Origin of the sequence: Plantactinospora sp. WMMB782, from assembly GCF_049179135.1 — a bacterium.
Classification (GTDB): Bacteria; Actinomycetota; Actinomycetes; order Mycobacteriales; family Micromonosporaceae; genus Plantactinospora.
Genome location: NZ_JBMHMC010000007.1, coordinates 7266973 through 7324643, shown reverse-complemented (window position 1 = coordinate 7324643; position 57671 = coordinate 7266973). Strand labels below are relative to the sequence as shown.

Below are 57671 nucleotides of genomic sequence, written 5' to 3'. Positions count from 1 at the left end.
GAACGTGAACTCCAACGGCACGATCAGTGGTGTGCAGTCCGGGCGGTGCCTGGACGTGTGGAGCACGGCCAACGGCGCTCAGGTGCAGTTGTACGACTGCCACGGGAACGCCAACCAGCGGTTCAGCCTCAGGTCCCTCGGCGGACCGACCGCCGTGCCGACGACCGCCGCCCCGACGACCGGCGCGCCGACCACGCCGCCGGGTACCACCTGCAACCTGCCGACGTCGTACCGCTGGACCTCGACGGGCGCGCTGGCGCAGCCGAGGTCGGGCTGGGTGTCGCTGAAGGACTTCACCGTCGCGCCGTACAACGGCCAGCACCTGGTCTACGCCACCACCCACGACACCGGGACGAGCTGGGGTTCGATGAACTTCGGCCTCTTCTCGAACTTCAACCAGATGGGCTCGGCCAGCCAGAACGCGATGAACTCCGCCACCGTGGCGCCGACGCTGTTCTACTTCGCCCCGCGCAACATCTGGGTGCTGGCGTACCAGTGGGGCGGCACCGCCTTCTCCTACCGGACGTCGAGCGACCCGACCAACCCGAACGGCTGGTCGTCGGCGCAGACGCTCTCCACCGCCAGCATCTCCAACTCCAACACCGGCCCGATCGACCAGACCCTCATCGCCGACGACCAGAACATCTACCTGTTCTTCACCGGTGACAACGGTCGCGTCTACCGGTCGAGCATGCCGATCGGGAACTTCCCGGGCAGCTTCGGCTCGAACTACACCACGATCATGACCGACTCGACGAACAACCTCTTCGAGGGTGTGCAGGTCTACAAGCTGCAGGGCCAGCAGCGCTACCTCATGCTCGTCGAGGCGATCGGCTCGAACGGCCGTTACTTCCGGTCGTTCACCGCCACCAGCCTGGGCGGTACGTGGACGGCACAGGCCGCGACCGAGAGCAACCCGTTCGCGGGCAAGGCCAACAGCGGCGCGACCTGGACCAACGACATCAGCCACGGTGAGCTGATCCGGACCAGCGCCGACCAGACCTTCACGGTCGACCCGTGCAACCTGCAACTGCTCTACCAGGGCCGCTCGCCCAGCTCCGGCGGTGACTACGGTCTGCTGCCGTACCGGCCGGGTCTGCTGACCCTGCAGCGTTGATGGGCGTGACACAGCTCCGGCTCAGGTGAAGCGGGGACGGGCGGGCTCGGCGCACAGCCGAGCCCGCCCGGCCCCCGCAGCACCGGATCACCCTGCGGTCCGGGCGAGAGCATCCGCCTCGGGCCGTCCCCAGATCTCCGACCACGACGACAGTGCAAGGAGCCAGGCAATGCCGAAACACAGGTACCTTCTCCCGTCCATCGCGGCCGCGGCAGCCCTTGTCGTGGTTGCGGCTGGCGGCGCGCTCAGCGGCGGCTTCGGCGGAGCGGCGTCAGCCGCCACGAACGGCATCCTCGCGGCGACCGCCGGCTGCGGCAAAGCCCCCACCCTGACCAACGGCACCCGCACGATCTCCAGCGGCGGACAGAACCGCAGCTACATCCTGCGAATCCCAGACGGATACGACCGCAACCGCCAGTACCGGCTCATCTTCGGCTTCCACTGGCTCAACGGCTCGGCCCAGAACGTCTCCTCCGCCGGCTACTACGGCCTCCAACCGCTGTCGAACAACAGCACGATCTTCGTCGCCCCCCAAGGCCTCGACGCCGGCTGGGCCAACACCAACAACCGTGACCTCACCCTCTTCGACGACATCCGCACACAGGTCGAGAACGACCTCTGCGTAGACACCACCCAACGCTTCGCCCTCGGCTTCAGCTACGGCGGAGCCATGAGCTACGCCGTAGCCTGCGCCCGACCCACCATCATCCGCGCCGTGGCCGTCCTGTCCGGCGCCCAACTCAGCGGATGCAACGGCGGCACCACACCCGTGCCCTACTTCGGCATCCACGGCATCTACGACAGCGTCCTGAACATCTCCATGGGCCGACAACTACGCGACACCTTCGTCCGCAACAACGGCTGCACCGCCCAGAGCCCTCGCGAACCAACCCGCGGCAGCCTCACGCACATCACCACCGTCTACTCCGGCTGCCGCGCCGGCTACCCCGTGCAATGGGCCGCCTTCGACGGAGACCACACCCCCAGCCCCGTCGACGGATCCTCCAGCCCCAACGACTCCCGCACCTGGACCTCCGGAGAAATCTGGAGATTCTTCACCTCACTCGGCTCCACCACCCCCACCACCCCACCCGGCAACCCCACCACCCCGCCCGGCAACCCGACCACCCCGCCGGTGAACCCGACGACGCCGCCGGCTGGTTCGGCGTCGCGGATTGTCGGGGCGCAGTCGAATCGGTGTGTCGATGTGCCGAACGGGTCGCGTACCAACGGGACTCGGGTGCAGTTGTACGACTGCACCGGGCAGGTGCAACAGCAGTGGACGTACACGTCGAACAAGCAGCTGCAGGTGTACGGCAACATGTGTCTGGACGCGGCTGGTTCGGGTAACGGTACTGCCGTGCAGATCTACAGCTGTCATGGCCAGTCGAACCAGCAGTGGAACGTGAACTCCAACGGCACGATCAGTGGTGTGCAGTCCGGGCGGTGCCTGGACGTGTGGAGCACGGCCAACGGCGCTCAGGTGCAGTTGTACGACTGCCACGGGAACACCAACCAGCGGTTCAACCTCGTCCCCAACGCCTGACGACCGTGACCCGGCTCGACGAACGACGAGCCGGTCCAACCCACCGTTAGCACGCCGGCCCGGCCGCCTGGCCGGGCCGGCTATGGTGCGCCCGTGGACAACAGAGCCGGCGCTGTTGCGTTGCCGGTGGTCGTGAGCCTGTGGCCGCCGAGCCGACGCGCACCGGGTACACGGACGGCCCGGATACCGGTGCCGACACGGCCACACCAGTGCCAGCCCGCCCTACCCGGCCGGCCCAAGCCGCTGTACCTACGCGAAGACCTGCTCCTCGCTCACATCGCACCGGCAACTCGGCCGCCGCACGACCGAAGCGCGTGACGACGCGCGAGCTACCGCCCCGTACCTGCGGGCGAACCAGATCACCATCACCTGCGACGCCGACACCATCACACTCTCGGTCGGCAGCCGTCGCCGGCACGAATTCCACGCCAGAAGCAGCGACCCCCACCCGAACCGCTCGAAAAATGAACGGTTTGGTGAGGGTTAACGTGTCCGAGGGGCGATCGATACCGCAACCCCACCAACGGCACGCACGGACACTGACGTGATGATTGATTATGGCCGGTAGCTGCCCGGACTCACCAAACCGTTTTCCGCTGCTCCAGCCACCGGTGTCCTCTGCGCTCGCGGGCGCATATCGGCCGTCTGCGCTCGACCACGATTGTGACGAACCTACCCCTACTCGCGGTGAACCTTTGCCGAGCCGGATACCTCCGCATGCCATAGCAACCGCACCAGACGGGCGATCACCACGCGCTAATCCGGGTCGGCTTGTGGATAACAAGGCTCTTCAGTGCGCCGCCGACCGAGGCCAGATCAGCGTGATCGTCTTGGCGAGTTCTTGGCTGCGTTCGCGGATGTCCTGCTCGGTCCATTCGGTCACGTGGTCGTCGACTATTTTCTTGTTAAGGACGAGCAGACTGAAACGGGCTAGCAAAGAGCGCTTGCCTTTGCCTGCATCCTTTCCCTTTGTTGGTACGGCTGCCATCTCGCTGTCCGTCCACGGACGGTTTGATAGGGTGCCGTTGAGCTTCTGCGTGACGAGGGTGAGGTTGCCGAGGGTGTGCACGAGGTGGCTTCTCCGCGCCGCGTGCTGCGGGTCGTCGGTGTCCGGACTACTCCAGTAGGTGCTCCACTGGCGGGGCATGATGTGTTCGATCTCGAGTCGAGCGGGCAAGGGAACGTTCTCGTGGCGCTCCGTACGCCACTGCCGCTCGATGGCTGATAGAACGACCCGCAGCCTCTGCTGGCGAATTTGGCCGTAGGCGCGCACCTGCGGCACTTGTGCGATTACTTGGTCGTCGGTGGGCCATATCCGGGCATCAGCCGTCTGTTGCGCTAGGAAGGCGACCACGGCGTCGCCGGCGGTTTCGCGCTTCTGCTTGTCAAGATGCTTCAGGAGCGCAACAACGAGCTTGTTGACGTCCTTCATCGTCATTCGCAGTAGCGTCCTGCGGACGGTCCAGCTCTCCATTGCGGCGAGTGCCCGGTCGGCCTGCGCAGGCGGTATAGCGTGATTGTCGCTTATGAGCCACAGCAGGAGCGGGATGGTGGCTCCGATCTCCAGAGCCTCGACTACCCGAGAATAGAACCGACCCCGGGCAGTCTCCGGGTCCATTTGGGCAAAATCGCGGAACTTGTCCGCGTCTCGTCGCAGCGCGCCCAGGAACGCCTCGGCGTTAACCAGCGTGGTGAGGTGTCGGCTGGCGTATCCGCGGAAGCGGGAAAACACATCTTCGGCGCCGATCTCGTCCTGCAGCCGCATGGTCAACCAGTACTGCAGAAACAGGTCGATTCGCGATCGGTACAGGCGGCCCTGTGCCACCTGGTCGCGCCACCAGTCCTCGTCGAGGTCTTGCCAGTACGTGTCGCCCCATGCATCGATGTCCGCATGGAGGTCCTCGCCACGCTGGAAGATGTAGTTCTTGATGTGGTCCGCAGCCAGAAGCGGAGTGCCGCGACCATTCAACGTCTCGAAAATCAGTTGGTCGTCGTCGTTGTCGCTGAGATCGATGGCGACGATCCGCAGATGCTCCTGTAGCACCTGCGCAAGAGCCGTCAACCGTTCTCGTGCCTTGTCTACATCGCCGCTGACCTCGGCCCACTCTTTGATCGCCTTGAGAAAGAACGCGTGCGCCTGGACGATCCGGCTCTCGAATAACTCGGGTGTCACGGTCAGGGCGTCGTCCATGACTCGCTCAAACGCCAACCGGTCGACCCGAGAGGGCCACAACTTGAACCTCTTCGGGGTATTTTTGAACCGATTTGAGGGGTTGAGCACCAGTTCTTCAAGTGACTCGGCGTCCTCGGCGTCGCCGTGCTCCAGCAGTACGACTTGCGCTGCATCCAGCAAGATCTGCAACGTGGTCAGTCGTTGCTGACCATCGATGACTGAAGACCGTGACGGGTCCCCGGCAGCGCTTGCCAATTGTTTGAGCACGACCGCGCCGAGGAAGTGGCCAGGAAGCCGATCGCCTCGGACCTCGTCATCGTTCACAGCCAGAAGCTCGGCTGTCACCCGTTCGAGGTCGTCCCACAGAGGTTGCCACTGGTCCTCCTCGTTCCACACGTAGGGACGCTGAAACGGCGGTATCTCAAGACACACCTTGCCGTCGAACAGATCACGCGGCGTAAGCGCTTTTGCTTCCATATGACAACCACCCTGAGTCTCTCGGTCCAGCCGGGTCAGCGTACTCGGGCGCACTCGGGCATAAAATCGCCGCAACCACTTCGGACAGTCACACAGTCTCGTCGGCCGCTGACACGCCCACGAGCGCCTGCCTGTCACGCACACGCCGGCACCGATGCAATCGCCGGGCTTAGAACAGGCGCGGCGTTGTCTCATCGCCGGTGACACCAAGCTTGTTGGGTCGGTTCGGAGGTAGCACCGCAGCGTCCGTGAGTCCGGCTGTGGAGACCAGCGGACCGGCGCAAATGTGGTCCAGGAGAGCTGCCTGCTGCGGCTCGATTGCGACGCACCGTTCCAGGACGGCCAGGATCTCGAGCAACTCGTCGGTGAACGCGCTGCTCCAGCTCAGCGGCGTCTCCTCGTCAAGGATCGACGACCTGCGTCGGTGGCGCTGGTGGGCGCATCGGTAGTTGAACCAGTGGCGCACGGTGCGCATGCCGCCAACGTCGTACTCCCAGATGTCTGGGTGGACCGGAGCGATCTTCCCCTCACCCACCAGCAGTGCCCGGTGATCCGCGTCGTAGCCGATCGTTTGTGGCAGCTCACCTGGTCGGTCTGGTATCTCCGCAACCACCCGTGGGCCTGTGGCCTCGACGAAGTCTGCGAATCTCGGCCGTGTCGTCGAAGTATCGGCCGTGCTGTCGCCGAAGGTGTGTAGCCACAGGACCTCTTTGCCAATGTTCACCGCTTCCGTCCAGAGTTTTGGGTCGGCTGTGAGGGGCACTCGTACGCCGGGGTGCTGGAGCTGGCGGGCGAACCGTTGGGTGTAGCCGCGATGCGCGACGGTAGCGGCAACGTAGGCCATCACGTCGGCCGGAGCGACCGACTGCCCGAGCACGGCTCCCAGGAAAGCGCAAAGGCCGGATGTGACGTTGGGTCTTTGGGTTGAAGTGTCACAGTAGAGCGGAAAGACCCGGCCGCTTCGTCCGTTGTAGTGGTGAATATCGGGGATGAGGTGCGTAAACGCGACCCCTGGTCCACTGTCGACCGCTTGGCTGTTCTGTTCGGTCATGTAGATCTGCTGGGGTGAGCGAACCGCCCACAGCGGCGGCCTTGGTCTGGCGAGCAGTCGGCTGTCCGGGAGCAGCCACTGACGGTCAAAGGCCCGGTACGCGACCCGGATCGGTGCTGCCGCTGCTCCTGTCTCGGTCGCGAGGGTCCCCTCTGCCGGAGGAGAGCCGGGTAAGGGCCGGACAAGGCTGTCGATCGTGCGATCGGGGGACTCCGGCAACATCTCCCGGCGTGCACCCTCCTCGCTCCGTGTGAACGTGGCCCAGCGCCGCTGAAGCGTCTCCTGATCGGGGGCGTACACCCAGGTCCGCCCTGCGGTGACGCCGCGAGACGATTCGGGGAACAAGTCTTTGAGGCTCGGATAACTATCCCACTCGGTGCCGGAGCCGGCGAGAAACGGTGCACGCCACTCCGGGCGGCAAGTCGCCCATTCCGGGTCGGCAAGCCGCAGCGATCTCAGCCGGGCCAGCTTGTCTTGCTTGGTGCCGGTCAGCGAGATGCGGTGGATGATCGCCGCCCTGTCTGGATTGCCCTGCCCGTAGCGTGCGAACACTGCGATGCACAACTGCCGCCCCACCTCAGGGCCGAACACCCGGGTGTCCTGCTGGGGCCGGTTTCCCTCCGGGGACAGGTCGATGATCCAGCCTTCGTCGCAGGTTCGCCGCAGATACTCGCGCATACCCTCGAAGGACTTGCCCTTGAGGAAGCTCGATGGGGTGACGAAGGCGACGATTCCTTGGGGCTGGGTGGGGTGGGCCTCGAACGCCTTCCAGAGCGCCCAGCGCCAGAAGCACCACGGCAGGCCGTAGAGGTCCGACTCGTACCTGCCGCCGCCGGGGACGCGGAACTCGTCGAGCGAGGGACGGCCGGATGACGCGCCGGGCAGCAGGGGCACCTTCCGGCGTTCCTCGATCCAGGGAACTCGGCCCCTGCTGTTCTCGACGTGTGGCGGGTTACCGATGACCACCATCACCGGCACGTCCCGCTTGATGCGGTTGGCCTCCTGCCGGGCCCGCTCGAGCACGCGGTACGCGGCTCGCAGCCGACCCTGCTGCTTGGCCGGGTCCTCCAACGCATCGGTGAGAAAACGCACCTCAGAGGCCGGCAGTTCAGTCTTGAACTCGGCCTTCATCGCCTGGTGAAGGCGGAGTTCGGCAACGGCGTAGGGCGCAGCCTGGATCTCGAAACCGACGAGACGGTCCTGGAAGAACGAGCGGAGCCGGGGAGCCGTCGCTCCCTTGCCCTGTCTCTCGTCAATGGTGTCCGACACGGATCGCAACACCTCGACGAGGAACGTGCCGGTGCCCATCGCCGGATCGACCACGACCACGTCGTCAGCTGCGAGGCCCCAGGAGCGGTCGAAGCGGACGGCGAGGATCTCATCGACGAAGTCGACCACGGCAGCGGCAACCGGCTTCGGGGTGTAGTAAGAGCCGCTGCGTCGCCGCAGGGCTGGATCATATGCCGCGAGGAACCGCTCATAGAGATCTGCGTGGACGTCTGTGCGCCCGTCATCGAGCACGTTCCAGTCGATGCAGCCGATCACTCGGCGCAGAGTTTGAATCATGCGCAGTTCATCGGCAGCTTCGTTGTCCGTCAGCACGGCCAGCGCGCGGCCCATCAGTGAGTGCTTCTTGCCGAGCAGGCGGGCGATCTCGTGAAGCGGCGTCTGCTCGAAGGCAATCCCGTCCACCCGCGCGAGCAGCAGGGCGAAGGTCACTGTCTGCGCATACGCGTCGGAGAAGCCGAGGTCGTCGAGGTCAGGGAAGAGCAGGTCGCGCCAGTCGGCCGCGAGCAAGGAGAGTTCCTCGTGGGCTACGTCCCGGGTGGGATCGCCCAGGATGGCCGTCACCTCGTCTCGGAGTAACCGGCAGAGGCCGGCGACCATGTTGATCAGTTGCGGAAGGGTGCGGGGCTGTTCCGGCTCCCACAGCAGAAACTGCTGGATGAGCGCCTCGAGCCCGGATCCGTCAGTCCGCAGAGGCCGCCGAATGTCGAACGGATCTCCTTCCAACCGAACCTCGGGACCGGCGAGTTCGCCGTAGCTGTATCGCGCCCACGTCACGCCATCCGAGTAGAGGACGTTCGGCAGCGCCTTCAGCTTCTCCCACTGCTCTCGTTCCCGCCTATCCGGCCGGCGCCAGGTCGTCGGCACGCCACGGCCAGGAGCTTTCAGCTCGACATACCCGACCCGAACTCCGCCTACGTCCACTGCGAAGTCCGGTCGGGCGCGGATTTTTTGAAGTCTCACCTCGCCGTACGGGACTGCATCCACACCTACGTGCCGGCCGAGCCGACGCAACAACTGCTCGAGGGGACCGCGCAGCTGATCCTCCTGATCGCCTCCCCGGCCGAGCTTCTCGGCGATTAGCTCACCGAAAACCGCGACGGCATCTGAGACCGGGTCAGAGACGAGACGCAGCTTTGGAGCCCGAGGGTGTGCTTGGCGGCGACGTGCGGGACTGGCCATGGAGCCTCCCGTGGCCGAGACTCTGGTACTACAGAATCCCCGCACACGGCTGCCGACACAACCTGCGACTGGTCGATAGCCACGCGTGTGTGTCCCTCGTAGACTTAGCAGCCGGGTAACAAAGGGGCGAACCGCTTTAAACCCGACTACTACTGGCAGCTCTACGGCCGGATGTCGACGGTCCAGTAACCAGGGCTGCGTGACGTCACAGCACTGGCAGCTCGACTGCGCCAGCGAACTCGTGGCCGGTCGCAGGGTGATCGTTACCGAATACCTTGATGTCGGCTGCTCCCGCTGCCGCGGGGCGGCGCCCTCTGCAGTCCGCCGCCCTGTTGGCCGCGATCGGCGATCCGGGTTCGGCACCGCAGGTCGTCCAAACGATTCCGCGTTCCCCGTGCGAGACGTACTGGAAGCAGCGAGGGCCTGACCGACCTTAACGCCGACCGGTTCGCCCCGGGCCGAGGTGGTCGTCGTCGCTACCGCGCCCCCCGTTGCCGACCAAACCGGGAGGGGCGCCGTTACTGCGAGGTCAGGAGTTGGAGCGGAGGCCGGTATATCCGGATCCGCCTAGTTGTCTTAGAGGGTGGTTCGGTAGGTTTCGTCCATTGTGGGTTAGGGTCGGCGTGTGAATGTGAGTCGTGGTCGTAACCGGTGACGTGGTGGCCGCGTTGGGCTGATCATGGGTGAGCGTGCGGCGTATCCGAGTGACCTGACCGATGATCAGTGGGCGGTGGTCGGACCGTTCCTGCAGGCGTGGAAGGACCGGCATCCGTCGGTGTCGGGGCATCAGGGCCGTTACGAGTTGCGGGAGATCGTGAACGCGATCTTCTACCAGAACCGGACCGGGTGCCAGTGGGCGTATCTGCCGCACGACCTGCCGCCGAAATCCGCAACCTACTACTACTTCGCGTTGTGGCGGGATGACGGCACCGACCAGATGATCCATGATCTGCTGCGCTGCCAGGCCAGGGAGAAGGCCGGCCGGGCGGAGGATCCGACCGCGGTGGTGCTGGACACCCAGTCGATCCGGGCGGCCAACCACGTCCCGGCCGCGACGACCGGCAAGGACGCGGCGAAGAAGGTCCCGGGCCGCAAGCGGGGCCTGGCGGTGGATGCCCTGGGGTTGATCATCGCGGTGGTGGTCACCGCCGCGTCGGTCACCGACAACGCGATCGGCGTGCGCCTGCTGGACAACGTGGTGGCGCACACCCCGACGGTGACCAAGGCGTGGGTCGACGCCGGGTTCAAAGACGACGTGCAGATCCACGGCGCCATCCGGGGTATCGACGTCGAGCAGGTCCTTCGGTCCGACACGACGGCGGGGTTCGTGGCGGTGAAGCGCCGGTGGGTGGTCGAGCAGACCCACGGCACCCTGATGCTGCACCGCCGTCTGGTCCGCGAGTACGAAAGCCGACCAGCCTCCGCGGTGTCCCGTACCTGGTGGGCGTCCACGGCGAACCTCATCCGCCGGTTGACCGGCACCACCACCACGTCCTGGCGCGACCAACGGTGACCCCGCCGACGCTGCTGACCCTGCTCACCGAACGCGAAACCGCCGCCGGCCTCGTCGTCGAGCGGCTCCGCGCCCAGATCGCCTCCCTGACCGAGCAGCTCACCGCAGCCGAGACCGAGGTGACCGAACTCGCCATCACCCGCAAGACGCTCCTGAGCCTCGGCGGCCCACTCGACGCGGCGGCACCTACCGACCCGACCGTCGCCAGCCCCGCCTACCAGCAGATCCTCGCCGTGTTCCACGCCGCCACCGCGCCGATGCGCGCCAAGGACATCTGCCACGCCCTCGGCACCGGCACCGCCGCGAAGGACACCGAAGGACTACGCGCCAAACTCAAGCGGCTCGTCGCCCGCCAAATCCTCACCGAACCCGAGGCCGGCCTGTTCGTCCTCGCCCCGCCGACGACCTCCGCGTAACCCCCACCACCAGGACCTCTAACGAACGGTCAAACCCACATCGGACATAGGCTCCCGAACCACCCTCTTATGACCTGCGCGAGGTGGTGCGAGGTGGTCCAGGCGCGCCAATTGGCGGCGTTGCCGGGCCCGCCGACGCCGTCCGCCCGCGCGGCAATTTGGCGATCTCCCCAGGAAAAGTCTCGTCCTTGTGGAGGCCAGTGGTCGGAGGCCACCAGTGCCTTGCATAGGTCGTACATCGCGTGCCTGTCGATCGTGTCTTGGGGCCAACGGTAGATCCACCACAGCTCGTCGTCGGTGTAGCGCAGGCTGGGCATAGGTCGCCAGGCCGCTCCGGCCGTTCCTGGATGGGTGATGCCGTAGTCCGCGTACTGGACGCCGAGGTCCTGCACGCGCTGCCACAGCTGCAAGTCCCAGCGCCGTAGGGGTGTGGGCGTGTGGACCGGGAGGAGCGAGATGCTCTGCGGCATGGCGCCGGCGGCGACCGTGATCGAACGCCAAGGGTAGCGCTGAGCCCAGGACACGCATTTGCGGACGACCGGTTCGACTCTGGTCAGGTCGCGCTCGGATCGCACCTCGAACACGTCAAGGACCAGGTGGCAATGCTCGATGGTCAGGCCGATCTGGTTACGAAGGCGATCCAATGCCTCCTCGGCTTCCTCGTCGTCCGGGTCGCGGGTGTCGCTGCCCAGCCGGAGAACGGCGTGGCCACTATGGAGGTCTGCCGCGTGTCGGACGTCGGCCAGCCGTGCTGCGGTGTCGTACAGGTGGAGGACTGGCAGCATCGGGATTCCCCAGGCCGCGAGGTCGTCGGCGATGTCGCGCATTGGCCGACGCACGCCCTCGGTTGGATCGGCGAGATGCCGAACATCAACCGCGATCGTCAGATCGGCAGGCACCGACTCGCATACCTGCTTGCCGAATCGGTAGGCATTCTTGGTCGGGCCGTTCGCGGTCGGGACCACCTCAAGGATCGGCAATACGTGCCGCACCGAAGCGGCGGACAGGCGCGCGAGCGCCCTGAACTCGCCTTCCCGGCCTTTGAGGATGGGCATGTACGTGACCATGAGTCCGTTCCTGCCGGTTTTGCTCCCGAGTCAGGCGCCTCCGTCTATGGTCAACGTTATGTGACCGGTTGACAACTCCTCGTCCTTGCTCTGGTGGGCAGTCGAGACGTCCCGGCCCCAAGGGGGCGTGGTCAACCTCAATGTTGCTGAGGTCTCCCTTCGTGGAGCGGTTGATGTGTTCCCGGTTTGGTTGTCCGGCCACGTCATCGCTACCTTCCTGGTTCGTTGGACAGGGTGGGGTATCGCAGCGAGGTGATCTCCATGGGCGGTACGTTGAGCGTCAACCAGCCCGATCTCCTGGCCGGGTGGCTGCACTCCACGCAAGCCCAGCCCAGAGTCCGAGGGCACCGGCCATCACCTGCTGTGGGCCTCCTGCGATTCGCGTTCTACGGACGGATTTCCACTGCGGAGTACCAGGACGCCGTCTCGTCAAGGGCCTGGCAACTCGACTCGGCGAACCGGACCGTGGCCGACCTCGGTGAGATCGTCAGCGAGTACTTCGACATTGGCTGCTCCCGGTGTCTGCCGTGGCATGCCCGCCCGCAAGCCGCCGCACTGCTGGCCGCCGCCACCGAGCAGTGCCGGGGGTTCGACGCGGTGATCGTCGGCGAGTACGAGCGCGCCTTCCACGGCGACCAACTCGTCGGCGTCGCCGCCGTACTGGCCGCTCACGGGGTCCAATTGTGGCTTCCCGAGACCTGCGGCCCCGTCGACCTGAGCGACCCTACTCACCGGGCCCTGGTCATCCTGCTTGGACATCAATCGAGACGGGAAGTCCTCCGAGCCCGGTTCCGCACCACGATGGCCATGCGCGCCCAAGCCCGCGACCAGGGACGGCACCTCGGCGGGCGACCGCCCTACGGCTACCGCCTGGTCGACGCCGGACCCCACCCCAACACCGCGCACGCCCGCTGGGGACGCCGACTACACCGACTCGACCCCGACCCGGTCACCGCACCACAAGTGCATTGGATCTTCGCCCAACGGATTGCCGGAACCAGTGCCGCCGGCATCGCCCGCACCCTCAATCACCTGGGAGTTCCGTCACCATCGGAGTACGACCGCAGCCGCAACCCGCACCGGACAGCAAAAGGCTGGACATTACGGACGGTCGCGGAAATCCTCGCCAACCCTCGCTACACCGGCCGGCAGGTGTGGAACCGGCAGTACACCGACCATCAGGAGACCGAGTCGGGGGACCGGCGCACCGGTCGAGGCTCGGTACGGCGGTGGGCTCCCCGAGACCAGTGGGTGCTGTCCGCTCGGTTGGTGCACCCGCCGCTGGTCAGCGAGACGGACTTCGTCAAGGCCCAAACGGTGAACGCGGTCGGCACGCCGGAGGACGGCCAGCCGCGCCGGTACCTGCTGACCGGGCTGGTCATCTGCCGAGCCTGCGGCCGACGGGCCGACGCGCACTGGGTACACGGACGGCCCGGATACCGGTGCCGACATGGCCACACCAGCGCCAGCCCGCCCCTACCCGGCCGGCCGAAACCGCTGTACCTACGCGAAGACACGCTCCTCGCCCGCATCGCACGGCAACTCGACGATCGCACGACGGAAGCACGCGACGACGCGCGAGCTACCGCCGCATACCTGCGGGTGAACCAGGTCACCGTCACCTGCGACGCCGACACCATCGCCCTCGACCAGCAGCCGTCGCCGGCACGAATTCCACGCCAGAAGAAACGACCCCCACCCAAACCGCTCTGAAACATGAACGGTTTGGTGGGGGTTAACGTGTCCGAAATCCGACGAAGATAGGTCCAGTTACGATAGAGATAGCGGGCAGAGGTTGACCCACGATGTGGTCTGGCTCCGGACTTCAGGTGGCCACGCGCCGGCAACCAGCCTGTGGCGAAGACAGCTGCTGATCGAAGATCACCCCCTCGGATGCCGGGGAGGTGGGCCGACCCGACCCGAGACACCCCCTCGGCCCTGGCCCGCTCCACCAACTGCTGCGTAAACTTCAGCTCTGCTCACGTCGACTGCCGATGCTGAGCAGCAATCGACTTCCTCCGCTCTGCGTAACGAGGTCCTCTTCGGGAAGGATCAACGTTCTGCCCAACGGAATACTCCCCAGGTCGACACCGAATCCGCTGCGTTCCACCGACCGAAGGGCTGCAGCGAGGCCCGAGGATTACGGATATATGCTGCGGCTGGCGTAGCTCTCCCAGCATTCACCTGATGGTGCCGGCGGCGATACGTGGCTAGGGTTGGCGACGCGCGAAGCGCAGAGGGCTGACGGTGATGTGCCGTCCCCGGGTTGTATCGCTGGATCGTTAGGGGAGCGATGGTGACAAGCGGCGCCGACCAATCGACGAGTGGGCCACGCATACCGGACGAACTGATCCGCACGTTACGGTTGCGGGAGTGTGTGCCGTTCCTGGGTGCCGGAGTGTCCAGACCGTCGGGCATGCCGCTTTGGTCGGAGATAGTCGATGACGTGCGGCGCCGGATCTCCGACGTTATCGGCGAGGACATCGCGGAGGGTGACCTGGACCATCTACAAGCGCCAGCGATGTACACCGCCTACCTCGCGACCAACCGCCCGCTCCACGACCTTTTGGACGAGGCGTTCGCGACCGGCTTCAAGCCGAACTACTATCACGAGGCTCTGGCCCAGCTTCCGATCAACTCGTTCGTCACCACGAACTGGGATAACTTACTGGAGGAGGCGCTGGCGGCGGTCCCCCTTGCGGTGCCGGTGCGGACGCTGTTTCGGGACGAGCACATCGGCAGTTGGAACGAAACCCGTGCCCGGAACGTCATCAAGCTGCACGGCTCGATCCAGGACAAGTCATCCATCGTCTTCACTGAAGACCAGTACCTGGCCAGGTATGCCAAAGACTCGCTGCTTTTTCAACTGGTCCGTGTGCTTCTCGCCAGCCGGTCGGTGCTGATGCTCGGGTTCAGCCTCAGCGACGTCTTCGTCAAGCTGTTGTTCCACCAGGTGCGCGACCTGACCGCGAGGTCCGGCCGGCCGCACTGGTATGCGATAGCGGAGGACCGAGCCAGCCGGGTTGCACTGGACTACCTCCGCCATGCGGGCTTCACGCCGATCATCATTCCATCGTCGCTCAACGACCCGTCACCGCTGGCCCCATTCCTCGACGCCTGCGTCGAGCAGACGGCCACCATCGCCAGGGACAGATCGACTAGGTCGGCCCTTATCCGGCGGGCTACGACGGCTCTATTCGGGTATCGGGGGCCCAACAAGATCATCCGAATCCGTGCGATGCTGGGCCCGTTTGGGAATCCGGCGCCTGACCCGGATGACCCGATCTTCGGCTCCACCCAGCGCGACCTAGAGGAGTATGAACTGCACGAGTTGTGCGTGCGGCTGGCGACGGAGGCGGGCTTCACGATCCGGCTGATCGGCAGCCCCGCATCGGTGGACTACGTGACTGCGAAGGGCTATGTCCGGAGACAGACTCTGCGGCGCGTGCGGTCGTTCCTCGACACTGCGGAACGGCTCGGCGACCGGTTCGAGTTCGCCGAGCTCGCCTGCCCCAGCGAGCGGAATCAATGGATCGCGGCGGACCAGTCGGTGATCGACAGCTGGAAGGGGTCGTCCGGCGACAACCAGCTTTATCCGGATGCGACGCTCAGCATCGACCAGGGTTCGGTTAGTATGGCAGTCCGTTGGTTCGATGACGATTTCGCCGAGGCCTGCAACCGCGGCGGTGGGATCCGGCAGTCCAGGCAGACAGTTATCGCGGAGCTGCGAAGGCTGATCGCTGAAGCTCAATAGCATCGAGCGACCTCAGCCGACGCACGACATGCGGCGCGAAGCGTCGGCTCCTAGGATGCGCCAGCCAGACGAACCGCGGTTGCCGGATAGGAAGCGACCGCTCTGCCTGCAAGCGTTCGCTGATCCGACGTTGAAACCGGTTCAGTACGTCCTCGACCGCGCGGTCGGTCCAAAGTATGTCGGTACACGGGCTAAGCCGCGAGGCAAACCGTCCGATGTACAGGCTATCGCCGACAACAGCCAAGGGCTGGTGTTCCTCTCGATACAGCCCTAGTCGCCACGGCGAGATCTGCCGGCTGTTGACCAACGGACTTCCTGTGAACGACACGGCGATGTTCATCGTGTGTCCGCCCGTCCGGAAGCCGTCGGGCACGCCGCAGCGGATGGACACGAAGGGAGCCGAACCGATTCTAGTGGCGGAGCGCAGCCCGATTGGCGTGACGAAGTGCAAGCTCAGCGCATAAGCGGGGGCGATGCCCGGCGTGTGCTCTATCGCCGCGTCGGCTACCGTGCGCCAGCAGCGCACCTTGGTGTGGAATTCGTAGTCAGGTACCTCGGCGTACTTAGCCGCCATTGTCGCCGCGTCGATGGCCTGCTCCAGGTCGGTGGGCGACAGAAAGTACAGAGACGAGATGTCAAGCAGGATGCGCGTTACGTCGCTCATGCTTCGCGTCACCAGCAGCAAATCGACGTCGGACGCGGAGCCATCGGTCTTCGTGCGTACTCGGTAGAACGGCCCGTAGCTCATGGAGCCGCATATGAAGGCCGCAGGGCATGGGCTGTCTGAGATGCACGCGGCGAGCGCCCGCAGGTCCCGGGCCCGCCGGAGCGTCTGGACAATGGAGTCGATGAACGCAGGGCTCCAGGCCTCCGGTCCGTGGTGGGAGGGCTGAATTCCAGCGATAAGCTGCTCTTCGCTTCCCACATACGCCTTGGCATTCCCCTCCAGCAGTTGGGCTGCATTGGCCCAGATGGCATGCGGGTTAGGCGACCTTCCCAGAGCCGAGGAAGCCGCTCGGACGATCGAAGCCAACTCAGCCAGCGACGTGATCGACCGCTCCGCGCCGACGATTTCGGCGGCATGACTATGCTCCGCGTGCCCAAACAAGCCGTGCCGCCTCAGTGTAGACGTCGGAACCAACGCCCGTCGACCACCATGTGTGGTATCCCGCGCGAGCGGCAGAACTGTGTCAGGTCGGACATTGAATTGATAAACCCTTGTCCAGGGAAGTTGAGCGACGTGTTGCAGACCACGCCGACGCCGGTGGCACCCCTAACGGCCAGCAGCAGCTCCCGGAACTCCGCGCACCTTGTATCGACGGACTGCACGCGGGCAGTGCCGTCGGTGTGCGTTACTGCTGGGAGCCGGTCCGGATGCCGCACGCTTCGAACATAAAGCATGAACGGGTCATCGAATTCTGCGTCGAACCACGTGTGTAGATCCTCCGCTAGGCACGCCGGAGCGACTGGCCGGTAAGCATCCCGGCGCTTGATTGCATTGAGGGCATCGCGGCTGGCGGGGTCGGTGGCACGGGCCAGCAGCGACCGCCTGCCAAGCGCCCGCGGGCCGATCTCGGCCCGGCCCCAGGCCCAGGCCACGATGTCGCCCGACGCAAGACGCCTGCCAACGGATTGCGGTTCGTATGGGAGCTCCTGCCACTCCGCCGTGTCGGGCTCCTCATTCATGTCGAAGGGCGGCCCCGCATCTACGGCCCATTCCAACCGGCACGGCCCACCCAGCGCGGCGTACGCGTCCATGGCCGTTCCGATGGCGGAGCCCGAGTCGTTCGCACACGGTGGCACGAACACGTCAGTGAATAGTCCCGACTCACGCCAAAGGCTATTCCATTCGCAGTTCAAGCCGCACCCGCCGGCCACCACGAGTGGCCGGTCGCGGTTTGCGAAAACCTGCTTCGCGGCGCCGAGGAACCCGTCGAACAGCCGATTTGAAAGGTATCGTGCGGCCCTGGCCAGCTCCATGGACGGAATTCCGCTGTTGTACAGGGGGGTGGTGCGGTTGCGCCACTTGAAATCCGGGTACATGCTCTCGGCTGAGATAAGTGACTCAACGAGCCGCTGCGACTCGTCGCTGGGTGGCTGCAAATCCGCTAGGCCAGCGACGGCCATCAGCTTTCCGGCGGCGGACCGATCCGGCCACGGCGCAGTCGCCGGGAAGTCGGTGTCGGCGATGCAGAAAAGCGCCGCATAACGCGCGCCGGGCTCGGTTAGCACGGGGAACCGCCGAATGGGGCGCCGCGCGCCATGCCACTCGTAAAACGCGCCGATAATTCCCTCCCACACCAGCAACGCCAGCGGCGATTCGGGCTCGAACGAAGACATCGCCACGCCGGAATAGATGTGCGACCGCTCATGCGTGCCCGAGTAATGCCGCACAGGCTGCCCCAGGTACCGCGTCTCGCGCCATCGTCCCTCGTCGAGCCCGTGGTATCCGGCGCCCGTCGGTAGCAGCAGTCCGTCCAGTTCCCGGTGCCAGCCGCTCACCGCTATGACGTCCGGCACGCGGTCCGTCTGCTCCATAGCGGCCAGGGTGTCCTCAATCGTGAGCGGGCCGTTCCGCTTGTTGGAGTCTTTCTCGGCTTCGCGGGAGAAGACCAGCCTGCCGTCCTCGACCAACGCGACGGCTCCGTCGTGGCCGGGCTTGAGGGCAAGGATCGAACGCGGCGCCGGCTCGGCTGCGGCCACCTTCATTCCTTAGCGCTCCTTCCGTGGTCTGGCTGCTGGGGAGCGAGGGTCAGGCGGAGGAGGGCGGGCTCGCCGGCTTGAATGATCGGCCGAGCGATGCCCTTCGTCTCCGTGGCGATGAGGCCAGGACTGGTCGCGACGTTGGCCGGCCAGCAGATCTCCTCGACACGACTCAGGTGAAGGCGGTTGGCTGAAGCGGCATGCAGATACGTGCTCACGAGGTGGCGATGTACCGGAACGCAGCCGATGCTTCCCGTGGCCCGCCTGTAGATTCCGTTCGCTCCGGTCAGCACCGCGTGGGGATGAACGTCGACAACCTCAATTCGGCCGTTCTTCTCGACAACGCGGGCAAACTCGGCAAAGGCCGCGCCAACATCGGCGAGGTGCGACAGGACGAACCCGCAGCGGATCAGGTGGAAGCTGTGGTCGGCCAGCGGCATCGCGGTCATATCGCCCTGCACGATCTGCACCCGGGGGTTCTTGGCCCGGAAGATGTCCAACATGCCGAGGTTGAGGTCGAGGGCGACCATGGTGCCGCCCCATGCCCACGTCTGTTGCCCCTGCCCGGTCCCGACGCCAGCGTCGAGTACCACGCGTTCATCCGACCGCGGAAGCCACGTGCTGCCCACGGCGAAGACCTCTCCATAGGCCAACTCCACGAACGGATTGCTCGCCCTGTCGTAGGTGCTGGCCCATTCGCTGTATCCGGCGCAGATGTCGAGCAGGTCTACGGGGCGCCAGGTGATCGTTTCAAGGTCAATGTCGGCGAGGTCCTGCTGCAGGGCGATAAGCCGGGACTTCGCCATCTCGTGGTCCGTGGTCCACTCCTGGAGGATCTTGTATCCGGCGTAGCCGACGCGGAGCGCTAGCTCATTACCGTCCACGTGACCTCCCGCTAAGTGATCGAAGGCGGCGGCTGCCAGCTCACCGACGTATCTCCGAAGTGCGCCGGGACCTATTCTGGTAACTAATTCACGCCGTTCATGGACATAAACGATGAAGCGGGAGCGACAGCCAGTTGTAGACGTGGCATAGGCGGAGGTGGGGGAGAGTCGACTTCCCGCACGCAGCCTTCGGTCCTGATCGCGGCCCGCCAGTAAATAACGAACCAACGAAAATCTGCTTGATTGATCATGACGACGCACTCCCGCGCGATCATGTAGCCGCCGGACAAGGCAGATCGATGGGTGGACGGTAGCCGCCCGTAGGAGCCGTAGAGCCGTTGAGTCGGATTCACGTCAGGTCATACGGTCGCACAAGGACTACTGACGAGTCAACGTCATTCACCGTGAGTAGTCTGTCCAGGTCGGCGTGTTGCGGACATGGACCGACCGCGGCGGAACGGCCCTAAGAAGGTGATTCTGTCCGGATGGAGTCGCAGCCGCAGCTCGGTGGCCGATTAGCGGCCACATTGGAACAGATATGCTGTCCCGCGCGACCTCTACCAGCGGGAAGTGCCTTATCCGTCCCGCGTCGACACCGATTGCAACCCACAGCCCACTGGCCGGGGGTGGACGGTCATGCCCCAAGCGTCGTGCGGCTGCGGACGTGCCGTAGAACCTCGTACGGATGATCAACGGATCCGTGGCGGCCTCGGGCTTCGGCGAGCATCGCGCCAGCGTGGCGCACGGGCACGAGATGCCGCCCATCAGTTATCCGCCCCGCATCATACATATCAAGGACCACAGCATCTGCCCTTCCCCTCGTAGCGTGGGGCCAGAGCTTGAGGGATAGAGGTTCATGGCTGAGACGAGACGCCAGTTCGATCCGGAGTTCCGGGCGGGCGCGGTGCGCATCGTGCGCGAGCGGGCAAGTTGATCGCTCAGGTCGCCCGCGATCTGGGGATCAACAGCGGGACCCTGGCCAACTGGGTGAAGAGGGACCGCGAGACTCGCGGTGAGGCCGCTGCCGGGCAGCTGGCCGAGGATGAGCGGGTGGAACTGGCCCGGTTGTGGTGGGAGAACGCCGAGTTGGCGATGGAGCGTGATGTCCTCAAGCGATCCGTGGTCCTGTGGGTCAGGGAAGCGACGGGCCGGTGAGCGTGGCCGCCTTCATCGCTTCCCAGAGGATCGAGCATTCCGTGCCGCACGTGGTGGCCTGCCGTGCCCTGGCAGTGTCCGAGTCATGGTTCTACAAGTGGCGTGACCGGGCGCCGACGCGCAGCGATGACCGGCGTGTCTGGCTGGCGACCGCAGGGCCGGACGGTCGGTCAGGTCGCGAAGGACTTCGACCTGACCGAGACCGTGGTGCGGGACTCGGGGAAGCAGCCGACTTTGATGGCGGTACCAGCGAGCCGACGGGCTCACCAGCGATGAGCGCGTCGACATCCTGAAACGGAGCTACGCGGAGCTCTGACGGCGTAGTAGCGGCTGGTGCCGCGCCGGAGGTACCTCGCGTCGCCCTAAATGCATGGGAATCCCCTCTGAGCGGGCGAGGTCAGGCCGACAATCGTGCGAGTGGCCGAGTCCTGCGGAGGGATGCATCGTTGTCTATCTATGTCGACGGCTGCGGCTGTTGGCGAGGCCTCGACATGGGGAGGGTTCTGATGCGGTACGCGCCGGAGCTAGATGGCCCTGACCTGCTCGGCTGGTGGCTCCGGCAGCCGGACCGGCGAGGCCGCCTGCGGACACGGCGTCTGCCGGCACCAGATCCCGTGGGTATCCGGTTCGCCTTCTACGGGCGGATGTCGACCCGAGAGTTCCAGGATCGGCTGTCGTCGGCGCGGTGGCAGCGCGACTTCGCCGAGGAGGTGATCGACGGGCGGGGCGTGATCGTGGCCGACTTCTTCGACGTCGTTTTTCCCGGCAGGTGCCCTGGCCACGTCGCCCGCAAGCCGCGCGGTTGCTGGCAGCCTTGACCGACCCCGGCCGGGGGTTCGACGCGGTGGTCGTGGGCGAGTTCGAGCGGGCCTTCTACGGCAACCAGTTCTGCGACCTCGCGCCGCTGTTCAAACTGTACGGCGTGCAGCTGTGGCTGCCCGAGCTCAACGGCCCGGTCGACGCCAGCAACGAGCTTCACCTGTCACTACTGGCCCTGCTCGGCGTGCACTCCAGGCGGGAGGTCCAGCGCTCCCGGTTTCGGGCGAAGGCCGCCATGCGCGCCCAGGTGGTCGAGCAAGGCCGTCATCTCGGCGGCCGGCCGCCGTACGGGTACCGTCTCGTCGCGGCAGGACCGCATCCGAACCCGGCCCACGCCAAGTGGGGACGCGTGGCCCACCGTCTGGAACCCGACCCATGTACCGCGCCGTATGTGCAGTGGATGTTCGCCCAGCGCCTCGCTGGGCGCAGCGTCGCCGGGATCGCCCGCGACCTCAACGACCGGCACGCCCCGTGCCCGTCCAGCGTTGATCCTGGCCGCAACCCGCATCGCAGCGGCGCGGGTTGGACCCTGCGTACGGTGGCGTCGATTTTGGCCAACCCTCGCTACACTGGTCGGCAGGTTTGGAACCGGCAGCACACCGACTGGGGCCCGCTCGACGCCACCGATGATCTTCTCGGTCAAGCGGAGATACGGCGCTGGAACCTGATGCAGCAGTGGGTCATCTCCCGGGACGTAGCGCATCCGCCGCTGGTCAGCGAGCACGACTTCGTCGCCGCTCAACAGGCCAACGCCCGACCTGCACCGGCTGACGGCGCAAGCGGACGCTACCTGCTCTCCGGAGTGATTCGCTGCCAGGAGTGCGGCCGGATCCTCGACGCGCACTGGGTCAACAAGCACGCCGCCTACCGCTGCCGCCACGGCCATCGCACTGCAACGGCAAGTGAGAGGTCGCAGCCGCGCAACGTCTACATCCACGAAGCCAGAGCGATCAAGCAAGTTGCCCAGTGGCTCGGCATCCCGGCCAGCGATCCCCACGCCGTCACCGTCGCGCTACTCGAACACAATGTCCACGTCACCTGCGCCATCGGCGGAACGCTGACCATCACCGAGGTCAGCACCTTGGCGGCAACGCACCGAGCGCCCGGGATCCCGTATCAGCGTCGAGCGGCAGAAACCCCCATCGGCGCGCTTCACCGACCGTGAAGATCACCCGTGAGGGTTAACGTGTCCGAGGGGGGAGTTGAACCCCCGCAATCCACATCGGTGCGCACTTTGAGTGCGCATGCGCTGATACTACAGTTTGTTATGGGCCGTGGTCGACCTCGGGTTGGCGATTGTTTCCGGCGACACCGGCGCCGGGAGTTCGACGTAGACAGCGATGCCTCGTGCCACAGCCACATGGTGAATTGTTTCACAGGCGGCGAGTCGTTCCTTTGTGGTCGGTGCTCGCCGTTGCTGCCGTCGAATCCTTCGGCCGTGTGGTTGGTGATGTTATGGGGTGGGTGTGGTGGCGAGTGGGTGTGGTTGGCCGGTCATGGCGGCGAGGGCGGTGGCGATGGTATGGATGCCGGCTTTGATGTAGGTGGTGTTTGCTGTCGGTGTGGCCGGCGTAGGTGCGGGCGGTGCCCTAGCCGTAGTGGCGTTCGACCCAGGTGAGGGTGGTGTGGCGGAGCCAGTGGGTGGAGATGCCGTGTTGGGCGGCCCAAGGAAGTTGGTCGCGGATGCGCCTCCAGAGTTGGTCGTAGCGGCGGCTGGTGATGGGTTGGTGATTGCGGTAGCGCAGTAGCCGGTCGGTGGGTAGGACGGCGCCGCGGGTGTGGGCGTGTTCGTGAAGGTGTTCGGCGAGGTCGGGCGTGATGGGTTGCCAGCGGACGGTGGCCGCCTTCTCGGTCAGACGGACGAGAGCGTTGGTGGTGTCGAGGTCGATCAGGCGCAAGGCGAGTGCGCCGCCACGCCGGCAGGCGGTTTCGGTGTGCAGACGTAGAAGGAGGGCGTCGAGGGTGACGTCGTGGCCGGTGCGCCGGGCAACGGTGTTGACCTATTCCAGCTCGTGTTCGGTGAGGGCGCGGCGGGTGCTGGGTAGGCGGCGTGGTTTGGCGATGCGGTGGGCGGGGCTGGCGGTGGCGGGGATGAGGTTGTCGGCGATGGCGCGGGTGTAGAAGGCGCGGGCGGCGGCGATGAGGTGTTCGCCGGCGTGTCGGCCGTTGCGGCTGTTGGAGCGTGTCCGGGCGGTCTGGATCATTTGTTGTTTGAGGGCTTCGATGTCGCTGGCGGTGATGGTGTCGAGGGGTCGGTCGGGCCAGGTGGTGGCCATCCGGTCCCAGTAGGTGCCGTAGGTGTGTCGGGCCCCTGGACCGGCTGCGGCGGTGACACGGGGCAGGTATTCGGCGATGGTGGGCGGTCTTGGGGCGGGGTCGGTGGTTTGGAGGTCGGCGAGGGTCACGCCGAGTTGGGCCAAGACGTGCCGCGCTGCGGCGAGGGTGGCCGGGTCAGCGGGCATAGTGCTGGTCTCCTGTCAGCGGGGTGTGCAGGTCGGTAAGCAGTTGGGTGAGGATGGTGATGGGATGCACTACGAGCAGGTTCTGGCGGTGTGAGCGGCGAGTAGCACCTGCTGGCCGGGTTCGATCCGGCAACATGGCGCGGGCTGCGGCGGGTAGTGGCAGCTCTCTGCGGCTGCCCACCATGTGGGGTCCGTCGTCAGCGCGGCGGATGACGATCATCCCGCCCTGTGTGTCGATCGAGATGCTGTCGTCCGGGCGCCATTGCAGTGCCTGGAGCAGGCGGTTTTGAGCGATCCGTCCGGCGATGTCCGGGCGTGCCATGCCTATCAACCACTCGGACGTCTCTGCCCGGCACGGCAGTAGTGGATTGCGTCGGCGGGGGAGCTGGGGTAGTGCTGTCGGGTGGAGCCGTGGCCGTTCGGGTTGTGCGGTGGGTACGAGCGGACCGATGAGCCGCTCACCGTGGGCCAGGAAAGTTGCTGTCACGCAGGTACAACGTCCAGCTTGTGACAGGCATCGCGTACGCCGACGGTGGCAAACGCCTGCGTGTCATCTCAGCCCGCCGCCACGCGGCAGCACGCCGGCGGCTGAACGGTCGCTCCGACGTGTCGCTTCCGACGGTTTGGTGGCCTCGGGCCGCACCAGCGGATGGGCAAAGTGGCGCCCGCCGTACGTGCCGGGTCAGCTCGGCTCTCGGCTGGTCCGGCTGTCCAGCATCTACCGCCGGAGCGGCGCGCCCTTGCCTAGGCCAACGGGTCCCGCTGCGGTAGTCCAAAGATCGATTGCGTGGGAAGAGGGCCTGCTTCGCTGTCTACCGCCATTGTGCTTCGACTTGGGACCGAGCTTGCGGACCTGGTCGGTCTCCGGTCCGCGATGATCAATGACGAAGGTACTACTCACTCATGTTGTGATCACAGCGAAGCCCTTGTGTTCTTGGCCGGGCTCGGCGCAGTCTGTTGCGTTGCCTTCCCGGTGAAGCAGGGGGTCCAAGGGGCGTGGATCGTAGTCAGGATGCGCTGCAGAAGACGACGAGGCTGATCGAGTTTCTAGCGGAGGTTACGGCTGCGGTCGAGCGAGATCCCGTTATCGACATCCTGGAGGACCCGGACGCGCCTGATCCGATCATCTGGCTCGACGCGCTGCCGGAGGGGGTTCAGCTAGCGGCTGGTTCGCAGGATGAGGTGATCCTTCGGTTGCGTCCGCCCCGGCCAAGCTTGGAGCCGCCTCCGCCGGAGGTACTGCACGGCTGGGTCGACACCGAGGCGGCACGGGGGGTTGACGGTCCTGCGCCACGTCTGCTGCGTTCCGCTACAACAAGTGACGATGCGGACCCCGGTCCTGAGCCGCCTACGAAAGTAGTGCGCGTGTTCGGCCACTGGGCCGAGGAGTGGAGGTCCTGGCGCGACGAAGCGCTGCGGCTACGTGCCATTCGTGCGTTGTATGAAGCGCTTGAGCGTGCGGCCAAGATCATGGAACAGCAGGACGATGAGTACGAGTTCGTTCTCTGCGTCGGCCTACTGCGCTGGATCGCTCCCGATGGCAGCCGAATTCGTCGCCATCTGGTAGCGGAGGGCATGGTCGCCCGGTTGGACCAGGCGACGGCAGAGGTTTCGGTGTCGATTGCCGCAGGACGACGCCGGGTTGAGGATCGAGAAATCCTCGGTGAGTTCGAGCTGTTCCGGCGGGATCGTGGCCGGCATAAGCGGCATGAGATCGTCGACGGTGACACGCCGATGCTGGACCTCCTGCCCCCGATCTCCGATCTGCTCGGGGAGTGCCTGGATGCCCCGGTGCAGGTAGACACCTCCGCTAGGGGGCCCGGCGACCAGTTACCGGCGGGGCCGCTGGTCAGCTTGTCACCGGCGTTGCTGGTACGCCGACGCAGCCGGGTGCTGCTCGCGGAGGCTTACCAATACATTCGTGAAGCGCTGCGGCAGCCGGACGCGCAGGTACCCGTCGCGCTCGCGCAGTTGGTGGTCGACACCGAACCGGGGCAGCGCAACCGCTGGCTACGTGACCAGGGGGCCGTTCACGGCGACGTGCTCGGCAGCGATCCGTTGTTCCCGTTGCCGACGAACGACGAGCAGATCCGCGTCATCGAGCTACTCCGGTCCGAAACCGGGGTCGTGGTACAAGGGCCTCCCGGCACTGGCAAGACGCACACGATTGCCAACCTGGTGTCGGCGTTGCTGGCTCGCGGTCAGCGTGTGCTCGTCACGAGCCAGAAGGATCAGGCGCTCGGCGAGCTTCGCGACAAGGTACCGGTGGCGTTGCGTGATCTGTGTGTCTTGATGACCGATGGTAGGAACGCCGCCGCCGAACTAGGCCAGGGTCTCGCGGCTCTGTCGCACATGACGGCGTCGACGGAGACCACCCAATTAGGCGATCGGGTGGAGATTCTTCGGCAGGAACGTCACGAACTGCGATCTCGATCCGCGCTACTCAACCACCGCATCCAGGAGCTGCGCGAGGCCGAGTTCATCGCACATGCCCCAGTTGTCCCGGGATTCAGCGAGGATTTCTACCACGGGTCGCTCGGACAGATCGCGCGCCAGGTAAAGGCGGGCGTAGGCAATTTCGGTTGGATACCGCCGGTCGGAGCGAGCCTGCCCGACATGCCGCCGCTGTCGGCCGCAGAGGCTGTCGAACTGCTGCACCTGCTGCGTATGACGAGCCCGACCCGTAGCGCCCGCCTGCAGCAGCAGATACCCGAGCCGTCGGACCTGCCCGCGCCCTCCTACCTCGCCGAGGCGTTCAGCGCCGAGTACGACGCCGCCGCCGCAGTACGAGCGAACACCAACGCGCTGGCACCTCGACTGGCGGACGCGGGCGAAGGCATGCTGACCGATCTGGAGAAGCTCGGGCGACGGTTCACCACTATCGTCGAGCGCCTCGGTCTCGACGACGGCGTAGGACCGACGCCTGAGTGGGTGGCACGGGCCGCCGAAGATCACTTTGCCGGCCGGCGCCGGACGCTGTGGCGGCACCTGACCGAGGTAGCAGGTCGGGCAGATCGGTTGCAGGAGAAGTTTCGGGCGCACGCGCTCGGCTTCGAAGTGCGGATCACGTCCACGGGCGAGATCGACCTCGGGCGAGCCCGGCACATGCTCACCGTGGGGCGGGAACTGCGCGCGCACCTCGCTGACGGCGTCACATGCCGCAACCTCATCGCCGTCCAGGCGGCGCGGCAGCGGGCCGCACCCCTGATGAAGAACGTGCGGGTGGACGGCCAGCCGCCCATTACACTGCCGCTCCTGGACGCTGCACTCGAACACCTCGCGGTCTACATCGAAACCGCCCAGCTCGTCCGACTGTGGGCCGACGTCCAAGTCCCCGTTCCGACGGGCAGAGTCATCGCGACACTGTCCGAGCTACAGGACTTCCACCACTTACTCATCGAGGTCCGCTTGCTTGCCGAGGTCCACACCGCCATTGGCGAGCACCTAGCGTCTGCCGGCGCATCACCCAGGATGCTGACAGTCGCTGATGTCGCGGAGGTCATCGCCTCCACTACGGCCGCCCGCCAGCACCTACGGCTGCGGCACGCTCAGGCCGTCGTGAGTGAACTGCGCGAGACGATCCGACAACATCGGACGCGCGATGACACCTGCCCGGAGATTGGGTTGCTGATTGACGCCATCGACAAGCGGTCCGTCGAGGCATATCGGCAGGGCCTAGAGGCCATCGACGAGGCCAGAGGCGAACGGTATGCCGAATGGCGGCGCGTTACGCTCACAGAACGTCTAGGTGCCGTGCACCCACAACTTCTCGCTGTCCTACAAGAGAGCCTTCACAACCCAGACTGGGAGACCCGCCTCCAGAGACTTCCCGCAGCGTGGGCTTGGTCCAAGGCCGATCAGTTCGTGCGGACGCAGCGCACTGCCGAGACGGAACGCCAGATCTGGAAAGAGTACGACGAGGTCGAGGACAACCTTACGCGGGTGACCACGGAACTTGTGGCAGCCGAGGCTATCCGCGCGTGCGTCAATCGCATGACGGACACTCATATGAGGGCTCTGCGCACCTACGCTGAATTCCGCAACCAGATCGGGGCAGGCAGCGGACGCAAGGTCCGAGAACTGCGTCAGGCAGCCCGCGCGGCGATGAACAAGGCCAAGGGCGCCGTCCCTGCATGGGTCGTCCCGCTGCCGAGCCTGCTGGAGAACCTTCCCGTCGAGCGTAACGCCTTCGACGTGATCATCGTCGATGAGGCGAGCCAGGTAGGGCTGGAACACCTCTTCCTGCTGTGGCTGGCTCCAAGAATCATCGTCGTCGGAGACGACCAACAATGCACCCCAGCGCCCAACCGAATGGGCAGAAGCTTCGACATGCACTTCAAGTCCCTCCGCGAGCACCTCGGCGACCTCGACACCGAGATTAGGTACCACTTCACGCCAAAGTCGCACCTATACGGCTTGCTGTCCGCGCGATCCGGCAAAGACGCAGTAGTCCGCCTGCGAGAACACTTCCGATGCATGCCAGAGATCATCAACTGGTCGAGGGCTCAGTTCTACCGGGGTGCGAACGAAATCATCCCGCTACGCGAACGCAACGCTCGCGACCTGGAGCCGCTCTGTGTTGTCCCGGTGGACGGCGCGTACCCGGAACGGACCGGGCAGGCAATCCGTAACCCCGTCGAGGCAAAACGCATCGTCGGAGAGCTACTGGGCTGCCTTGCCAACCCGCAGTACAAGGGCAAGACCTTCGGCATCATCGTGCTACACGGATACGGCCAGATCCAACTCCTAGACCACGAGATCAACGCAGCCATCCCTGCGCAAACCCGTACCGCCCGACAGATCAGAGTCGGCTCGGCACCCAACTTCCAAGGAGCTGAGCGCGACGTCATCTTCCTCTCAACGGTCGTTACGACCGCCCCACGACGACTTGGTGAGCACCTGTCGCAGAATTACAACGTCGCTGCAAGCCGCGCCCGTGATCAACTCTGGCTGTTTACCTCCGTCGCCCCCAGGGACTACAAGCCCGACGACCTCCGCGCCTCGCTGATCGGCTACATGCTGAACCCACCATCCGTCTACGGGCCCTCACCCGACCTGAAGACTGTCAGTGCCGATCAGCCTTGTCCGCCGTTCGAGTCCCTGTTCGAGCAACGCGTATACCGAGTCCTCAAACGCCGCGGCTACCACGTCGTACCCCAGCTCAAGGTCGGCACCCGCGCGCTGGACCTCGTGATAGTCGGCAACGGGGGCAGGCTTGCCGTGGAGTGCGACGGCCACCGCTGGCACACGAGGCCGAGCGACGTGATCTCCGACGCCCGCCGCGATCGGGAACTACGCCGCATGGGCTGGGAAGTCATCCGAATACGCGAGAGCGAATTCGAGCTCGACCCAGACAAGGAACTGGCACCCCTGTTCGCCCGGCTCGCCGAACGTGATATCAGCCCGCACAACGTTCAACCACCCGCAGACGACACGTGGAAGCCCGTTGAACTGCTCCCTCAGGATGAGGAAGGCGAATCACTATGACTAGTGGCACGGCGAACGGCAGCAGCGACATCCGCGTCGAGCTCGACGAGAACGTCCTCAATCGCCTAGCGGACCTCATCTGCGGCGACGAAACCACTCCCTACTACCGAACCGGCCGCCAAATCACAGCCCTCTTCGAGGCTGCCGGCTGGCGCCGCGCCGGAGAAGTCGATGGCCCCCGCCGCGCCTGGGTCCTCGACACGCTCCAGAAACGCCGCCGTGACTCCGAGGCGCTGCATCGGCTGCTACTTCGACTCGCCGACCCCCGCGAGTACCTCGACGACGACGAAGCCCGTAGCCAACTGGTGCAAGACCTCAACGAACTACTCGCCGTCGAGGGCTACCAGATCCTCTACACCCACGGCCGTCCGGAACTGATCACACAGACCCCAACGATGAAGCGCCCCGCCATGCAAGCGCCGATCCAACTCACCGCCAGCCTCACCAACATCCTCAGCGACCCAGACTTCGGCCAACAGCTCAAGAGCAGACTCGACGAAGCCCACGTCTGCTGGCAGTCCGGCGCCTGCACCGCGGCCATCATCATGCTCGGCAGCTTGCTGGAGGGCGTTCTCTACGATGTCGCCCTCGCCCAGCACACCAACGGACCTCGCCCTACCGACCATCTACAGTCACTCATCGAACTCGCCGCCGACAAGCAATGGATCGCCCAGGACGTGGTTGACTACGCTCACGTGCTGCGAAACCACCGGAACCTCGTACACCCTAAGAAGCAGCTCAACCAGCGGTACGCGCCAGATGATGACACCGTCCGCATCGCCTGGAACGTCGTCGTCGCCGCCCTCAACGACCTCGAACAAGTCAAGAGATGACAACGAGGGTCTGTGGATCGAACGGTCGTCTCTGACTCGGCGGTCCAGGGTAGTCGGCCGTCGTGAGTACGGCGGCGGCGCAGCGTCAAACGACGTCGCTCGGGTCCATGCGGTGGACCGATCTCGTCGACGGCGAGCACGTCGGTGGGCGCAACCGGGGCTCACGGTGGTCATCGCTGAACAGCGAACCACACGACCCTGACAAGTTGTGCGCCCACGATGCGATCCAACGTCCGCGGGACATTGGGCCTGACCCGGTTTGACGGACATCCGAGATCAGGGGGCTGTGAGCCCTCGGGAGGATGTTCATCATGGAAGGCATGGGGAAGAAGCCTCGCCGGCCGCGTCGGGCGTTCACGCCGGAGTTCAAGGCGGAGATCGTCGAGGTGTGCCGGCGGGGTGACCGTACGGTCGGTCAGGTCGCGAAGGACTTCGACCTGACCGAGACGGCGGTCCGGGACTGGGTCAAACAGGCCGACCTCAACGCCGGCACACGTACCGACGGGCTGGCCAGCGCGGAGCGCGAAGAGCTGGCGCGGTTGCGGCAGGAGAACCGTCGGCTGCGCGAGGACGTGGACATTCTCAAGCGGGCCACGGCTTTCTTCGCGAAGGAGACCCGGTGAACGTTTACCCGTTCATCGAGGCGGAGAAGGCGCGGCAGGGCAACGTGAAGCGTGCCTGTGAGCTGTTGAAGGTCTCCCGGTCCGCCTACTACCAGCACCGCGCCGCCGGCCTGTCGCCCCGCCAGCGGGTCGACACCGAGCTGGCCGAGCGGATCGCTGACGTGCATGACGCTTCGGCCGGCACCTACGGCTCCCCACGGGTGCACGCCGAACTCCGCGCGCAGGGCCGGCGACACTCCCGCAAACGGATCGCCCGGCTGATGCGCACGGCGGGTCTGTGCGGTCGGGCACCGAAACGGTGGCGCACCACCACCGTGCCCGACCCGGCGGCAATCCCGCGCCCGGACCTGGTCGGCCGGGACTTCACCACCAGCCCTGCCGACGTCGACACCCGATGGTGCGGCGACATCACGTACATCAACACCTGGGAGGGCTGGCTGTACCTTGCCACCGTCATCGACCTGGCTACCCGCCGGGTCGTCGGCTGGGCCACCGCCGACCATCTCCGCACCGACCTACCCGCCCAAGCCCTGTCCAACGCCATCGCGTCACGACGCCCGACCGGGCCGGTGATCTTCCACAGCGACCGCGGCTGTCAATATACGAGCGGCCAGTACGCCCACCTCGCGAAGCGGCACAACGTCCATCTCTCAGTCGGACGCAAGGGGCAGTGCTGGGACAACGCCGTCGCCGAATCGTTCTTCGCCACCATCAAGACCGAGCTACTCGACCGGCGGACATGGCCAACCCGAGCCGCAGCCCGCACGGCGATCTTCGACTGGATCGAGGGCTGGTACAACACCCGACGCCGGCACTCCACCCTCGGCTACCTCAGCCCCGCTGCCTACGAGGCCACCGCCTATACCGGCAGACCGCTCGGCAAGGTAGCGTGATCAACTTATCGACCCTGTCCGTCGAATCGGGTCAAGCCCAACATCGTAGATTCAACGTGTGTCACGAGACCTTCGAAGCGGCCCTCGACCCGCTGACGTCGCCGCCCCCATCCGTTGCTCGTTCCTACGCGTGGACTCACGGGGATATCCGATCATCGCGGTGATTCCGCAGGGACCGGGTGAGGAGGACTACGGGGCTCTGTCCGAGCAACGCAAGCTTGTTCTTGCCACATACGACCTGTGCGCAGTGTGCGCTCTGCCGTTTCGCGACGAGTTGCGCTGGCAGGTCACGTTCGATGATCAATTGCAGCAGATGGGCGAAACATTCGCGTTCAACGAAGCGCCGGTGCACGAGGTGTGCGCGCTCTACGCGGCGCAGGTGTGCCCGTTCGTCTCCTCACCGCACGCCCGGCTCGGCGACGCCCAGCGCAAGGGTCAACGACGTGCCGAAACGCTTACGCTTGCCGGCTTCACCCACACCGCGACGGTGTTCGGTCACGACAGCGAGCTGCAGGTCGGCGAGAGCATCTTGATGTTCGAGATGGCCGACCTGCGCCGTATTCATCGTCTGACCGGTGCCGACGATGCCCGATCCGCCTACGAAGCCGTCCTGCGTGACGAGGCCCGGATCGAGCTGGACGACGCCGAGCGGCGTGTCGTTGACCTCCTGTGTGCACCGACGCCGAAGGGCGAGGATTCGGGCCCGGTCATGGCCGGTGCCGCGTGGTTCATCGGAGCGGTGTTCTGCCCGCAGATCCGCCGAGTCCAGGCCATGAAGAAGTTCGCGGACGCCGAAGGCGACCTCTACTTCCAGCTCGCGGCGAACTTCCTCGACAATCCCGAGATGATGGCCGAGTGGGAGGACTCGAACGATGCCTCCACCGCGGCGGCGATGTCGTGGTTCCGCACCCGGCAGAGCGTGCCTGCGGTACTGCAGCAGTGGCGCGCTGACGGTGCCCGCCGAGTCCGCGACGTCAGAGGTCGACGCCCACGCGCCGTCGGCGCGGCTGTGGTCGTACCGCGCGATGAGGCCGCGATCCGTCGACGACGAGACGCCGAAGCGGCGCTGCGGAAGGCACGCCGCCGCAAGCGGTGACGTCCTGCCCGAGCCAGCCGCCGCTCCTGGCCGTGCCGCTCGGCCCGGGCCGTGCTACGGGCCGTGGTCGACCCAAGTTGGCGACTGTTCCGGCAACACGGGGACCGGAGCTCGACGTATTCGGCGATGCCTCTTGCCACAGCCGCAAGGTGGACGCTGTGACCTGCCGGACGACGTGCGAGCCCGCGCATGAAAAGGGATTTGCCGTGCGGCTCTGACTGTCAGCCGGCGACCCAGGCGAGCGATGGCTGCTGGCCACTACGGAGGTACCCGTGGGCGGCCTTCCGGGCGTGTTCCGCAGAAATCCGGATGCGTTCGGGCGGCATCCCGGTCCAGTCACCGTAGAAGTCGAACGCGATCGCCTCGGACGCTGGGGGCAGGTCGAGGTCGGTGGCGTAGCGGTTGCCGCTGCCGTGGAGCTGGCTGCGGTCGAGCCAGTCGACGAAGGACCGTTCGGGGTGCCCTATCCCGATCATGATGGCGCCATGCTGGCCGGGTTGATGGATCTGCACCGCGTAGGGCAGGTTCTCGGCTGCGGCCTGAGCGTTGATGTGGTCGAGGACGAGATCCACCTCCTGGACTGTTGACACCGGGACTTCTTTGCCGCGGTCTGGCTCCTCCGCAGATGGGCCGTCCCAGGGGATTAACCGGCGGCGCAACGTCCTGGAACGCTGCTTCAACTGGCTGCAGTTGACTCTTGCCGTCGTAGGCGCGGCGGGCCAGCTCCCGCAGAGACCAGCCGTGAGCGGTACGAAGCTGGCGAAGGCGGCTCGGGAATCGCGGGTCGACGATGGGCGGGTGCGGCATGTCGTGACTCCCAAGGTTACGGCTTGGGGTGGTGGCGACCTGGGCCGTAACCCCGGTTCGCCACTTTGGACGGTACAGCCAGCAGTGGAACGGCGTCACGCATCGTCCGCTGGTGAGGGGTGACGTCGCACGGCATGTCCGGCGCCGGGCCACCCGCCTGTCGTTACCAGAGCATGACACCCCCTGCTCATGCGGTCTCCGAGTTCCCTCGCTCCCTCGTCGAGCCGGCTCCGGACCCGTACATCGCCGTGAACGACTGGGCTACCCTGCTTGCCCCCGACACGGTCCGGCCGGTCATCCTCCGGCAGGCCACCCCGCCGGAGGCCGAGCAGGTCCGCCGTGACCCGTACGCGGTGCTCGACGACACCGACCTGACCGCCGAGCAGAAGATCAGCGTGCTCCGCGGCTACCGCATCCACACCTACGAGCAGGGCGGCCAGGACCGGACCTCTGCCGCCCGCCGGGTCGGCGTCACCACCCAGGAGCAGGCCGACGACGCGGTCATCGACTGGGCGATGTGGGCCACGTCTGGGCGGCTGCTGCCGAACCGGTCCGACGTCGATTGGGCTGCGGTGCTGGCAGCCATGCTGGACGACGACGCCGGTTGCCCCACCTGGTGCCCAGGCGACTGCGAGCAGCCCCGGATCTTCGGCGCGACGTTTGTCGAGCGGTTCCACGACCTCCATCTCGTGGACCTGACTGGCGGCCCGGCCGAGTTCCCTGCCGAGCAGCGGGCCATTAGCGTCGACCTCCAGTCGCTCAGCACCGGCCTCGACGCCGGCCCGACCTCGGTCAACCTGGGCGTCGAGTTGGTCGATGGCTCGGACGGAGACTGGGTGGCGTTGACGCCGGCCCAGGCCGCGTACCTCGGTATCGCGTTGGTCGCGGCGGCCCGGACCGCTGGCGCCAAGGCGCCGGAGTGACCGCCGGAGCCTTCCGAAGCTGCCCGGCTGCTGGCGATTGCTCGATACGGTGCCGGCGTGACCCGTGAGCGTGATCGTTTGCTGCCGTGGATCCTGGCCGGCTGCGTGGCGTGCGTAAGAAGGGGGCATCATGCTCTGGCAACGACGGGTGGGGTGCTCGGCGCCGGACGCGCGGTGCAACGCTACTTGACTCTTACGCCGTCACTCCGGACCCGCCGACGATCCTCGCGCGGCCGGTACGCCGAACTGTTCGCCCCCACTCCGCCGGCTACGACACCACCCCGCCCGTCAGGCAGATGCCTCGACAGAGCACAACCACCGCGGAGAGCACCTGCTGACGCCGCCGAATCCCACAACATCGTCCCAGCCACGGCCACGATCGCTTGGCCGATCCTCGTTACGAGCGCAAGCTGACCCCGCATCATCTGACGTACGAACTCCGGCGACGTGGGACGTCCGGCGGGCCGCTGGTAGTAATCAGCCCGACAGCAGGCTTCCGATCAGCCCATACCCTTCCTAACCTGTCTAAATGCGGAGAGTATCTAGAGCGTTACTTGTTGTTGTGGTGTCGGTCATGGCGGCCACCGCTCTCACGGCACCGAGCCCCGCCCACGCCAACCCGGTGACCATCTGTAGCGGCACGCCGATCCCGTCCGGCTACGTCGTCATCGCGATCGGCACACACTGGAGCTGCGGTAGTGGCTCGTTCAACACCAGGACCATCACCATTCCCGGCCCGACCGAGACTGTCTGTAGCAGTTCACCGATCCCGTCCGGCTACGTGGTCGTGGCGAACTCGACCCACACCATCTGCGGGAACTCGTCATTGAACCGCAAGATGATCAAGATCCCGGGTGTGGCTGAGGAGATCTGTGGCAACTCGCTCATGCCGTCGGGGTACGTGGTGGTGGCGAATTCTACTCACGCCATCTGCGGCAACTTGTCCTTCAACCGCCGATCCATCAAGATCCCGGGTCAGTCGGAGCAGGTGTGCAGTAACTCGCCGATCCCCGTCGGGTACATCGTCACCGCCACCAGCACTAGCTCAGCCTGTGGCCTCACGTCCCTCAACACCAAAACCATTCTTCGGCTTTGAGTCCCCACGGATAGCCCGGGACTAGACAGTGCGTTGCCCTGAAGGAGGTGATAGCCACCACCTCCTTCAGGGCAGTCGCCGGCGAGTAGTCGGTGACCATCTTGCCGGCCGGGACCCGGCGGATCGCGACGGTGAGCTCGCGTAGGTCGCCTCCTTGAGCAGGTAGCCGGCGGACGGGTCACTGCTACCTGCGTCACACCGCTGTCGAACAGATCGACTGCCGCGTCGGCCAACACGTCAACCCCGCCGGCGGCCGCGACCAACTGCTGGGTCAGACCCGCCCCGCATACGTTCGTACCGGCCCGGCGCCACCGTTGGTGACCTGCTGTGGGTCGTCATGTCGGCAGCGATGTCGAACCGTCCTGCACCCGGTCCCCCGTGCCCCAGGCTGGCCTCTTGGCGTCCCTCGACGAACCAATCGGATATGAAGTGACCGGCTTGCGACATAATCTTGATCGATTGGACCCCGAATTCGTCTGCTTCGGGTGAGAGCGCTCTCGGGTCTATCGTTCGGCGCACGCGGCGGCGGGTGATCGCCGGGGAGAGTGCAGGCGCCCGATGAGCAAGGTCAAGCCGACGATCGAGGACGTCGCCCGGGTGGCAGGCGTGTCCCGGGCGACCGCGTCCCGCGTGATCAATAACGTTCCGGGTGCGTCGGGTCCGCTGCGAGCACGTGTCCGTGCGGCGGTGACCGAGCTGGGTTACCAGCCGAACGAGACAGCCAGGGCGCTGGCCTCCGGTCGGCTACGGGCCGTGGACGTCATCGCGGTGACCTACGGTCCGGGTATCGGCTGGCTCGGTACGCATCCGTACTTCAGCCGCGTCCTGGCGGGCATGATGCCGGTCCTGGAAGGTGCCCGCGTGCAGTTGCGCCTGCACGCGGTCGGGCTTGAGGCAGCTGGCGACGCGATCGACGAGATCGCTGCCAACACCACCGTCGGGGCGGTCCTCGCCGACATCACCCCGGATCTTGCTACCCGTTTCCACCGCCGGTGCCGGCGGGTGGTGTCGATGGTGCCGACCGCGCCATCGGTCCCGGCGATGCGGGCCGACAACGTCGGCGGTGCGTACGCCGCGGTTCGAGAACTTCACCGGCTCGGCCGACGTCGTATCGCCGCCATCCACGGACCCGCCCGAAATCCCTGCGCCATCGACCGGCGCGCCGGCTACCGGCGCGCGGTTGATGACCTCGGACTGCCGCATGCCAGCGCGGACGGCGACTTCCACCGCGACGGCGGCCACCACGCCGCACAGTGCCTTCTGCGGCAGGATCCGGACATCGACGCGATGTTCGTCGCCTGCGACCTGATGGCCGCCGGAGCCGTGCAAGCCATCACCGCCACCGGGCGACGTGTCCCGGACGACGTGAGCATCGTCGGCTTCGACGACAGCATCGCCGCCGTCTGCACCAACCCGCCGCTGACCACGATGCGCCTACCGGTCGAGGAGATGGCCACCGCCGCCACCCGCCTCCTCCTCGACGGCGTCCCCGCCGCCGGTCACCGTCAGCAGTTCCCGATCGAACTCGTCACCCGCGCCAGCACCCCCGCACCAAGTTACGGAACGCGGGACAGATGAGCCTGCCCGAGCAGGTCGAAGCCGCCGCCCCGGCGCCCGACCCACCCGTGGCGCGTTCCTCGGCACTGCGTCTGACGCTCACCTCGCCGCTGCACCGCGGTGCGACCATCGCGGTCTTCCTCGGCGCCGTCGGGTTCTCGGCCGCCGCACCACAGATCGCGTCGTTCCTGGTCAACGACCTCGGTGCCTCCCTGCGCACCGCGGGACTGTTCTACCTCACGAGCCTGACGGCACCGGTGGCCGGCTATCTCGTCGGCCGCAGGTCGGATCACACCGGGCGCCGGCTGGGCCTGTTCCGGTGGTGCGCCGTCCTGGGCTTCGTCGGCTGGATCGGCATCGCCTACTCGACACAGCTGTGGATGCCGTACGTCATCAGCGCCGTCATCGGCGCGTTCGGCGGCGCCGCCACCTCCCAACTGTTCGCCGCGATACACGACCACCTCAAGGCACACCCCAACCCGAACAACGACGGCGTCGTCGCCGCGGTACGGATGGCCCTGACCGGCGGCTGGGTCATCGGTCCCGTCGCCGGAGCCTTCCTCGCCGCGCACACCTCGCTGCGCACCATGCTCGTCGCCACCGCCTGCTGCACCCTCGCCCAGATCATCCCCCTGGGAACAATGCGCACCGCGCCCATCGACGGCGGCACGTCGCAGTCGCCGGAACCACGGCCGACCGCCCCCACCACCAGAGCGCTGCTGCCACTGCTCACGTTCACCGGGCTGTACGTCCTGGTGTACCTCGGAGAGCCCATCAAGTACGCCTACCTGCCGATCTACATGACCAGACAGCTGGAGTTCCCGGCCGGGCTCAGCGGAGCGATCATCGGCATCCAACCGCTGGTCGAGATCATCCTGATGCCGCTGGCCGTCCTCGTCGCCCGCAGAATCGGAATGATGCGCCTCATGGTGGTCGGCGCCGGCGCCGGAGTAGCAGCAAACATCTGCTTCGCTACCACCGGCACCGCCGCCGGTCTGTTCACCGGTCAGGTCCTGATGGGCGCGGTCTGGGGTGTGTTCGCCGCCCTCGGGATCATCGTCGCCCAGCAGCTACTACCGACCGCCGTCGCGACCGCCTCAGCCATCTTCATCAGTTCCACCGCCCTCGCCTCCGCGCTCGGCGGTGCCGCCGGAGGACTCGGCGCCACATCCATCGGCCTTCCCCTCGTCTTCCTCATCCCCGCCGCAGCCGGCCTCCTCGCCACCACCGGCCTCGCCCTGATGGTCCGGACAGAGTGCAGGCAAAACTAGGACTACGCCAACGCGCTGTGCGCGAGCGTCGCGAGTCGGACCCGAAGTTGCTGATCTGGCTCCTGGGTGAGCAGCCCAGTCGGGCACGTGCCGAGTACATCACCGCCACTCGGACCGGTTTCCAGGGGCGCGACGAAGCCTGCGGCCCGTGGCGTGGGAGCGGATCGGCGGGGGACCGCCAGCTTGGAGAAGCCTTGAACTATCGCCCCGATGCCCTGCGCTTCGCCGCTCTCTCGGATCGGCTACCGGTCGGCCATGTGCTACGCCTGAGCCGCAGGCCGGCTGCTCACCGGCGGTCTGACTCCAGGTGGCGGCTCTTGAGTAGTCGGCAGGCCGTTGCTAGCAGTGCATAGGTCACCTTGGCGGCATTTACGAACTCGTTGTCGTTGATCGACAAGACCACGCCCTTACCGCCCGGGATCTCCGTCTCCGCACCACGATCGGCGCCTCGCAGCAGGGCCCAGGCAAGTCCGTGCTCGAAGCCCGACAGCAGCCGCCAGGTACCTTCCAGGAACACGGCGAAATCATCCTTGCCTCGCACGAAGTTCAGTTTGAGCAGTTCTTCGGCGACATTGATCCTCTGGTGCACGCGGTCGAACGACTCCCCGAGCGCGGCAGCCTCGGACCGGTACACGGCCAGCTGGCCCTGCTCCTCCTTGCGCTCGGCGTCCTCAACATGCCGCCGTGTCTGCGGCAGCCGCTTGAACACCGCCCGATGCTTACGCCGCTGGTAGAAGTCCTGAACCTCACTGCGTAGCCCGCGCAGGCGACGCTCGCGCCCGGAGGATGGGTCGATGATCCAGGTCGCGAAGAACGACGCTTCGAAGATCGGCCGCAGCAGACTCCACGGCGCCCACACTGTCGCGCCCCGATGTTCCAGCAACGCGAGTAGCGCCTCGTGGTTGTCCCTGGCCACGCCGAGGTACCGCTCGACCGCCATGTAGGTCCGGGGGCCGGCGACCTGCGACTCGTCGAAGGCACGATCGGACAGCAGGCGCGCCTCGGCCAGTGCCGGGAGGCTCTCCAGCGTCTGGAACTCGCTGGCGAGCATTCCCCAGTATTCGGGCAGGTTGCCGAGGTCCATCAGCACGCCGGTCGGCTGCGGTCTACGCACGGCGGGCAGCGTACGCCGTATTGGCCGTACGGCTCGAACAGTTATCCGCTCAGCTGGGCGCTCCTGACCGTTGATGACGGATCGGCGGTCACGTGGAGGCAGCCATCCGCGTGTCTGTGGATCGAACGTCTCTGGCTCACATTCGGTGGTAGCAGTGAGTAGCGGTACGAAACCGCCCTCGACCAGGGATCATTACTGCCTCTCGGGCCACCCGAACCTGGGCCGAAATGTGGAGGGCAAGATTGTGTAGTACGGCGGTGCCGGCCCGTGTCGCTACGTACGGATCGCTTGCTGAATTACCCGATCGACGCCTGTTCCCGAGGGGAGATTGCGGCAGGGCGACTGCCGGGAGCTGTCAGCGGGTGGTGCGCGGCTCCGGCAGCACGAGTGGTGTTCCGGTGGTCGGATCGACGATGACGCGGGCCCGTACACCGAACACCGTCTCGACCAGTCGCGCGTCGACGACCTCGGCGGGCGGACCCTGGGCGAGTACGGCGCCGTCGCGCATCGCGACGATTTCGTGGGCGTAACGGCAGGCCATGTTGAGGTCGTGCAGCACGGCGACGACCGTGCGGCCGGCGGTGTTGAGGTCGGTGAGCAGGTCGAGGACCTCGAGTTGGTGGGCGAGGTCGAGGAAGGTGGTCGGTTCGTCGAGCAGCAGCAGGTCGGTGTCCTGGGCGAGGGCCAGGGCGATCCAGACGCGTTGTCGCTGGCCGCCGGAGAGTTCGTCGACGGGTCGGTCGGCCAGGTCGGTGACGCCGGTGGCGGCCAGGGCGGTGCTGACCGCCTGTTCGTCGGCGGCCGACCACTGCCGCAGCCACGTCTGGTGCGGATGTCGTCCCCGGGCGACCAGGTCACCGGCGGTGATGCCGTCCGGGGCGACGGGCTGCTGCGGCAGTACGCCGATGCGGGCGGCGACCTCGCGGGTCGGCAGCCGGTGGATGTCGCGGCCGTCGAGCAGCACCGTGCCGGTGTCCGGGCGGAGCAGTCGGGCCAGGCCGCGCAGCAGCGTGGACTTGCCGCAGGCGTTGGGTCCTACGACGGCGGTGATCCGGCCGGGCGCGATCCGCAGGTCGAGGCCGGTGACCACGGTGCGGCCGTGGTAGCCGAGGCCGAGCCGGGTGGCGCGTAGTTCGGTCATTCTGTCCTCCCGACGCGGTTGGCTCTGGCCAGCAGCCAGACGAGCAGCGGGGCGCCGAGGACCGTGGTGAGCACCCCGACGGGCAGTTCGGTCGGGGCGAGGACCCGGCGGGCGGCCAGGTCCGCGCAGCCCAGCAGCGCGGCACCGACCGCGGCCGAGGTGACCAGGGCGAGGCCGCGCTCGCGGACGAGGCGGCGGGCCAGTTGCGGCGCGGCCAGGGCGACGAACGCGATCGGGCCGGCCGCCGCCGTCGCCACGGCCGCTAGGACGACCGCCGTGGCGAGCAGCCCGACCCGGGCCGGTTCGGCTCGGGTACCCAGGGCGAGGGCCAGGTCGTCGCCGAGTTCGAGGGCGCGCAGCGACGCGGCCAGCCGCAACGCCACCGGCAGCAGCACCGCCACCGCGAGCACCACCGGCAGTACGTGCCCCCAGGACCGGCCGGCAAGGCTGCCGGAGAGCCAGACCGCGGCCTGCTCGGCGGTGTAGACGTTGGCGGTGTTGAGCAGGTACGCGGTGACCGACGTGAGCATCGCGGTGATTCCGATGCCGACCAGCACGAGCCGGTACCCGGTGACGCCACGGCGCCGGGACAGCAGATAGATCGCCACGGCGGTGGCCAGGGCGCCGGTCAGCGCGCCGAGTGCGACGGTGGCCGGGCGGGCGGCGACGATCACGACCAGGAAGACCGCCACGGTGCCCGCGCCGGCGTTGATACCGATGATGTCCGGGCTGGCCAGCGGGTTGCGTACCACGCGCTGCACGATCGCCCCGGCCAGGCCGAACGCGGCACCGACGGCGATCGCGCCGAGCGCGCGGGGCAGCCGTAGGTGAAGGATCACGTAGGAACTGCGGCGGGTCGTGCCCGGGCCGCCGGAAAGCACGGCGAGGATGTCGGAGACCGGCAGCGGGTAATCACCCAGGGTCAGCGAGGCCACCATCGCGGTCAGGGCGACGACCAGCGCGACCACGGTGACCGCGACGGCCCGCGCATCGACCCGCGCCGAGCGGCCGGCGATCCGCAGGACTTTCACAGCTCGGCCAGCCTGCGGCGGCGTACCAGGGCGACGAAGAACGGCGCGCCGGCGATCGCGGTGACGATCCCGGCCTGCAACTCCTGTGGCTTGGCCACCACCCGGCCGAGCACGTCGGCGGCGAGCAGCACCACCGGCGCCAGCACCGCCGCGTACGGCAGCAGCCACCGGTGCGCCGGCCCGACCAGCGCCCGCGCCATGTGTGGCACCGTCAGCCCGACGAACGCGATCGGACCGGCCAGGGCCACCGCCGTGCCGGCGAGCAGCACCACCGCCAGGGCCGCGGTCGCCCGGCCGGCGGCCAGCCGCTGCCCGAGCGAACGGGCCATGTCGTCGCCGAGCGCGATGGCGTCCAGCGCCCGCACCGACATCGCCGCCAGCACCGCCCCGGCGGCGAGGAACGGCAGCGCGGCTCCGATCACCGAGATGTCCGCCGCGGTCAGCGCGCCCACCGACCAGTACCGGTAGGAGTTGAACGTGTTGACGTCCAGCAGCGTCAGCGCCGTGGTCAGCCCGCCGAGCAGGGCGGTCGCGGCCGCACCGGCCAGCGCCAGCTTCACCGGGGTGGCCCCGCCGCGACCCAGCGAGCTCAACGCGTACACCCCGGCGCCGGCCAGCGCCGCCCCGGCGAAGGAGAACCACACCCAGCCGCCGAAGGTGTGCACGCCGAACACGGAGATCCCCAGCACCACACTGAGCGCGGCGCCCGCGTTGACCCCGAGCACCTCCGGCCCGGCCAGCGCGTTGCGGGTCAGACCCTGCAACAGGCCGCCCGCGACGCCGAGGGCCGCACCGGCGAAGATCCCGACGAGGGTACGGGGGATCCGCAGGTATTGCACGATCCGCTGCGCGTCCGAGCCGTCCGGACGCAGCAGGGTGTCGAGGACCGTGCCCGGGCCGATCGTCTCGTTGCCGACCAGCAGGGACCCGCACACGGCCGCCGTCAGCACGACGACCGCCCCGGCCAGCCCGGCAGCCCGAGCGTTCAGAACCGTTCCGGGTGCAGCAGCTTCGCCAGGGTCGCCACCGCGTCGGCGTTGCGCACCCCTGGCGTGATCTCGGCGAACGTCACCGCGTAGATCCGGCCGTTCCGGATCGCCGGTACGTTCGCCAGCGCCGGGTCGGACCTGAGCCCGTCGATCACGCTCTGCGCGCCGTCCGGGCCGATGTCGGCGCCGCAGCAGGCCGGCACCACGATCACCTCCGGCTTGCGCTTGATCAGCTCCTCGGTGCCGATCCGGGCCAGCCGGCCGGGTACGTCGGCGAAGACCTGGGTGCCGCCGGCCTTCTCGATGATCGTGGTGGCCACGTCCTCGGTGCCGAAGACACGCAACTCGCCACCGCCGGGCCGGTTCAGCATCGCCACCGTAGGCCGCCGCACCCCGGTGAGCCTGCTCTCGACGTCGGCGACGGTCTTCCTCATCGAGGCGACCAGCGCCTCGGCGCGAGACGTCGCTCCGAGAACCCGCCCCAGGTCGGTCAGGTCGCCGTAGACGCCGTCGAGCGAGACGTCGTTGTCGGCCAGCGACTTCTGGCCCTGCCCGTCCGTGGTCGGGCAGTACTGGGTGAACAGGTACGAGCCGATGCCGATCTTCTCCAGCTCGGCCCGGGTGCCCAGGCCCTCGGTGGTGAAGGCGCCGGTGAAGCCGGAGACGACGAAGTCCGGGTCGAGCCGCAGCACCTCCTCGCGGCTCGGGTACTCCTCCGGGTAGTACGTCGGCTTCTGCTCCTTCGGCTGGAACTGCGCGGCGTACTCGGGCAGCAGCGGATTGTCGAGGTAGGCGGCTCCGACCAGCCTGTCGCCGGCGCCGAGCGCGTACACCGCTTCCACGCCGTTGTGGAACGCCGCGAAGATCCTGGCGGGCGGGGTACCGGTCGGTACCCCGACACCGCAGTTGGTGACGGTGGCCGCGCCGCTGCCGGAGCCCGCCTCGGGTTCGGCGTCGCCGCCGGCACAGCCGGACAGGGCGACGAGCATGACGGACAGTGGCGCGGCAACGCGCCAGGACATGAGGGACCGCACAGCGCGCACGCGCATCGCAGACCGCCTTCCAGCACCTCGTGGACGGGTCGTCGGTGCCGTGGCCGGTTTCCTGGCTGACGGGCGGTGCGCCGCCGGCCGGCCTTCCCAGGCGAATCGCGCCCAGTGACCTCGTTGCCCGACGAGGGCCGACGGCTGTCCCGTTCACAGTGGCGAGGGCCGCGCCGGTTTCACACCGGCTTCCCGAACACCACGGCGGGGCCCATGCTAATCGCCCCGGTGGGGAGTCCCGTCCGGGCGGCATCCGGCGAGGCGCGGGTCACGTCGGGAACCACCGTGGTGTGCGGGCCGGCCGACGCGGGACAGCGCGGCGCGCAGCCCCGGGATGTCCCCGCCCCGGACAGAGGCGGAGGGCCCCACGCAGAGGCGAAGGGCGGCTTGGCGCGGGCGGCGCGGTCGGCGGAAGCGGAGGGTGGCCGCGCCGCCGCCGTTCACGGCTGAACGGACGTGTCGAGCTGGCCTCGGCCGAGCAGCACCAACCACGTTCCGCCGGCGACCGCCATCAGCAGGCCGGCTCCGACGGCGACGAGTCCGGGCGGAAGCCGGTCCACCAGGATGCCGCCGACCAGGGACGACAGGGCCAGGGCTGCGGTGGCGGTGGCGGTCCACAGGGACATGAGCCGGCCGCGCATCGCGTTGTCGGCGTGGCGCAGCAGGACGGCGATGGCCACCGGACCGTACAGGACGTCGGCGGCGGCGGCGACGGCCCAGCAGGCGAGGGCGAAGCCGACCACGGGTGCCAGCCCGAACGCGCTGGTGGCCAGGCCCTCGCAGAGGCAGGAGAGGCCGAGTACCGTCAGTTGCCCCCGGGCGGGCAGCCGTTGGATGCGGGCGGCGGCCGCCAGCAGGACGGCGGCTCCGGTGACCCCCTGCACGGCGTAGAACCAGCCGACGCCCCCGTTGCCGAGCTGGTAGGTGCGGGTGGCGAGGAAGGTCATGGTGACGATCGTCGCGCCGAGGCCGAGGCAGAACACGGCCTCGACGGCCAGCAGGGCGCGGATCTGCCGGTGCCGCAGCGCGTGTCGGATGCCGGCGACGAGGGCGGTCAGGATGCCGTCCTTCCGGGCGCTGCCGGTGTCGCCGTGACGCTGGCCGCCTCGGGCGCGCAGGGTGCACAGGGTGGAGACGGCGAATGACGCCGCGTTGATGACGAAGGCCCAGCGCCAGCCGAACAGGGTCACCGCGGCCGCTCCGGCCAGGCCACCCACCGCCTGGAACAGCAGTCCGTTGACCTGCACCAGGGCGCCGAACAGCACGTACTCGTCGGGCTCGACGAGGCTCGGCATCCAGGCGTTGCGGGCGGCCTGGAAGGTGAAGCTCGTCGCGGCCGAGACGAATGTCAGCGGATAGACCAGCCAGATCCACCGGGGACTGTCGGCGAGCAGGAACGCGGCGGCGAAGCCGGCGAGGGCGAGGTCGGTGACGACCATGAGGGTGCGCCGGTCCATCCGGTCGGCGAGGACGCCGGCGAAGCCTCCGATCAGGACGCCGGGCAGGTACCGCAGCGCGAGGGTGGCGCCGGCCGCGACGCCGGCGCCGGTGTGCTGGTAGACCATCGCGAACACGGCGACAGCGCTGAACCAGCCCCCGCACACGCTGATCAGGTTGCCCAGCCACAGCCAGCGGAACTCGGTGCGGGCGGAGAGGACGCGGAGCAGGCCGGGTGCGGCGACGGCGGTCACGCGCCGAGCTTAGTGAAATCGAACTCCATAACCAAGGGTGTTGACAACCATTTTCAAGTACTGGCATGGTGGAGCCGGTCCACGGTCGGTGATCGGGGGCTAACCGACGGAGGGAGTGGCTGTGCTGGTGCGACGGCGGCTGCTCGGCCTGCTGGCCGAGGCGCCCGGACCGGTCGCCGTCACCGTCGCATGTGCCCTGGCCGCCACCGGTGCGGCCATCGCGATGGCCGTCGCTCTCGCCGAGGCGCTGCGCCGGGCGGCGGACGGCCAGGCCGTCGGGCACCTCGCCGCCCCGTTGGCGGTCGCGGTGCTCGCGGTCGCCGCCCGCAGCATGCTGCTGTGGGTACGCGACCTCGCCGCGACCAGGACGGCCGCAGCGGTGAAACTGCGACTGCGTGACAGGGTGACCCGCCGGCTGCTGGAGCTCGGTCCCGGTGGGACGGCGGGCCGCCCGGTCGGCACCATCCACACCGCCGTCGCCGACGGTGTGGAGGCACTCGACGCGTACGTCGGCTTCTACCTGCCGCAGGTAGTGGTGAGCGTCACCGGACCGGCGCTGGTCGTGGCGGTGCTGGCCGTCGTCGACCCGGTCAGTGCGGTGATCGTCGGTGTCGCGGTCGCGCTGTTGCCGCTGGCGCGGCCGGTGTTCCGCCGCCTGCTCGGTCGGCGCGGCAAGGCGCACTGGGCGGCGTACGAGGCGTTCGCCGTCAAGATGCTCGACGCCCTCTACGGCATGACCACGCTCAAGACCCTGGGTGCGAGTGGCCGGCACGGCGAGCGGCTGCGGGCGGAGGCGGCCCGGGTCTACCGGGCGACGATGCGGGACCTGGCCGCCTCGGCGACGGTGTACGTCGCCACCGCGCTGATCACCACGGCCGGAACGGCGTTGGCGGTCGCCGTCGCCGGGCTGCGGCACGCCGACGGGGCGGTGGACGCGGCGGCCGTACTGCTGGTGCTGCTGCTGGCCGCCGAGGCGTTCCGGCCGCAACTGGAGTTGCAGAACTACTGGCACGAGGGGTTCTCCGGAATGGCCGCCGCGGACGGCATCTTCGCGCTGCTCGACGCGCCAGCGCCGGTCGGCGAACCAGCCGAGGCGCGGGCGGTGCGCGGGGACGGCGGACCGGTGCAGGTGCGGTTCCGGCAGGTCAGCTTCACGTATCCCGGCTCCGACCAGCCGGCGGTGGTGGAGGTGGACCTGACCCTGCCGGCCGGCCGCACCACCGCGCTTGTCGGGCGTTCCGGTGCCGGGAAGTCGACCCTGGCCGCCCTGCTGCAACGGTTCCACGACCCGAGCAGCGGTGCCGTCGAGGTCGACGGCGTCGACCTGCGGCACCTCTCGCTGCGGCAGGCGCGGGCGCTGACGGCGGTGGTGAGCCAGGAGGCGTACCTGTTCCACGGCAGTGTGGCCGACAACCTGCGGATGGCTCGGCCCGGGGCGAGCGATGCCGACCTGACGGCGGCCTGCCGCAGGGCGCGGATCCACGACGAGATCGCGGCCCTGCCGCAGGGCTACGCCACGGTCGTCGGCGAGCGCGGCACCCGGCTCTCCGGCGGGCAGCGGCAACGGCTGGCCATCGCCCGCGCCCTGCTGGCCGACGCCCCGGTCCTCGTCCTGGACGAGGCGACCTCCAGTGTGGACGGCGCGACCGAGGAGCGGCTGCGGACGGCGCTGGCCGAGGCGACGGCGGGGCGTACCACGCTGGTCATCGCGCACCGGCTCTCCACGGTGGCCGGCGCCGACCAGGTGGCGGTGCTCGACGGCGGCCGGGTCGTCGAGTACGGCGCCCCGGACGACCTGCTCGCGACCGGCGGGGCATGGTCGCGACTGGTCGGGGCGCACGCGGGGGCGGCGCGGTGAGCTGGCAACCGGGGCTGCTCGGCGACACCGGGCCGGGCCGGCGCGGTACGGCCGGACTGCTGCGGGTGTTGGCCGCGTACCGGTTCCCCTACGCGCTCTCCGTCCTGTTCGGAGTACTCAACCAGGGCGCCGGGATCGCCGCGCTGACCCTGGGCGGCTACCTGGTGGGGTTGGCGCTGACCGGGGCGGCCACCTCGCGGCTCTGGCCGCTGGCGCTGCTGACCCTGGCCCTGATGGCGGTGCAGGCACTCGCCAACTGGCTGGAGGCGTGGATCTCCCACGAGCTGTCGTTCCGGCTGCTGGCGGAGGTCCGGTACTGGCTCTACCGCGCCTTCGAGCGGATCGCGCCGGGCGGACTGGTCAAGCGCCGCACGGGCGATCTCGCCGCGGTCGCCCTGCGTGACGCGGAGAGCCTGGAGATCTTCTACGCGCACACCTCGATCTACATCGCGGTCGCCCTGATCCTGCCACCGGTCGCGCTGGCCGGGCTGGCCGTCGTCGCCTGGCCGCTGGCGCTGGCGCTGACGCCGTGGCTGCTGCTGGTCGCCACCGTGCCGTTCGCGCTGCGCCGCCGCAACGCCGCGCACGGCCGGCGGGTACGGGACCTGCACGCGCTGGTCGGCACCCGGACGGTGGATCTGGTGCAGGGCATCCGGGAGGTGCTCACCTTCGGCCGCGGCGAGGACGCTCGGGTCGGGATCGCCGAGGCCAGCGCCGAGTTGGCCGAGGCGCAGCGGCGGCAGACCGTACGCGGCGGGCTGGAGCAGGCGGTGTGCGCGGCCCTGACCGGCGCGGGCACGGTCTCGGTGCTGGCCGCCGCCGTGTGGCGGGGCGTCGAGGTGCCGACGCTGGTGGCCGCCACCGTGTTCGCCACCGCTTCGTTCACGCCACTGCTGACCCTGCTGAAGGTCACCCGGATCTGGGGGCTGACCTCGTCCTCGGCGGATTGGGTCTTCGACCTGCTGGAAGAGCCGGCGGTGGTGGCCGACACCGGAACGCGCGACGCCCCGGCCACCGCCGGCACCGTCACCTTCGACGGGGTGTGGTTCCGCTACGGCGAGCACGAGTCCTGGGTGCTGCGCGGTGCCGACCTGACCATCCCGGCGGGGAGCACGGTGGCACTTGTCGGTGCGACCGGCGCCGGCAAGTCCACGATGGCGAACCTGCTGCTGCGCGCGTTCGACCCGCAGCGCGGCGTGCTGCGGGTCGACGGCGTCGACATCCGGGAGTACCGCCTGGCGGGCCTGCTGCGGCTGGTCGCGTACGTGCCGCAGGACGTCTTCCTGCTGCACGACACCCTCCGGGAGAACCTGGTGCTGGCCGCGCCGGAGGCGAGCGGCGCAGCCCTGGACGAGGTCTGCGCCGCCGCGCAACTGCGACCGGTGCTGCGCCGGCTGCCCGACGGGCTCGACACGGTCGTCGGTCAGCGCGGCGCCCGGCTCTCCGGTGGCGAGCGGCAACGGGTCGCGCTGGCCCGTGCCCTGCTGCGCGACGCCCCGATCCTGGTCCTCGACGAATCGTCCAGCCAGCTCGACGTGCTCAGTGAACGCGAGATCGGCGCGGCGCTGGACCGGCTGCGGGCCGGCCGGACGACCCTGGTCATCGCCCACCGCCTGGCCACCATCCGCACCGCCGACCTGGTCGCGCTCCTCGAGCACGGACAGGTTGTCGATGTGGCACCGCACGAGGTGCTGCTGGAGCGCTGCCCGAGCTATGCCGCGCTCATCGCGAGCCAACGGGACGCCGACGCACTACTGGCGGCGGTTCCGTCGGAACAACCGTCCACGAGTTCGGAAGGGAGGTGACCCGCGTGAAGGTCGAGAAGCTGAAGGTGCAGACGGTCCGCGCTTCGGTGCACACGTCGAACCACGCCACCGTGCGCAACGCCAGCGTTGCCTGGCGCAAGCGGTGACGCCGAGCCGGCTCCGCTGAGCCGACGAACCGGGGGTGCGTGGGCGGATGTGACGCCCACGCACCCCTCCCACAAGCCTAGATCGCTGACGAGGAGCTATGGACTGGTCCCTGGCCGACCGCCCGCTGCGTCTTTCGCGGGGCGCCGGTGTCGTTCCCACGGCCGACGGTTTCCTGCTCGTCACGCCGGGTGAGGAGTTTATTGCCATCGATGTCGAGCCCGGTCGCCGGGACCTGATCGCGTCGCTGCTCTCCGGCGACCTTCCCCCGGACGCGGCGGTCGCGCGGGATCCCGATGCCGCCGGACTGCTCGACGTGCTGGCCGACGAGGCGCTGCTCGCCGAGGAACCGAAGGCATCTGCCGGGCCGGTGGCCCTGCTGGGTGACGGTGTGCTGGTCGACCAGCTCTGCCAGCTACTGGACGCGAAGCGGACCGACGGCATCGGTGGCGCGGCGGTGGTCGTGGCGTGCGCCGACTGGCTGCCCGACAGTCGCTGGTGCCGGCTGGACGCCGAGTGCGCGGCGGCCGGGATCGCCTGGCACCGGGGCTATGCCGAGGGTGGACGCTGGTACGCCGGGCCCCTCTCCGTACCGGGTGCTGGACCGAGCTACGCCGACCTGCGGTTGCGACGGCTGGCAGCCAGCCCGTTCCCGGACGAGTTGCTGGCCTACTGGGCGTGGCTCGACTCCGGCGGACGACCGGCCGGGCCGCCCGACCCGGCGGGAGCGGCAGTGGTCGCCGGCCTCATCGCCGCGGACGTGCGCGCATACCTGGCCGGCCGCCCCGTGCCCGGGGAGCGGACACAGTACGGAATGGACCCCGCCGCCGGAGTACTGCGCCGGCACCCGGTGCTGCCGGTACCGCCGGACCTGATGGAGCAGGCGCCGTGAACATCAGGCTCGGGATCGACGTCTGCGGTCTGGCCACCGACGTGTGGCTGCCCGAGGAGCCGGCGACCACGGTCCTGGTGCGTACCCCGTACGGCACGCCGGGGCTGTGGCCGGAAGCGGCGGCGTACGCGTCGGCCGGCTTCGCCGTGGCGCTGCAGGACGTCCGTGGCCGTTTCCGTTCCGACGGCGGGTTCGTCGCCGGAGCGGACGAGACCGCCGACGGGCACGCCACCGTCGACTGGGTCGCCGGGCGGCCCTGGTCGAACGGGCGGGTGGTGCTCTGCGGCACCGGATACGAGGCGTACGCCGCGTGGTGCGCCAGCGGCCATCCGGCGGTGGCCGGCGTGGTCAGCCGGCAGCCGTGGCCACCCGGCGACGCGTCCCCACCGGTCGACGGCGAACTGTGGTGGCGCACCGAGCACGGCACCGGCCGGATCGGCCATCCCGGCCTGACCCCGCTGGCGACCGCCGTCACCGAGCTGCCGCTGGACGACGAGGAGTTGGCAGCCCGGTGGCCGGTCGACATCCGGCCGTGGCCGCCGCGAGCCACCGATACCGCGACGCCGGTGGGGCGTGTCGAGCAGGCGGTGGCGGCGTGCCGGGCGCCGTCGCTGCACCTCGGCAGCTGGTACTGCCGGTCGGTGCCGGCGACCCTGCGGCATGCGGCGCTCGCCGCCGAGGCCACCTGCCACGTCGGCGGCTGGGTCTCCCCGCTGACCCACGAACTCGCCGAGGAGTGCGCGATCGACGTACCGGTCGAACCGGACCCGTCGACCCTCACCCTGCGGTGGCTCACCGGGACGCTGCACCGCTGCCGGACGCTCTGGCTCGGCAGCGGCGACTGGCGCGACGGCTCCCCGGTGACGACGGCGGCACCCGTCCGCACACTGCTCACGGGGGACCCCGGCGTCCTGACCGCCGACCCTGAACGGCCGTACCCGTCGCTGCCGCACTCGGCGGATCTCGGCCGGCTCACGGACCTCCCCGGCGCCCTCGTGTCCAGCGTGCCGGGGCCGCTCAGCTACCACGGTGCCGCCGTGTGCCTGGTCTCCGGGCGGTCGGAGGCCGCGTCGCAGCTCGTCGCCACCCTCGTGCACGAGACCCCGGCCGGAGTCCGGACTGTGCTGACCGACGGCGCCACCTCGGTCCCCTGCGGCCCGTGGGCGGTCGAGATCGGCTGCCGTCCGGTCGCCGTCGACCTCCCCCGAGGACACCGGCTGCGGCTGGAAATCACCACCAGCCGCCACCCGAGACACCCCCGCCCACCCGCGCCGGCGACGCTCACCGTCGACGGGATCGTCCTGCGCGCGCCCACACCCGAGGAGCGGTAGCCGTGGAGGCGCTGATCGACACCCGGACCGGCGTCGTACGGGGCACCGTCCGGCTGCCGGCCGAACAGTGGTGGCCGTCCGGCCTCGACATCGTCGTCGCGGACGTCGCCGACATGATGCGCCACCTGCCGTGGCCGGCGGACCGGGTCGCCACCGGCACCGCGTTCGCCGATCCGGAACACGCGCACCGGGCCGCCGTGGGGGAGGCGGTCGAACGCTACTGCGGCAACTTCGTCCCCGCCGGGCTGGGCCGGGCCAGCCACCGGCAACTACTCGCCGCCGGAGAGCACGCCGTCGACCCGACGACACTGGCCCTGCATTCCCCGGCCCAGTACGCGCAGCCCGGCTTTCCGTTCCAGCCCTTCACCGGCGACCTCGAAGTGCTGTGGACGACCGGCTACACGCTCGCCGACGGCACCCCGACGGCGGTGCCGGCGTCACTGGTCTACGTCAACTGGCTGCTACCGCCGCGAACGGACGAACCCCGTACCAACTTCTCGATGCTCTCCGGGCTGGCGGCCGGGCCGACCCGCGCCGCCGCCGAGACCGCCGCCCTGGAGGAGGTGATCGAACGGGACGCCACAGTCGTCTGGTGGGCCAACAGGATCCCCGCCCGCCCGGTCGACGTGGCCCACCCGGCACTGGCCCGCCTGCTGGTCCCGGACCCGGAACGGGGTTCCGGCTGGGCCCGCGCCGCCGGCACCTCCGCCGACATTCGCTACCGGGTGGTCGCCATCCCGACCGTGTTCGACGTCTCCGTCCTCGGCGTGCTGATCGACGACCCTGAACTGCGGATCACCGCCCTCGGCGTCGCCGCCCGACCCGAGCCCGCCGCCGCGGTCGCCAAGGCCCTCGCCGAGGCGGTGACGCTGCGCCGGTACGCCCTCGGCCTGCTCGACCCGGACGGCGAGATCTGGCAAGCGGCCGGCGCCGGACTTATCGACGGGACGGTCTTCCACCCCTGGCGGGCCGACCGGAGCTACACCCGCTCCTACCGGCCGGACTGGTCCGACGTGGTGGACCTCGGCTGCCACGGCCAGCTCTGGCTCGACCCGGCAATGCACGCACACCTGGACCCGATCACCGGCGGGGAGGAGATGGTCCGCCTCGACGACCTGCCGCACCTCGACGGCGACATCCGGGCCGGCTACCTGCACCGGCTGGCCGGCCAGGACATCGAGGCGGTCGCCGTGGACGTGACCACCCCGGACGCCGAGGCCGCCGGGGTCGCCGTCGTCCGGGTGGTGGCCCCCGGCACCTACGGCAACCCGCCGGCGGCCTTCCCCTTCCTCGGCGGCAGCCGGCTCTACACCGACCCGGTCCGGCTCGGCCTGCGCACGGCGCCGCTGGCCGAGGCGGACGTCAACCGCGTCCCGCTACCGCACACATGATCACCGATCGGCGGACCGGCCTCGTCACCGCGCTGCACCACGAACGCCTGCCGGCCGGCCTACACGTCACGCACGCCGACCTCGCCTGGCTCGGCCCGGCCGGCGGGCGCCCCACCGTCTCCGGAGCGTCGTGGACCTCCCCGGACGCCGCCACCGCCGCCGCCCTCGGCGAGGCGGCCGAGCGTTACTGCGGTCACCACACCCCGCAGCCGACCCGGCTGGACACCTGGCACGGCATGACGGAACGCGGCCGCCGGGCGGTCGATCCGCACCTGCTCGCCCTGTACCGCGCCGACCAGACCGTCCCGTTCACCGGCATCGCCCGGACCGACCCGATCGACTGGCTCGCCGGCACCGACCCGCACCAGGAGCGGACCTGGGTGCCGGCGTCGCTCTGCACGCTCGCCGCACCACCGACCGGAGCGGCTGCGCACCCGCCTGTATCGGCTGCGCCGCCTGTATCGGCTGCGCCGCCTGTATCGGCTGCGCCCCCGCCTGTATCGGCTGCGCATCTGCCCGAGGCGGCTGCGCATCTGCCGGTGGCGGCCGGCGTCGCGGCCGGGCCGACGCCGGGACGGGCTCGGGCGGCCGCGCTGGCCGAGGTCGTCGAACGCCACGCCCTGGCCACCTGCTGGCATGCCGGCACCCGGTTTCCGCTCCTGCGGCGCACCGTCGCGGGCTTCCCCGGACAGCTACGGGCGGTGCCGAACCTGCTCTTCGCACCGGTGGTGCTGGCCGTCGTCGAGGACGGGGACGGGCTGCTCGGGGTCGGTTGCGCCCTCGCCGACGACGCCGACTCCGCCGCCGGCAAGGCCGCCGCCGAGGCGTGCCAGAGCCTGCGCACCGTACAGCTGGTAGCGGGCGGGTCGCTGGACTGGCAGCCGTTGCGGCCGTACCGGCCGGACCGCCGGTACGGCGACACGTACGCCCCCGACCTCTCCGACGCCACCGACATCGTCTGCCACGCGCAACTGCTCGCCGACCCCCGCATCGCCGAGGCCGTCACCCACCGGCTCGCCGGTGGTGCTCCCGTCCCGGAACGCCACGGCTGGGCGGCGTCCGCCTGCCCCGACCTGGACACCGTCCTCGCCGCTCGTGGCCTCGCAGCGCTCACCGTTGATCTCACCACCCCGGACGTCGCCACCGCTGGCTACACGGTCGTCCGGGTCGTCGTGCCCGGCCTGCGCTCGACGGCACCGGCGGCCTTCCCGTTCCTCGGGGCGGGTGCCGATCCCCTTCCCGACCGACCCTGTCTCCTTCCGGTGCCCCATGTCTGAAGTCGAAACCGCCCGCTGGCTCACCGAACCCGTCGCCGCCAAGGCGCAGCGGCACGGTACGCACCGCGCCGCGACCCTGGCGGAGACCTGGCGACGGGTCGCACCGCTGCTGCCGGACGTCGGCGTCACCCGGGTCGCCGACATCACCGGCCTGGACATCATCGGGATACCCGTCGCCACCGCCTACCGGCCCAACTCGCGCAGCCTCGCCGTCAGCCAGGGCAAGGGCGCCACCCCGCTGGCCAGCCGGGTCTCGGCCGCGATGGAGGCACTCGAACACGACCACGCCGAACGCGTCGACCTGTCGATGCGGCTGGCCCGGCACGCCGAGCTGCCCCGCGCCGTCGCGCCGTGGGCGCTGCCCCGCATTGCGACGTCCACGGTGGACGAGTACACGGCGCTGCTCTGGCTGACCGGGCACCGGGTGCGGGACGGCGCTCCCGTGGCGGTGCCGTACGACGTCGTGGGGCTGGACCTGACCCTGTCCGCCGGGCTCACCCCGGCCGGGCTGTCCCGGGACTCCAACGGTCTGGCCAGCGGCAACACCGCCAGCGAGGCGATCGTGCACGCCCTGTGCGAGGTGATCGAGCGGGACGCCGCCGCGCTGTGGGAGCTGACGGAGCAGGCCGGCACCCGGATCGATCCGGCCAGCGTCACCGCCGCCGAGCCCCGGGAGCTGCTGGACCGCTGCGTCGCGGCGGGAACGGAGATCGCGTTGTACGACATCAGCTCCGACATCGGCGTACCGGCCGTGCTGTGTTACCTGGTGGAGGCTGAGCCGGACCCGTTCCGGCCACTGCCGCCCGCCGCCGGCCTCGGCTGCCACCCCTGTGCCGAGGTGGCGCTCTCCCGGGCGGTCACCGAGGCGGCGCAGAGCCGGCTGATCACGATCTCCGGCGTCCGCGACGACGTCCGCCGGGACGACTACTCCGCCGCCGTCGACGTGGAGACCGCCACCCGGGTACGCGACCAGCTCCGCGACGCCGCCCGCGACATGCGTTCCTGGCCGGGCGGCTGGGGGGTCACGCACGACACCCTCCGCGCCGACCTGGACTGGCTGCTGGACCGGTTGGCCACGGCAGGGCTCGCCGAGCCGGTCGCCGTCGACCTCACCCGACCGGACATCGGCGTACCCGTGCTCAAGGTGGTGGTGCCGGGGCTCGAAGGGATCACCGCGCTGACCGGCGGCGGCACCCTGCCCGGCGAGCGCGCCAGGGCGGTGATGGGGCGTGGCTGAGATCGTCGTCTTCGTCGGCCCGACCCTGCCCGCCGACGAGGTGGCCCGGCGGCTCGACGCGGAGGTCCTGCCACCGGTCGCCCAGGGGGACGTGCTGCGCGCCCTCGCCGCCCGACCCCGGCTTCTCGCCATCATCGACGGCGGCTACGAGCGCGTCCCCGCTGTCTGGCACAAGGAAATCCTGTACGCCCTCGAACGCGGCGTCGCCGTGGCCGGCGCGGCGAGCATGGGCGCGCTGCGCGCCGCCGAACTCGCACCGTTCGGCATGGTCGGCGTCGGCGAGGTCTACCGGAGGGTGCGCGACGGGCAGTTGACCGACGACGACGAGGTCGCCGTCGCACACCTCGGCGCGGAGGACGGCCACCGGCCGGTCAGCGAGGCCATGGTCAACATCCGCGCCACCGTCGCGGCGGCCGTCGCCGACGGCGTACTCGGGCCGCAGGCCGGCGACCGGATGCTCACGGCCGCCAAACGGCTGCACTACCCGCACCGGCGCTGGCCGGCGCTGCTCCCGCTCGCCCCGCCCGGGTTCGCCACCTGGCTCAGCGACGGCCGGCGCGACGTGAAGGCGGCGGACGCCCGCGCACTGCTCGACCTGATCGCCAGCGGTGGCGTGCACCCACCCGCCGCACCGCCCCGCGTCGAGCGGACCGAACACCTCCAACTCGCCCGCCCGGCGTCCGCCCTGGATCCGGCGGTGGAGGCGGACCTGCTCGACGGCGTCCACCTCGACGGCGACTATCCCGACCTGGCCCAGGCCGCGACGCTGCGCCTCGTCGCCGTCGGCACCGGGCCACGCCCGACGGGTGGGGCACGCGCGGAATGGGTGGACCGGCTGCGTGAGCACGTGCCGGCCGACGCGCTCGCCGACCTCGACGCCGACGCCCTCGGCGAACTGGCGGCCGACCAGGCCGCACTTGTGCACACCTGCGCCGCAGTGGAGGACCGCCTGCCCGCGGCGATCATCGACACCCTGCGGCTGTGGGGGCAGTTGCCGGGACGCCTGGCCCGGGCCCGCGACGTCGCCGCCTGCTGCGAACGCCTCGGTGGTACCCCGGAACCGGCCGCCCTCGGGCTGACCGACGCCGACGTCTGGTCGTGGTGCGCCGGGCGGGCGGGGCTACCCCCGAACAGTCCCGCGGACGTCGTCGCCGACGCCCTCGGCGTACCCGACCCGGACCGGCTCCGCCGGGCCGCCCTGCGTCACCTGCTGTACGAGAAAGAAGGACGACAATGAGAAGACATACGATCGCGGGAGTTCTCTCCCTCTCCCTGGCCGCGACCCTGACCGCCTGTGGCGACCAGGCCGGGCCGACCACCGCCGCGACCGGCGACGCCGCCGCGCCGAAGACGCTCACCAACTGCGGCCAGCAGTACACCTACCGGCAGGCGCCGCAGCGCATCGTCACCTCCAGCACCCCGGCGACCGAGATGATCCTGGCGCTGGGGCAGCGGAATCGGCTGGTCGGCACGGTCGCTCCGGGCGAGCTGCTGCCGGAGTACGCCGGGGAAATGCAGGGTGTGCAGATCATCGCCGAGAAGGCGTTTCCGCCGCCGTCGAAGGAGACGGTGCTCGCCGCCCGCCCCGAACTCGTCGTCAGCGCCTATCCCGACGACTACGGGCCCAAGGCGCTCGGTGACCGGGCGAAACTCGCCGAGGAGGGGGTCAACTCGTACCTGCTCTCCGGCGCATGCACGGGCCACAAGGCCACCGTCGACGACACCTACACGGACCTGAAGAACCTCGGCGACCTGCTCGGCGCCCCGGAGAAGGCCGACGAGCTGGTCACGAAGCTGCGCGGCGAGATCGACGCCGTCAAGCCGGTCGCCGGTAACCCGACGGTGTTCGTCTACTCCGGCGGCAAGGAGAAGCCGACGACCCCCGGAGCACAGTCGCTGGTGGACGACCTGTTGCGCCGGGCCGGCGCCAGCAACGCCTTTCCCGAGACCACCGGATTCGGCCAGGTCAACTGGGAGGAACTGGTCAAGCGCGATCCGGACGCGATCCTCATCGAGGACCAGGCCTTCGAACCGGCCGACGCGGCGATCGCCTTCCTGAGCGGCTACCCGCCGATCCAGGGCGTCACCGCCGTCAAGGAGAAGAGGTTCATCGTCGTCCCGGTCAACGACAACCAGCCGGGCCTGCGTTCTGGCCGGGCCCTGCGGACCATCGTCGCCGGACTCGGCTGAGTGACCGCCCGCACCGCCGCCCCCGCCCTGGTCGCCGCGACCAGGGCCGGGGCGCGTCGTCTCCCGCTCGCCGGCTGGCTGACCGTGCTGGCCGCCGGGTTGGTCGCCTCGGTCGCCGCGGCAGTCAGCCTCGGCCCGGTCGCCATCCCGCTCGACGTGGTGTGGCGCGTCGTCGGACACGAACTCGGCGTCGCCGACGGTACCGGGATCTTCGGCCCGGACCGGGCGATCGTCTGGGGGATCCGGCTGCCGCGCGTACTGCTGGGTGCCGTCACCGGCGCCGGGCTTGCGCTGGTCGGCGCCGTACTTCAGGCCGTGCTGCGCAACCCGCTGGCCGACCCGTACATCATCGGGGTCACCTCCGGGGCGTCGCTCGGCGCCGTC

Annotated in this window: 44 protein-coding genes, 1 pseudogene and 1 riboswitch (2 of these 46 only partly in view); of the genes and pseudogenes, 29 read left to right on the top strand and 16 right to left on the bottom strand. The window is 68.6% G+C overall.

Features of this window, described 5'->3' with window-relative positions; all coding sequences use genetic code 11:
• Both ACN28A_RS34710 and ACN28A_RS34705 read left to right on the top strand, forming a co-directional pair.
• Window positions 1-1117 carry the 3' portion of a non-reducing end alpha-L-arabinofuranosidase family hydrolase gene (locus tag ACN28A_RS34710; RefSeq protein WP_421402740.1) on the top strand. Its footprint begins 1346 nt before the window's first position, so only the last 1117 of its 2463 coding nucleotides appear in the window; the start codon falls outside the window, past its left edge; the stop codon is at window positions 1115-1117.
• A 169-nt stretch (window positions 1118-1286) separates the two neighbouring features.
• Window positions 1287-2663, top strand: coding sequence for a ricin-type beta-trefoil lectin domain protein (locus ACN28A_RS34705; protein ID WP_421402738.1), 1377 nt, complete (start codon window positions 1287-1289; stop codon window positions 2661-2663).
• A 790-nt stretch (window positions 2664-3453) separates the two neighbouring features.
• On the opposite strand, the gene ACN28A_RS34700 is transcribed toward ACN28A_RS34705, so the two are convergent.
• Window positions 3454-5313 carry a DUF262 domain-containing protein gene (locus ACN28A_RS34700; protein WP_421402736.1) on the bottom strand — a complete coding sequence of 620 codons (1860 nt, stop codon included), beginning with the start codon at window positions 5311-5313 and terminating at the stop codon, window positions 3454-3456.
• 169 nt (window positions 5314-5482) lie between these two features.
• Entirely contained in the window at window positions 5483-8833 is a 3351-nt protein-coding gene (locus ACN28A_RS34695; RefSeq protein ID WP_421402734.1) for a type ISP restriction/modification enzyme, read from the bottom strand.
• Between the two features lie 679 nt (window positions 8834-9512).
• Between ACN28A_RS34695 and ACN28A_RS34690 the strand changes: the two genes are divergently transcribed.
• Window positions 9513-10346 carry an IS5 family transposase gene (locus ACN28A_RS34690; RefSeq protein WP_421402453.1) on the top strand — a complete coding sequence of 278 codons (834 nt, stop codon included), beginning with the start codon at window positions 9513-9515 and terminating at the stop codon, window positions 10344-10346.
• Window positions 10343-10762 (top strand): hypothetical protein, encoded by a 420-nt coding sequence (locus tag ACN28A_RS34685; protein WP_421402455.1) that lies wholly within the window; start codon window positions 10343-10345, stop codon window positions 10760-10762. The genes ACN28A_RS34690 and ACN28A_RS34685 overlap by 4 nt, the downstream gene beginning before the upstream one ends.
• A gap of 29 nt (window positions 10763-10791) precedes the next feature.
• Here ACN28A_RS34685 and ACN28A_RS34680 read toward each other — a convergent pair whose 3' ends face one another.
• Window positions 10792-11829, bottom strand: a complete 1038-nt coding sequence (locus ACN28A_RS34680) for a beta family protein (protein ID WP_421402732.1) — start codon at window positions 11827-11829, stop codon at window positions 10792-10794.
• A 363-nt stretch (window positions 11830-12192) separates the two neighbouring features.
• Between ACN28A_RS34680 and ACN28A_RS34675 the strand changes: the two genes are divergently transcribed.
• Both ACN28A_RS34675 and ACN28A_RS34670 read left to right on the top strand, forming a co-directional pair.
• Window positions 12193-13542, top strand: a complete 1350-nt coding sequence (locus tag ACN28A_RS34675) for a recombinase family protein (RefSeq protein WP_421402730.1) — start codon at window positions 12193-12195, stop codon at window positions 13540-13542.
• Between the two features lie 733 nt (window positions 13543-14275).
• Window positions 14276-15583 carry an SIR2 family NAD-dependent protein deacylase gene (locus ACN28A_RS34670; protein WP_421402728.1) on the top strand — a complete coding sequence of 436 codons (1308 nt, stop codon included), beginning with the start codon at window positions 14276-14278 and terminating at the stop codon, window positions 15581-15583.
• Here ACN28A_RS34670 and ACN28A_RS34665 read toward each other — a convergent pair.
• From ACN28A_RS34665 to ACN28A_RS34655, 3 genes are read right to left on the bottom strand one after another with little or no spacing between them, the layout of a single operon-like run.
• A complete protein-coding gene (locus ACN28A_RS34665) occupies window positions 15543-16691 on the bottom strand; it encodes a hypothetical protein (RefSeq protein ID WP_421402726.1) in 1149 nt (382 codons plus the stop codon). The two genes, ACN28A_RS34670 and ACN28A_RS34665, sit on opposite strands and share 41 nt — an antisense overlap.
• An 11-nt stretch (window positions 16692-16702) precedes the next feature.
• Complete coding sequence (locus ACN28A_RS34660) at window positions 16703-18292, bottom strand: carbamoyltransferase C-terminal domain-containing protein (RefSeq protein ID WP_421402724.1); 1590 nt, start codon at window positions 18290-18292, stop codon at window positions 16703-16705.
• Window positions 18289-19170: a class I SAM-dependent methyltransferase gene (locus ACN28A_RS34655; RefSeq protein WP_421402722.1), complete on the bottom strand. Its 882-nt coding sequence runs from the start codon at window positions 19168-19170 to the stop codon at window positions 18289-18291. The genes ACN28A_RS34660 and ACN28A_RS34655 overlap by 4 nt, the downstream gene beginning before the upstream one ends.
• Before the next feature lie 930 nt (window positions 19171-20100).
• On the opposite strand from ACN28A_RS34655, the gene ACN28A_RS34650 reads away from it, so the two are divergent.
• The 3 genes from ACN28A_RS34650 to ACN28A_RS34640 all read left to right on the top strand — a co-directional run bounded on the left by ACN28A_RS34650 (window position 20101) and on the right by ACN28A_RS34640 (window position 22309).
• Window positions 20101-20325: a transposase gene (locus ACN28A_RS34650; protein ID WP_421402720.1), complete on the top strand. Its 225-nt coding sequence runs from the start codon at window positions 20101-20103 to the stop codon at window positions 20323-20325.
• Between the two features lie 506 nt (window positions 20326-20831).
• Window positions 20832-21143: a hypothetical protein gene (locus ACN28A_RS34645; protein ID WP_421402718.1), complete on the top strand. Its 312-nt coding sequence runs from the start codon at window positions 20832-20834 to the stop codon at window positions 21141-21143.
• Window positions 21144-21175: 32 nt separating this feature from the next.
• Window positions 21176-22309 (top strand): recombinase family protein, encoded by a 1134-nt coding sequence (locus tag ACN28A_RS34640; RefSeq protein ID WP_421402716.1) that lies wholly within the window; start codon window positions 21176-21178, stop codon window positions 22307-22309.
• 424 nt (window positions 22310-22733) lie between these two features.
• Here the strand turns inward: ACN28A_RS34640 and ACN28A_RS34635 are convergent, their stop codons facing one another.
• Genes ACN28A_RS34635 through ACN28A_RS34625 form a run of 3 tightly spaced genes read right to left on the bottom strand, consistent with a single transcriptional unit; the run spans window position 22734 to window position 23928 of the window.
• On the bottom strand, window positions 22734-23084 hold the full coding sequence (locus ACN28A_RS34635; RefSeq protein ID WP_421404816.1) for a tyrosine-type recombinase/integrase: 351 nt from the start codon (window positions 23082-23084) through the stop codon (window positions 22734-22736).
• A gap of 60 nt (window positions 23085-23144) precedes the next feature.
• A complete protein-coding gene (locus ACN28A_RS34630; RefSeq protein ID WP_421402714.1) occupies window positions 23145-23606 on the bottom strand; it encodes an integrase in 462 nt (153 codons plus the stop codon).
• Window positions 23596-23928: a hypothetical protein gene (locus ACN28A_RS34625; protein WP_421402712.1), complete on the bottom strand. Its 333-nt coding sequence runs from the start codon at window positions 23926-23928 to the stop codon at window positions 23596-23598. Before ACN28A_RS34625 ends, ACN28A_RS34630 begins: the two co-directional genes overlap by 11 nt.
• A gap of 674 nt (window positions 23929-24602) precedes the next feature.
• On the opposite strand from ACN28A_RS34625, the gene ACN28A_RS34620 reads away from it, so the two are divergent.
• From ACN28A_RS34620 to ACN28A_RS34600, 5 genes are all read left to right on the top strand, one after another.
• On the top strand, window positions 24603-29093 hold the full coding sequence (locus ACN28A_RS34620) for an AAA domain-containing protein (protein WP_421402710.1): 4491 nt from the start codon (window positions 24603-24605) through the stop codon (window positions 29091-29093).
• Window positions 29090-29926 carry a DUF4145 domain-containing protein gene (locus ACN28A_RS34615; RefSeq protein WP_421402708.1) on the top strand — a complete coding sequence of 279 codons (837 nt, stop codon included), beginning with the start codon at window positions 29090-29092 and terminating at the stop codon, window positions 29924-29926. Before ACN28A_RS34620 ends, ACN28A_RS34615 begins: the two co-directional genes overlap by 4 nt.
• 320 nt (window positions 29927-30246) lie before the next feature.
• A complete protein-coding gene (locus tag ACN28A_RS34610) occupies window positions 30247-30549 on the top strand; it encodes a transposase (RefSeq protein ID WP_421402424.1) in 303 nt (100 codons plus the stop codon).
• Complete coding sequence (locus ACN28A_RS34605; RefSeq protein WP_421402422.1) at window positions 30546-31442, top strand: IS3 family transposase; 897 nt, start codon at window positions 30546-30548, stop codon at window positions 31440-31442. Before ACN28A_RS34610 ends, ACN28A_RS34605 begins: the two co-directional genes overlap by 4 nt.
• A 160-nt stretch (window positions 31443-31602) precedes the next feature.
• Complete coding sequence (locus ACN28A_RS34600; protein WP_421402706.1) at window positions 31603-32538, top strand: hypothetical protein; 936 nt, start codon at window positions 31603-31605, stop codon at window positions 32536-32538.
• Window positions 32539-32759: 221 nt separating this feature from the next.
• Here the strand turns inward: ACN28A_RS34600 and ACN28A_RS34595 are convergent, their stop codons facing one another.
• Window positions 32760-33197, bottom strand: coding sequence for an Imm1 family immunity protein (locus ACN28A_RS34595; protein WP_421404813.1), 438 nt, complete (start codon window positions 33195-33197; stop codon window positions 32760-32762).
• Between the two features lie 396 nt (window positions 33198-33593).
• On the opposite strand from ACN28A_RS34595, the gene ACN28A_RS34590 reads away from it, so the two are divergent.
• The 5 genes and pseudogenes from ACN28A_RS34590 to ACN28A_RS34570 all read left to right on the top strand — a co-directional run bounded on the left by ACN28A_RS34590 (window position 33594) and on the right by ACN28A_RS34570 (window position 38192).
• Window positions 33594-34268 (top strand): DUF6907 domain-containing protein, encoded by a 675-nt coding sequence (locus ACN28A_RS34590; RefSeq protein WP_421402704.1) that lies wholly within the window; start codon window positions 33594-33596, stop codon window positions 34266-34268.
• Window positions 34269-34842: 574 nt separating this feature from the next.
• Window positions 34843-35364 (top strand): hypothetical protein, encoded by a 522-nt coding sequence (locus ACN28A_RS34585; RefSeq protein WP_421402702.1) that lies wholly within the window; start codon window positions 34843-34845, stop codon window positions 35362-35364.
• Window positions 35365-35922: 558 nt separating this feature from the next.
• A pseudogene (locus ACN28A_RS34580) lies at window positions 35923-36066 on the top strand (LacI family DNA-binding transcriptional regulator); the annotation flags it as partial.
• Window positions 36067-36117: 51 nt separating this feature from the next.
• Window positions 36118-36942: a LacI family DNA-binding transcriptional regulator gene (locus ACN28A_RS34575; protein WP_421404811.1), complete on the top strand. Its 825-nt coding sequence runs from the start codon at window positions 36118-36120 to the stop codon at window positions 36940-36942.
• Window positions 36939-38192, top strand: a complete 1254-nt coding sequence (locus ACN28A_RS34570) for an MFS transporter (RefSeq protein WP_421402700.1) — start codon at window positions 36939-36941, stop codon at window positions 38190-38192. The genes ACN28A_RS34575 and ACN28A_RS34570 overlap by 4 nt, the downstream gene beginning before the upstream one ends.
• A gap of 286 nt (window positions 38193-38478) precedes the next feature.
• Here the strand turns inward: ACN28A_RS34570 and ACN28A_RS34565 are convergent, their stop codons facing one another.
• The 6 genes from ACN28A_RS34565 to ACN28A_RS34540 form a co-directional block, all read right to left on the bottom strand.
• Window positions 38479-39306 (bottom strand): hypothetical protein, encoded by an 828-nt coding sequence (locus tag ACN28A_RS34565; RefSeq protein WP_421402698.1) that lies wholly within the window; start codon window positions 39304-39306, stop codon window positions 38479-38481.
• A gap of 355 nt (window positions 39307-39661) precedes the next feature.
• Window positions 39662-40447: an ABC transporter ATP-binding protein gene (locus tag ACN28A_RS34560; protein ID WP_421402696.1), complete on the bottom strand. Its 786-nt coding sequence runs from the start codon at window positions 40445-40447 to the stop codon at window positions 39662-39664.
• The gene (locus ACN28A_RS34555; protein ID WP_421402694.1) at window positions 40444-41478 is read right to left on the bottom strand and encodes a FecCD family ABC transporter permease; all 1035 of its coding nucleotides are present in this window, start codon (window positions 41476-41478) and stop codon (window positions 40444-40446) included. Before ACN28A_RS34555 ends, ACN28A_RS34560 begins: the two co-directional genes overlap by 4 nt.
• Window positions 41475-42428: a FecCD family ABC transporter permease gene (locus tag ACN28A_RS34550; protein WP_421402693.1), complete on the bottom strand. Its 954-nt coding sequence runs from the start codon at window positions 42426-42428 to the stop codon at window positions 41475-41477. The genes ACN28A_RS34555 and ACN28A_RS34550 overlap by 4 nt, the downstream gene beginning before the upstream one ends.
• Window positions 42429-42463: 35 nt before the next feature.
• Window positions 42464-43456, bottom strand: a complete 993-nt coding sequence (locus ACN28A_RS34545; protein WP_421402691.1) for an ABC transporter substrate-binding protein — start codon at window positions 43454-43456, stop codon at window positions 42464-42466.
• Window positions 43457-43544: 88 nt separating this feature from the next.
• A riboswitch (cobalamin riboswitch) is annotated at window positions 43545-43729 on the bottom strand.
• Between the two features lie 221 nt (window positions 43730-43950).
• Window positions 43951-45201: an MFS transporter gene (locus ACN28A_RS34540; RefSeq protein ID WP_421402689.1), complete on the bottom strand. Its 1251-nt coding sequence runs from the start codon at window positions 45199-45201 to the stop codon at window positions 43951-43953.
• Window positions 45202-45322: 121 nt separating this feature from the next.
• On the opposite strand from ACN28A_RS34540, the gene ACN28A_RS34535 reads away from it, so the two are divergent.
• The 10 genes from ACN28A_RS34535 to ACN28A_RS34490 form a co-directional block, all read left to right on the top strand.
• Window positions 45323-47059 (top strand): ABC transporter ATP-binding protein/permease, encoded by a 1737-nt coding sequence (locus tag ACN28A_RS34535; protein WP_421402687.1) that lies wholly within the window; start codon window positions 45323-45325, stop codon window positions 47057-47059.
• Complete coding sequence (locus tag ACN28A_RS34530) at window positions 47056-48864, top strand: ABC transporter ATP-binding protein (RefSeq protein ID WP_421402686.1); 1809 nt, start codon at window positions 47056-47058, stop codon at window positions 48862-48864. The genes ACN28A_RS34535 and ACN28A_RS34530 overlap by 4 nt, the downstream gene beginning before the upstream one ends.
• Window positions 48865-49069: 205 nt before the next feature.
• Complete coding sequence (locus tag ACN28A_RS34525) at window positions 49070-49861, top strand: hypothetical protein (RefSeq protein WP_421402684.1); 792 nt, start codon at window positions 49070-49072, stop codon at window positions 49859-49861.
• Window positions 49858-51192, top strand: a complete 1335-nt coding sequence (locus tag ACN28A_RS34520; RefSeq protein WP_421402682.1) for a CocE/NonD family hydrolase — start codon at window positions 49858-49860, stop codon at window positions 51190-51192. Before ACN28A_RS34525 ends, ACN28A_RS34520 begins: the two co-directional genes overlap by 4 nt.
• 2 nt (window positions 51193-51194) lie before the next feature.
• Window positions 51195-52583 carry a YcaO-like family protein gene (locus ACN28A_RS34515; RefSeq protein WP_421402680.1) on the top strand — a complete coding sequence of 463 codons (1389 nt, stop codon included), beginning with the start codon at window positions 51195-51197 and terminating at the stop codon, window positions 52581-52583.
• Complete coding sequence (locus ACN28A_RS34510) at window positions 52580-53860, top strand: YcaO-like family protein (RefSeq protein WP_421402678.1); 1281 nt, start codon at window positions 52580-52582, stop codon at window positions 53858-53860. Before ACN28A_RS34515 ends, ACN28A_RS34510 begins: the two co-directional genes overlap by 4 nt.
• Window positions 53853-55097 carry a YcaO-like family protein gene (locus tag ACN28A_RS34505; protein WP_421402677.1) on the top strand — a complete coding sequence of 415 codons (1245 nt, stop codon included), beginning with the start codon at window positions 53853-53855 and terminating at the stop codon, window positions 55095-55097. Before ACN28A_RS34510 ends, ACN28A_RS34505 begins: the two co-directional genes overlap by 8 nt.
• Window positions 55090-56334 carry a TfuA-like protein gene (locus ACN28A_RS34500; RefSeq protein ID WP_421402675.1) on the top strand — a complete coding sequence of 415 codons (1245 nt, stop codon included), beginning with the start codon at window positions 55090-55092 and terminating at the stop codon, window positions 56332-56334. Before ACN28A_RS34505 ends, ACN28A_RS34500 begins: the two co-directional genes overlap by 8 nt.
• Window positions 56331-57287, top strand: a complete 957-nt coding sequence (locus ACN28A_RS34495) for an ABC transporter substrate-binding protein (protein WP_421402673.1) — start codon at window positions 56331-56333, stop codon at window positions 57285-57287. The genes ACN28A_RS34500 and ACN28A_RS34495 overlap by 4 nt, the downstream gene beginning before the upstream one ends.
• Window positions 57288-57671, top strand: the start of a protein-coding gene (locus tag ACN28A_RS34490) for a FecCD family ABC transporter permease (protein WP_421402671.1). Its footprint extends 672 nt past the window's final position; only the first 384 of its 1056 coding nucleotides appear in the window; its start codon is at window positions 57288-57290; its stop codon lies beyond the right edge, outside the window.

What these genes read in the sequence shown, in the direction of transcription:
- ACN28A_RS34705 (WP_421402738.1), top strand. Translation starts at nt 1,287, where the DNA reads ATGCCGAAACACAGGTACCTTCTCCCGTCCATCGCGGCCGCGGCAGCC.
- ACN28A_RS34700 (WP_421402736.1), bottom strand. Translation starts at nt 5,313, where the DNA reads ATGGAAGCAAAAGCGCTTACGCCGCGTGATCTGTTCGACGGCAAGGTG.
- ACN28A_RS34695 (WP_421402734.1), bottom strand. Translation starts at nt 8,833, where the DNA reads ATGGCCAGTCCCGCACGTCGCCGCCAAGCACACCCTCGGGCTCCAAAG.
- ACN28A_RS34690 (WP_421402453.1), top strand. Translation starts at nt 9,513, where the DNA reads ATGGGTGAGCGTGCGGCGTATCCGAGTGACCTGACCGATGATCAGTGG.
- ACN28A_RS34680 (WP_421402732.1), bottom strand. Translation starts at nt 11,829, where the DNA reads ATGGTCACGTACATGCCCATCCTCAAAGGCCGGGAAGGCGAGTTCAGG.
- ACN28A_RS34660 (WP_421402724.1), bottom strand. Translation starts at nt 18,292, where the DNA reads ATGAAGGTGGCCGCAGCCGAGCCGGCGCCGCGTTCGATCCTTGCCCTC.
- ACN28A_RS34645 (WP_421402718.1), top strand. Translation starts at nt 20,832, where the DNA reads ATGCGGTACGCGCCGGAGCTAGATGGCCCTGACCTGCTCGGCTGGTGG.
- ACN28A_RS34630 (WP_421402714.1), bottom strand. Translation starts at nt 23,606, where the DNA reads ATGCCCGCTGACCCGGCCACCCTCGCCGCAGCGCGGCACGTCTTGGCC.
- ACN28A_RS34625 (WP_421402712.1), bottom strand. Translation starts at nt 23,928, where the DNA reads ATGGCACGCCCGGACATCGCCGGACGGATCGCTCAAAACCGCCTGCTC.
- ACN28A_RS34615 (WP_421402708.1), top strand. Translation starts at nt 29,090, where the DNA reads ATGACTAGTGGCACGGCGAACGGCAGCAGCGACATCCGCGTCGAGCTC.
- ACN28A_RS34610 (WP_421402424.1), top strand. Translation starts at nt 30,247, where the DNA reads ATGGGGAAGAAGCCTCGCCGGCCGCGTCGGGCGTTCACGCCGGAGTTC.
- ACN28A_RS34585 (WP_421402702.1), top strand. Translation starts at nt 34,843, where the DNA reads ATGGCGGCCACCGCTCTCACGGCACCGAGCCCCGCCCACGCCAACCCG.
- ACN28A_RS34570 (WP_421402700.1), top strand. Translation starts at nt 36,939, where the DNA reads ATGAGCCTGCCCGAGCAGGTCGAAGCCGCCGCCCCGGCGCCCGACCCA.
- ACN28A_RS34560 (WP_421402696.1), bottom strand. Translation starts at nt 40,447, where the DNA reads ATGACCGAACTACGCGCCACCCGGCTCGGCCTCGGCTACCACGGCCGC.
- ACN28A_RS34545 (WP_421402691.1), bottom strand. Translation starts at nt 43,456, where the DNA reads ATGCTCGTCGCCCTGTCCGGCTGTGCCGGCGGCGACGCCGAACCCGAG.
- ACN28A_RS34525 (WP_421402684.1), top strand. Translation starts at nt 49,070, where the DNA reads ATGGACTGGTCCCTGGCCGACCGCCCGCTGCGTCTTTCGCGGGGCGCC.
- ACN28A_RS34510 (WP_421402678.1), top strand. Translation starts at nt 52,580, where the DNA reads ATGATCACCGATCGGCGGACCGGCCTCGTCACCGCGCTGCACCACGAA.
- ACN28A_RS34505 (WP_421402677.1), top strand. Translation starts at nt 53,853, where the DNA reads ATGTCTGAAGTCGAAACCGCCCGCTGGCTCACCGAACCCGTCGCCGCC.
- ACN28A_RS34495 (WP_421402673.1), top strand. Translation starts at nt 56,331, where the DNA reads ATGAGAAGACATACGATCGCGGGAGTTCTCTCCCTCTCCCTGGCCGCG.